The sequence below is a fragment of the Micromonospora sp. NPDC005305 genome, from assembly GCF_040607315.1.
GTDB lineage: Bacteria > Actinomycetota > Actinomycetes > Mycobacteriales > Micromonosporaceae > Micromonospora.
The window spans coordinates 133,661-190,027 of sequence record NZ_JBEXGL010000011.1 but is presented as its reverse complement, the minus strand read 5'-3'; the positions used below and the strand labels follow the sequence as shown (position 1 = coordinate 190,027).

Sequence of the window (56,367 nt, the reverse complement as noted above, 5' to 3'; positions counted from 1 at the left end):
CCACCGACCCGGCTGCTGCCGCCCGCCGGCGCCTGACGCCCGCCTGTTGCGGCGGAGGCGCTCAGTCGGACTTGAGCGGGGCGAACAGGTCGACGCCGTTGCCGTCCGGGTCGTGCAGGACCGCGTACCGCTGGCCCCAGAAGGCGTCCCACGGCGCCAGGTGGCCGTGGTGGCCGGCGGCGGTCAGCTCGGCGTACCAGCGGTCCACCTCGGCCGGGTCGGCGCAGCGGAAGGCCAGGCTGGCGCGGGGGCTGCCGGTCGCCGGGGTGTGGCCGGGGTCGAAGCTGCGGATCGTCTCGACGGTGTCCCAGGCCAGCCGGACGCCGTTGTCGAGGGTCACCTCCACGTGCGGCTCGCGTTCGGCGCCGGGCGGGACCGGCAGCCCGAGCCGGCGGTAGAAGTCCAGGGTGCGTCCCATGTCGGTGACGACCATCCCGATGAGATCGAACTGCGGTGTCATGCGGCCACGGTAGAGGCCGGCGGGCCCGCCCGTCTTGAACGGATCGGACGGGGGACGAGTCACCGGTGTGCCCCGCACGGCCGAGGACGAAGGCGTACGGTCTGGGACAAGTCCGGCTTAGAGCAGTAAAGCTCACATATCTGACCCGGACTCCGATGACCGGCGAGGGAAAGGAAAGAGCCGTGACGCACCTGGCCTACCTGGACGCGGGATCCGGCAGCCTCATCGTGCAGGCGGTGGTCGGCGGGGTGGCCGGCGTGGCGGTCGCCGCCAAGCTCTACTGGAGACGGCTGGTGACGCGGTTCCGCCGGCAGCCCACCGACCAGGGCTGACCGGCGTGGCGCTCTCCGACATCGGCCTGCGCGCCGAACCCGGCTCCTTCCGCGACCCCGGCAACCGGGTCTTCCACCGAGCCGGCGAGGTCCTGCGCGGGCTGGACGAGCGGTCCGCGCGCGACTGGCGCGCCCTGGCCGCCAGCGACTTCTTCCGCGACCTGCTCGCCAACCGCCAGGTCTGCGCCACGGAGGAGCTGTTCCCCACCCCGGTGGACGTGCCCTGGGCCGCGGTGCTGCGCCACGAGCGGATCCCGTTCGTCTCGCACCCCTACGAGTGGTCGTACGGGATGCTCCGCGACGCCGCCCTGCTGCACCTGGAGGTGCTGCGCGCCGCGCTGGCCGCCGGCTTCACCACGAAGGACGGCTCCGCCTACAACGTGCAGTGGCGCGGCGCCCGGCCCGTCTTCATCGACGTCGGCTCGTTCGAGGCGGCCCGCGACGGCGAGCCCTGGGCCGGCTACCGGCAGTTCTGCCAGACGCTGCTCTACCCGCTGCTGGTCCAGGCCCACCTCGGGCTGGACTTCCAGCCCTTCCTGCGGGCCCGGATCGACGGCATCGAGCCGGACCAGATGCGCCGCCTCTTCGGTGGGGCCCGGCGCTGGCGGCCCGGGGTGCTCACGCACGTGCACCTGCACGGCGCGATGCAGGACCGCAACGCCGAGGCCAGCACCAGCGCGGTGCGCGCCCAGCTCCGGTCCGCCGGCTACTCGCGCGAGCTGGCCCTGGCCACCGTGCGCGGGCTGACGAAGCTGGTCCGAAAGGTGGACCACCGGCCGGGGGAGACGCACTGGTCGGACTACCAGCGCACGTGCGCGTACTCGGTGCCGGACCGGCAGGCCAAGGAGCAGTTCGTCGACCGGGCGGTGGCCGCCACCGGGCCGGGCCGGGTGCTCGACCTGGGCGCCAACGACGGCCGCTACGCCCGGATCGCCGCCCGGCACGCCGACCATGTGGTCGCCGTCGAGCAGGATCCGGCGGTGGTGGACGCCCTCTACCGCGCGCTGCGCGACGAGGGGGAGGGGCGGATCCTGCCGCTGGTGATGGACCTGGCCGACCCGTCGCCCGGCGGTGGCTGGCGGGGCGTCGAACGGGCCGCCTTCGCCGACCGGGCCCGCGCCGACGTGGTGCTCGCCCTGGCCGTGGTGCACCACCTGGCGATCGGCCGTAACGTGCCGTTGCCGGAGGTGCTGGACCAGCTCGTCGCGCTGACCGTGACCGGCGGCAGCCTGGTGGTCGAGTTCGTGCACCCGGACGACCCGATGGCCCGCCGCCTGCTGGCCAACAAGCCGGACGGGCTGTTCCCGGACTACCGCCGGGAGGTGTTCGAGTCGCTGCTCGCGGCGCGCGGGCGGCTCGTCGGCCGCACCGAGCTGCCGTCGGGCACCCGCACCCTCTACCAGGTGGTGGTGGGTGGCTGAGGACACGCTCGCCCCGCCGCTCGCCCCGGCGGCCCCGCCCCGGCCCCGCCGCCGGGGCGGCTGGCGCGGCGAGGCGGGCCGGCTGCTGGAGGTGGCGGCGCTGGTCGGGCTGGTGGTCACCCAGCCGCTGCTGGACGTGCTCGGCCGCAGCCCGGACTTCTTCCTGTTCCACCGCGCCTCCCGGGCCGACGTGCTGCTCCTGGTGGCTCTGATCGCGATCGCGCCGACCGTGCCGTTCGCCCTGCTCGGCGCGGTCGGCCTGGTCGCCGGTCGACCCGCCCGGGCGGCCCTGCACACGCTGGTCGTGGGGCTGCTGCTGGCCGCGCTCGCGGTCCAGGTCGGCCGGCACGTCACGCCGCTGCGGGGCGTACCCCTGCTGGTGGTGGCGGTCGCGGCCGGCGCCGGCGCGGCGGCCGCTCACCGGCGGTGGCGGGCCATCGCCCGGGTGCTGCGGGTGGCCGCGGTCGGGCCGCTGGTCTTCGTGGGCCTGTTCGTCTTCGCCTCCCCGGCCTCGGCGGTGGTGCTGCCCCGCGGGCACGGCGGGGCCGCCGGGGTGGCCGGCGCGGGCGCCCACCCGCCGGTGGTCATGATCGTCCTGGACGAGCTGCCGCTGGTCTCCCTGCTGGGGCCGGACAAGAGGATCGACGCCGCCCGGTACCCGCACTTCGCCGAGCTGGCCGCCGGCTCGACCTGGTACCGCAACGCCACCGGCGTCAGCGGCTGGACCCCCTACGCGCTGCCGGCCATGCTCCGCGGGCGCTACCCGGCCGAGCCGATCGCCCCGCACTACTCGCGCTACCCGGACAACCTCTTCACGGCCCTCGGCGGCCTGTACGACATCAAGGCCGAGGAGAGCATCACCCGGCTGTGCCCGCCCAGCCGCTGCGAGCAGCCCGCCAGCCCGGAGCAGGGGCTCGGGGTGCTGGTCCGGGAGAGCGGGAAGCTGCTGCGCCAGGTCACCGCTCCGGTCGACAGCCGGATCGACCCGGAGGAGTCCTACCGGGAGCAGACCCGCTCCGAGGCGGGGCTGGACGCGGCCGAGCCGGTGCCGAACGACCCGAAGTTCCGCTGGGACACCCTCGACGACAACCAGCCGGCCCGGTTCACCACCTTCCTGGCCGGGCTGCGCCCCGCCGACCGGCCGACGCTGCACTTCCTGCACCTGCTGATGCCGCACTCGCCCTGGGTCTACCTGCCGTCCGGGGCGCACTACGCGGCCCCCGAGGACCTGCCCAGCGACGGGACCGGATGGGTCGACCTGGCCCGGTCCCGGCACCTCGCCCAGCTCGGCTACACCGACCGGCTGATCGGCGAGACGCTGCGCACCCTGCGCGCCACCGGCCTCTACGACAAGGCGCTCGTGGTGGTCACCGCCGACCACGGGGTGAGCTTCCGCAAGGACTGGCAGGGCCGGGGGCTGGACGCCATCACCCACGCGCCCGACCAGGTCGCCTGGGTGCCGATGTTCCTGAAGCAACCCGGCCAGCGGACCGGCCGGATCGACGACCGGAACTGGCAGCACGTGGACCTGCTGCCGACGATCGCCGACGAGACCCACATGCGAATCCCCTGGCAGATGGAGGGCCGGCCGGCGAGCCAGGCCCCGCGCGACACCTCCGACAAGCGCTTCTACGACACACCCGGCCAGCCGCTGACGTTCCCCGGTGGGGTCCCGTCCCCGCCCGCCGCACCCGCCCCCGACCCGCTGGTGGGCACCACGGTCGGGGAGAAACCACCCGGGGGTACGGCGACCGTGGGCAACCTCGCCGCGTTCCGCGACGTCGACCCGGCGCGCGGCGAGCTGCCGGCGCTGGTCTGGGGGACCGTGCCCGCCTCGGTGCCGGACGGGACGCGGCTCGCCGTGGCGGTGAACGGCACAGTGGGCGCGGTCGTCCCGGTGGTTCCGCCGGACCACGCCGGCCGGCGGTTCGCCGCCCTTCTCCCCGACGACCGGCTCTTCGCCGCCGGGGCCAACCGCCTCGACCTCTACCGGGTGGGCGCCGACGGGGCGCTGAGCCGGCTCACCCTCTCGTGATCATCCGCCGGATCGCCGGGTAGCCTTCCCAGCTCGGGGTGGTCGCGCTTCCACCGGGTTTCCGAGTCGGCAAGTCGGGAATCGGGTGACGCATACCTCACCACCGAACCATGACGAGCGGTGTCCTCCCCACCGTGATTACGGTAAAAGCGAAGGCAACTCAACGAAGATCTTGCCGGCGAAGCGAGGAACAGATGACGGAAGTCAAGCTCGACCACCCCGGTGGGCAGCTGTCGATGCCGGTGCAGCCCGCGGTCGAGGGGCCCGCCGGAATCGGGGTGGGCAAGCTGCTGAAGGAAACCGGGATGACGACGTACGACCCCGGTTTCGTGAACACGGCGTCCTGCTCGTCCGCGATCACCTACATCGACGGTGACGCGGGCATCCTGCGGTACCGCGGCTACCCGATCGAGCAGCTGGCCGAGAAGTCCTCCTTCCTGGAGGTCTCGTACCTGCTGATCTACGGCGAGCTGCCGAGCCAGACGCAGCTCACCGAGTTCAGCGAGCGGATCCGCCGGCACTCGCTGCTGCACGAGGAGATGCGCCGCTTCTTCGACGGCTTCCCCCGCGACGCGCACCCGATGGCCGTGCTCTCCTCGGCCGTGAGCGCGATCTCGACCTTCTACCAGGACAGCCTGGACCCGTTCGACTCCGACCACGTGGAGATGTCCACGGTGCGGCTGATGGCGAAGGTCCCCACCATCGCCTCGTACGCGTACAAGAAGTCGATCGGCCAGCCGCTGCTCTACCCGGACAACTCGCTGGGCTACGTCGAGAACTTCCTGCGGATGACCTTCGGCGTGCCGGCCGAGCCGTACGAGGTCGACCCCGTGATGGCCCGCGTGCTGGACATGCTCTTCATCCTGCACGCCGACCACGAGCAGAACTGCTCCACCTCGACCGTCCGGCTGGTCGGCTCCAGCAACGCCAACCTGTTCGCCTCGGTCTCGGCCGGCGTGAACGCGCTGTTCGGCCCGCTGCACGGCGGCGCCAACCAGGCCGTGCTGGAGATGCTCCAGAAGATCCAGGCCGACGGCGGCGACGTCCGCACCTTCGTGCAGAAGGTCAAGGACAAGCAGGACGGCGTGAAGCTCATGGGCTTCGGCCACCGGGTCTACAAGAACTACGACCCGCGCGCCGCGATCGTGAAGAAGGCCGCCCAGGACGTGCTCGGCCGGATGGCCAAGCCGGACCCGCTGCTGGACCTCGCGATGCAGCTGGAGGAGATCGCCCTCGCCGACGACTTCTTCGTCTCGCGCCGGCTCTACCCGAACGTGGACTTCTACACCGGCCTGATCTACAAGGCCATGGGCTTCCCGACGAAGATGTTCACGGTGCTGTTCGCCCTGGGCCGGCTCCCCGGCTGGATCGCCCAGTGGCGCGAGATGATCAACGACCCGGAGACCAAGATCGGCCGCCCGCGGCAGATCTACACCGGCTACGCCGAGCGGGACTACGTTCCCGCCACGGAGCGCTGAGCCCGGTCCTGACGGCGAAGGCCGCCGACCCCGTACGGGGTCGGCGGCCTTCGTGTCGGTACGCCGGCGGTGCGTCAGCCCACCAGGGAACGCAGCGGGATCCGCGCGTCCCGGAGGGCGCCCACCAGGTCACGCAGGAACGGGTGCTCGTCGGCCTGCAGGCCGGCCGGGTTCGGGATCACCAGGTAGGCCGATCCACCCGCCTCGGAGACCCGGGCCGTGTCGGTGTACCGGGCGACGACCGCTTCGGCACGAGCGCGGTCACCGGCCGCCACCTCGACGGTGATCGGGCGCCACCCGCCGCCCAGGTCCTCCGCCACCGGCTGGGCCGCCGCGCCCGCCCGGGCGGGGTCGACACCGGCCGTGGGCCGCGCCGTGCCGCGGTCCGCCGCCGCACCCGACGGGTAGAGCAGGGCGTTGGCCACCAGGTGCAATCCGTTCTCGTTGTACGCCCGGAAGAGCGGGTTGAACGCGAACAGCACGGCCCGACCGGCGCCGGTGGGCTCGTCCACCAGGGCGACCGTGCCCTTCAACACGTCGCTGCGCATCGTGTAGCCGTTGGCCCAGAAGGTGTCGTCGGACGGGTAGGTGAGGACGTTGGTGCCGGTGCTGCTCGGGTTGAGGATCGAGTCGCTGTTGTTGAACTCGAAGTCCTCCGCCGGGCGGCCCAGCGCGACCGGGCTGCTGCCGTCGACGTCGACCCGCAGGTGCGAACCGATCATCCGGTAGTCCGCCGGCTTCGTCTTCTCGGTGGTGGAGGTGAGTCCGGCGGCCCGGGCCATCCGGGTGCCCTCGTTGCGCAGGCCGAGGTAGGTGTGGCCCTGGGCGATCCAGTTCCGCAGGTTGGCCTGCCCGGCGGCGGTGAGCCCACCGGTCGGGCTGCTGCCGTCCGGCACGAGCAGCACGGTGCGCTCGGTGAACGCCGGGGTGTTGTCGTTGATGTCGGCGGTGGTCACCGGCGTGAGGTCGAGCCCCCACCGCTTGCCGAGCACGTACCGGGCCTCGCCGTGCGAGCCGGAGGTGGTGGAGATGCCGGTGCCCTCGAACAGCCCGACATCCGGCAGGTCCACCGGGCTCCCGCCGGCCGCCGCGCGGCGCGGGCTCAGGGTCACCCCGAGCGACCGGGCCAGCCGGTCGATCTCCTTCGTCAGGCTCTTCGCGGGGAAGCCCACCACGCTGGTGTCGAGGTCACGGACGAGCGGCACGCCCCGGCCGAGCAGCCGGAAGGTGAGTTCGGCCGCCGCCGCCGAGTCCAGCGGGTACGCGTACGACCCCTTCGCCCCGGCCGCCGCGGCCGTGCCGCCGGTGATCTGCCGGACCGGTCGGGCGTGCGGCCGGACGTCGTCGCCGGTGTAGATGGTGTCCACGCCCATGAGCAGCGGGTTGCTCCAGGACGACACGTCGTAGAAGTAGGGGAACGGGACGTACGGGTCCTCGCCCATGATCGCCTGGATCCAGTGCTTCTGCGGCTGGTCCATCGGGATCCAGTACGCGCCGACCGGCACCGTGACGTCGGTCGCGGTGCGCCCGCCGAAGACCCGCGCCGTGGGCACCTTCGTCGGCCTGGTCACCTCGTAGACCTCGACGTCCATCCGGCGCAGCCGCTCGACCAGCTGGCGCACGTCGGCGAGCTGCCGGTCGGGGAGCAGGAAGTACGAGCGGATCCTGATGTCCGGCACCGGGAACTGGACGGTGTTGGTCGGCTGGACCACCTCGTTCGGCTCCAGCGTCCCGGTCCGGCCCTCGGCGAGCGCGTCCGTCCAGATCTTGTAGTAGCTGGTCAGCACCTCGTGCTTGTTCGCGGCGGCCCACCCGAGGGTGGACCACTGGGTGTGGAACTGCTGCTGGACCCGGTCGGCCACCGCCGACGCGCTGCCCTTCTCGAAGGTCATGCCGGCGGCGCCGAAGCCGGCGGCCGGGACGGTGTCGCCGTAACCCATGAAGAACAGGTCGTACGTCGCGTAGTTGAAGTAGCACTCGGTGGTGACGGCGCCGCCGCAGGCGCCGTTGAAGCCGAAGCCGGCCTTGTTGGCCTCGCCGATCCGGTTGATCCAGTCGACGTTCTCGCTGGAGATCTCGTGGTGGATCGGGTCGGCGTTGGGCGGGAAGAAGTACTGCCGGCCACCCATCTCGTGGGCGTCGACGAAGACCTGCGGCGGGTACTGCCGCAGCAGTTCGATCTTGCCGTCGGTCTCCTGCTGGGTACGGGCGAACCAGTCCCGGTTCAGGTCGAAGCCGTACTCGTTCTGCCGGCGGCTGGCGTCGCGGCCGTCCGGGTTCTGGGTCGGCACGATGACGGTCACCAGGTTGTCGTTGCGCTCCGCGACCGCGCAGGACAGCCCGGATGCTAGCTCGTACAGGGTCTTGAGCGCGGCGTCCGTGCCGCTCTTCTCCCCGCCGTGCACGTTCCCGGCCACCCAGACGATCGCCGGGCGGTCGGTGGCGGTCCTGGCGGCCTTCTTCGCCCTCGTGCGGCGGGGGTCCCGCAGATCGCGGATGTCGTCGGCGATCTGTTTCAACGCGCCGGGCCGGACGTGCCGCTCGTGGGAGACGATGGCGTAGGGCAGCGGCTGGCCGAGCACGCTCGTCGCCATGACGCCGGTGACCACGCGGTCGGAGGCGGCGTCGACGGCCTTCAGGTAGCTGCGGGCCTCGTCGTTGGTGACGACCCGCTCCTGGCCCGTGCCGAGCGGGAAGCCCAGCGCGGACTCGGGGCTGGGCACGGTGGACAGCCGGGCGGCGGGGTCGTCGCTGCAGCCGGGGGGCGTGGGGGCGGCGCCGGCTGGCGCGCCTCCGAGCAACGGCGTCAGGCCGGCGAGCAGGAGCAGCGCGGCGACGCCGGCCGTTCTTCTCGTGGGGACCGCCCTGTGCGGGCGCTTCGACAGGCGCATCGGATGCCTCGTTTCACTCGGGGGGAGATCGAGCGAGCTGGATCGAACGTATGAGCTGCGGTTTCCTGGAGCAAGAGTCAGTGGGCGCGGTGTCCGCCCTCGCCGCCGGTGGTGGGCAGGCTGCCGAGCACGTGGTTGATGATGTGGATCCGCGCGTCGGCGGCCCGGTAGTCGGCGCACACGGTGTCGGTCTGGCCCGCCAGGCGGGCCGTCCCCGCGCTCCCGGTGACCGTCACCGTGGTGCCGGCGAGCGTGGTGACCGTGCCGGCGGCCACCAGGTCGGCCAGCGACAGCGACCCGGCGACGAGGTGTTCGCGGAGCAGGCCGCGGAGCTTGTCCCGGTCGGCCAGCAACAGGTGGTCCAGATCGTCCTCGGAGAACTTGGCGGCGAAGGCGTCGTCGGTCGGGGCCAGGATGGTCACCCCCGGGCCGCCGTGCAGGTCGGCGGACATGCCGGACGCCCGCACCGCCTCCTCGAAGGTGGTGAGGACGGGCAGCCACTGCAGGGCCGCCTCGGCCGGCTGACCGGCCAGCGCCGCCGGGTTGCCCGGGTCGCTGCCGGAGGGCAGCAGGTCGCACAGCGGGCCGCTCACGAGGGGCACCGCCCTCGGTGCGGCGCCGCCGGCGGCAGCCGGCGAAGCGGCGCCGGGGCCGGAGCAGCCCGTGCCGGTGAGCACCAGGGCCAGCGCGCCCGCGGCGAGCGCGGCGGCCCGCCGCCGGCGGGCCGGCCACCGGAGCCGGGGGAGAGATCGGGATCGCGGGGGGATGACGGGCGGTTCCACGGCATTCTCCGGTCGGGTCGGGTCGTACCGGCAGGTCCGGGAGGCCGGACCTGCCGGTACGACGGTCAACGGGTCAGAGGCTCGCGCACTGGCCGCTCTTCGGGCCCAGCACCGAGTTGCTCAGCCCGAGGTCGACCGGTGCCTGGCTGTTGCCGCCGCAGCGCAGGGGACCGGTCACGGTGTTGGCCGCCACCAACGGCGCCTCGCCGCGGTTGTCCGACACCTCGACCGGGCCGGTGACCTTCGCGTCGACGACCACCACCGGGCCGGTGCCCTGCGCGACCCGGACCGGGCCGGTGACCGTGCTGTCGGTCAGGAACACCCCGGCGGCGCCGGTGGCGTCCACCGGACCGGTGATCGACGAGCCGGTGGCGACCAGCGTGCCGCCCGGCCGAACCCGGACCGGGCCGGTCACCGTAGCGTCCCGCAGGCAGGTGACGCCGGAGACCACCAGCGGGCCGGTGTGCCGGCCGGTCACCGTCGGGTAGACCCGCTCGGCGTCGACCAGCTTCTCCACGGCCTGCCCGTCGAGCAGCAGCGGGATCAGTCCCCGCTCGGGCTGGGCGAGGGGCACCACGTACCCGTCGGCGGCCGTGACCACCTTCCAGCCGTGCGCGGCCAGCCGCTGCGCCACGGTGGTCCGCTGGCCGGCCGGGCCGTCGGTGCGCTCGCCGTGGTACTGCTCCTCGGTGAGCCAGTAGGCGCACGGCACGTCGGTGAGGATCTGGTCCTCGCGCGGGGCGTCCAGCGGCGGCGGGGCCTCGCCCGGGTGGGGCGACGGGTACGCGGCGATCGGCCGGGAGCCGCGGAAGACGATCCGGCCGGTGTTCGACACCTGGAAGGTGATCCCGCCGGCCCGCGCCGAGGTGATCTCCTTGAGGCTGGCCCGGTGGTAGTCGAGGAACTGGTGGAACGTCCAGAGCGCCGAGAACGCCTTGCGCCGCCGGTTGTTCGCCGTGTTGCCCTCGTCCGGCCGGGTGGCGCCACCGGCGCTGCGCAGCTCCAGCAGGGAGTTCACCACGTTCTTGAGGCCCAGCGTGTTGCGCAGGATGGTTTCTTCGCTCAGCCCGACGTTCCCGCCGCCGTTGCACCCGTACGGGCAGGGCCACCAGCCGGCCTTGGCGCCCTGCGTGTACATGTGGCCCTCGATCATGTCCTGCGACTCGTCGAAGATCGGCTGGGCGACGTTCTGGTGCCGCGGCGGCAGCATCGGCAGGTCGCCGGCGCTGGAGTTGCCGAACTCGTGCCCGTCGTAGCCGGCCACCGGGCGGTAGTCGCGCAGCATCCGCACCAGCGCGAAGGTCTCCGGCTGGCGGATCAGCGAGTAGTCCCGGTTCAGGTCCTGGCCGGTGGAGTTGCCGCGGGTGTTGGCCGCCCGGCCGTCGCCGTTGATGGTGGGCACGATGAGCACCGTGGTGTGCGACAGCAGGTCCAGCGTCCGGGGGTCGTTGCTGAACGCCAGCTGGCGGGCCATGATCAGGCACGCCTCCCGGTCACCGGGCTCGTTGCCGTGCACGTTGCAGTTGACCATCAGCGGTGAGGTCGCGGCCACCGCCGCCGGCGTGGCCGGCGGCGTGGGGTAGCCGATGACGAACATGTTGATCGGGCGGCCCAGCGCGGTCCGGCCGATCTCGGTCACCCGCACCCGGTCGCTCAACTCGTCGACCGCCGCCGTGTACGCGTACTCGTTGACGTCGCTGGTGTACTGCGCCGCGAGCGTGGTCTCCCACTGGGTGCGGAGGTTCTCGCCCGGCACCGCGGGATCGCCCCAGGGGGCCCGGGTGGTGCCGGCCACCGGCGCCGAGTACGGCTCGGCGGTGGTGCCGGAGCGGGCGCGGACCCGCCACTGGAACCGGGCGCCCGGGTTGAAGCCCGCGTCGGCGAAGGTGGGGGAGGAGTTGTCGATCTGGCGGTTCGGCCGCCAGACGCCGGTGATCACCGCCGGTCCGGTCGCCGTGTCGTCGGCGGCGACCGGGGTGCGCTCGATCTGGTAGTCGGTGGCGCCGTCGACCGGCGTCCAGGCGAGGGTGGCGTAGCCGTCGCCCTGCACGACCGTCAGGCCCTGGACCTGGTTCGGCTCGGCCGGGTCGGCCTGTGCGGGCACGGGCCCCGCGAACGCCGCCAGGGTCGCGGCGAGCAGGGCGGAGAGGAGGGCCGTCGTCCGTCTGTCTCTCATGGAAGCTCCAGAACAGGTGGGATGACTCGTCCGGACAGCACACGCGAGTCCGCCCGTCCATGGTCGACAGCGAGCGATTTCTTGAGGTTGATCTGAGGATCGGCGCCTCAGGCCGGGCGGAGCCGGTAGCCCACGCCGCGTACGGTCTCCACCCGGCCGGCGTCGTCGAGCTTGCCCCGCAGGGCCGCGACGTGGACGTCGAGGGTGTGGCCGCCGCCCCAGGTGGTCTGCCAGACGTCCATGAGCAGCCGCTCCCGGGGCACCACCGTCCCGGCCTGCCGGGCCAGTGCCATCAGCAGCGCGAACTCCTTGCGGGTCAGGACCACCTCCCGGCCGCCGAGCCAGACCCGCCGGGCGTTCAGGTCCAGCCGCAGGTCGCCGACCTCCAGCGCCGCCTCCATCCGGGAGGCACGCGCGGCGCGGCGCATCACCGCCTCGATCCGGGCCTGCAGCTCCGCCATCGAGAACGGCTTCACCACGTAGTCGTCGGCGCCGGCCCGCAGCCCCGCCACCCGGTCCCGCTCGTCACCGCGTGCGGTCACCGCGATGATCGCGATGTCCTCGTTGTGCCGGCGGAACTCCCGGCACAACGCCAGGCCGTCCCGGTCCGGGAGGTTCAGGTCGAGCAGCAGCAGGTCCACGGGCCCGGCCCCGACCGCCTCCGACGCGGTCGTGGCCGTGATGACCGAGTTGCCCCGGCGGCGCAGCGCGGCGGCGAGCGCGGACGCGACTCGCAGGTCGTCCTCCACCAGAAGCACCCGCACCGCGTCTCCTCGAACCTCGTGCGACAGGTTCACGCGAGTCTGTCCGATCCGCGCCCGCCGCGACCAGCCCGGACGGACGATCACGACCAGACGATCATGCGGGTCGGACCGTCGGGCCGACCCCGAGGTGAAGCGGGAGGACCAGCGCCGAGGAGACCGCCAGGTCCCGGTCGAGCACCTCGTCGCGGGGGACGAAGACCATGGCCCGGCCCTCGCCGAGCACCACATCCTCCTGACGGGCGTCGGTCGCGCCGCGGAAGACGTGGACCGTCACCGTGTGCGGGAAGCCCTCCTCGTCCGGGCGCGGGCCGCTCCAGAAGGGATGCAGCTCGCCCACGGTCAGGCCGGTCTCCTCCAGCAGTTCCCGGCGGGCGGCCTGTTCCGGTGTCTCGCCCGGCTCGATGTGTCCGCCGGGCAGACCCCACTGGTTCGGGGAGACGGGCGCGTGCTCATCGCGATGCTGCAGGAGAACGGCGCCCGAGGGGTCGACGAGCAGGACGAGCGCCACCTCATAGCTGGCCATCGCGGAATCATTCCACGGCGGCACTCCCGGCGCAGGACCGTCGGCGCCGAGCTTCCGACCAGCCGGAGCCGGCCGGCTCATTAGCATGATCTCGTGCCGGAGGACTTCATCGCTGACGACCACCTGGCCGCATTCCTGCGGACCGCGAGGGCCCAGCCCACCGGCGGCGAACCGGACGTGGCGACCTCGCGTCAGGCCTCCCGCGCACGGGCCGCGGCGCGCACGCCGGGACCGGAGGTCCCGGCCGTCGACACGACGATGGCGGGTGTCCCGGTCCGGGTGTACGCGCCGGGCGCGGACCCGGTGGTCGTCTACCTCCACGGCGGCGGGTTCGTCCTGGGAGATCTCGACACGCACGACGCGCGGGCGCGGCGGCTCGCCGTGGCCACGGCGGCGTCGGCCGAGCACGATCCTCTGCGCGACGAGGGTGAGGCCTACGTCGCGCGCCTGCGGGCTGCCGGCGTGCCGGTGACGCACCGACGCGAGCCCGGACTGGTCCACGACTTCCCGACCCTGCGGGACGTGTCATCAGCCGCTGCCGCGGCGGAGGACCGTTTCCTCCGCGACGCCGCGCAGTTGCTGGGCCGACGATCCAGCTGATCTTCCGTTGCCGACGCGCGGCGGGGCGTACCACTGGTCACCGGACGCCCGGACGCCTGCCCAGGGAGAAACCGGCGTCGGTGTAGCCCTGCCGACCGTAGAAGCGCACCGCACCGACGTTGCGGTGGTGGATGCCGGCCGACAGGTACGTGATCCCGCGATCGGTCGCCCACCGTTCGGCCGCCTCCAGCAGCGCCGATCCCGCCCCGAGCCCCCTGGCATCGGGCAGCACCACCGTGTGCACCTGCGCCGAAGGCTCAGGACGCAGGATCTGATGCGCCGGCGGATCGGGCTGCCGCAGCAGCTCGATCATCCCCACCACGCGGCCGTCCCGAGCCTCGGCGACGAGAACCCCATCCTGCCCCGACTCGTCGGCCAGCATGGCCGTGAAGTGGCGCACCACCGCGTCACGCTGCGGAACGCGGTAGATGCCAGGGTCGAGAGCGAGGTGCGCCTCGGCGTTGGCCAGTCGCAACTCCACGAGTGCAGGAACATCCGCCACGCTCGCCGGCCGAACCGTCAGCCCCACGTCCCGCATGATCGCGATCCTAGGGCCGACGCGCGGCCGGGCGTATGCCCGCACTCGATCCACTCCAGCTCGCCGACGTAGCGGTATCCGAACCTGTCGGACACCGCCACCTCGGCGAGCTGGAGCCGATCATCCCCGGCGCCGGCCGCCCGTGTGCCGGGCGGAACGGAGCGTCGGGGTCAGCGCAGGCCGGCGGCGGCCAGCAGGTTGCCCTCCGGCAGGGCGGGCAGGGTCCGGCCGGCGCTCATCCGCTGCTCGGTCCGGGCGGCCGTGAACGCGGGGTCGCCCGCGATGGCCGCCGCGTACGCGGCGCCCGTGCGGGACGCGATGGCCGACCAGCCGTACTGCTCGTGGACCATCGCGCGGGCGCGCCGGGCGAGCAGCCGCGCCCGGTCCCGGTCGGAGAGCAGCGCGTGCACCGCCTCGGCGAGCCCGTCCGGGTCCTGCGGGGCGAAGGTCAGCCCGGTGACGCCCGGCTCGACGATCTCGGCCAGCCCGCCGGTGCGGGACACCGCGAGCGGCGCGCCGGCGGCGGCCCCCTCCAGGGCCACCATGCCGAACGGCTCGTAGATGCTGGGCACCGCGAAGCAGTCCGACGCGGCCATCACGGCGGGCAGGTCGGCGCCACCGAGGAAGCCCGGCATGCTGACCGTGCCGCCGAGCCCGAGCCGGTGCACCTCGTCCTCCAGGGTCGCCCGGTACGGCCCGTCGCCGACGATCACGGCGCGCAGCCCGGGGTGCCGGTCGCGCAGCCGGGGCAGCCCGGCGAGCAGGTGCTGCACGCCCTTCTCGTAGACGAGCCGGCCGGCGAAGGTGACCAGCGGGCCGTCCCCGGCGAACCGGGCGCGGGCGGCGGCCACCGCCGAGCCGGGCACCCGCCAGCGGTGCGGCTCGACGCCGTTCGGCACCACGTCGACGCGGGCGGGATCGACCCCGAACAGGGCGCCCACCTCGTCGCGCATGTAGCCGGAGCAGACGATCACCCGGCCCGACTCGGTGGCCAGCCACTGCTCGACGCCGTGGATGGTGCGGTTCATCTCCTCCGGCAGCCAGCCCTGGTGCCGGCCGGCCTCGGTGGCATGGATGGTGCTGACCAGCGGCACGTCCAGGTGCTCGCGCAGGGTCATGGCGGTGTGCGCGACCAGCCAGTCGTGGGCGTGGATGACGTCGTACGCGCCGGACTCGGCGGCGCGCAGGGCGGCCCGGGTGAGGGTGTGGTTGAACGCCATGGTCCAGGCCAGCAGCGAGCCGGTGGCGAGCGGGAAGGTGACCGGGTCCTCGGCGGCGCGGACGATCCGCACGCCGTCGGCGTACTCCTCCAGCGGCGCGCCCTCGGCGTGCCGGGTGACGACGGTGACCTCGTGGCCGGCGGCGGCCAGCGCCACGGAGAGCGCGTGCACGTGGCGGCCGAGGCCACCGACGAGCACCGGCGGGTACTCCCACGACAGCATGAGGATGCGCCGCGGCCGGGGCGGCACGCCGGGCTGCGGCGGGATGGTGGGGCGGGAGGTGAGGGTGGGCCGGTGGGTCCGGTCCGTCGCGGTGGCGGGCTGCGCGCCGACCCGCAGGGTGGTCACATCGATCTCCGTCCATGCATGCTGGTACGCGCCGGCGTCAGTGGCGGCGTGGGGAGCGGGTGAGGGTGGCCGAACGGCCGGGCGGACCCGCGCGGGCACACACGGGTCCGCTGTCCAGGAAAGGCCATCCGGCGCGAACCCGCATCCCGAAAAGGGCGATCGTGACGGACAACACCCGACGGTCCAGGCGGTCTCAGGTGGGTGGAATTCGGTTACCGTCCGAACGGGTGGATTGGCAGAGCGTGTGGCGGGGCATTAGCGGCGTGCGCACCGGCGGTCCGCCCGTCCGGTGCGCTCATGATCATGGCCGAAGGAGCGACATGCAGGTCTGGCCGGGCGAGAGCTATCCCCTCGGTGCCACGTACGACGGGATGGGCACCAACTTCGCGATCTTCTCCGAGGTGGCGGAGAAGATCGAGCTCTGCCTGTTCGACGAGTGGGACACCGGCGCCGAGCGCCGGGTCGAGCTGCGCGAGGTCGACGCGTACGTCTGGCACGCCTACCTGCCCGGCGTCGAGCCCGGCCAGCGCTACGGCTACCGGGTGCACGGGCCGTGGGACCCGGCCAACGGGCTGCGGTGCAACCCGCACAAGCTGCTCCTCGACCCGTACGCCAAGGCGGTCGACGGGGAGGTCACCTGGGACCCGGCCGTCTACGACTACGAGGTGGGCGGCGACCCGGACCGGCGCAACGACACCGACTCGGCGCCCTTCATGCCGAAGTCGGTGGTGGTGAACCCGTACTTCGACTGGGGCAACGATCGGCCGCCGCGCACGCCCTACCACCACTCGGTGATCTACGAGGCGCACGTGCGCGGGCTGACCATGCGCCACCCGGACATCCCGGAGGAGCTGCGCGGCACGTACGCGGCGATCGCCTCGCCCGTGATGATCGACTACTTCAAGCAGCTCGGGGTGACCGCGGTCGAGCTGATGCCGGTACACGAGTTCGTGCACGACCACCGCCTGGCCGACCTGGGGCTGCGCAACTACTGGGGCTACAACACCATCGGCTTCTTCGCCCCGCACCACGGCTACTCGGCGCTGGGCCGGCTCGGCCAGCAGGTCCAGGAGTTCCGGGGCATGGTCAAGGCGCTGCACGCGGCCGGCATCGAGGTCATCCTCGACGTGGTCTACAACCACACCGCCGAGGGCAACCACCTCGGGCCGTCGCTGAGCTTCAAGGGCATCGACACCCCGAGCTACTACCGGCTCTCCGAGGAAGATCGTCGCTACTTCGTCGACTACACCGGCACGGGCAACAGCCTCAACGTGCGCAGCCCGCACTCGCTCCAGCTGATCATGGACTCGCTGCGCTACTGGGTCACCGAGATGCACGTCGACGGCTTCCGCTTCGACCTGGCGGCCACCCTGGCCCGGGAGTTCTACGAGGTGGACCGCCTCTCCACCTTCTTCGAGGTGGTGCAGCAGGACCCGGTGGTCGGCCGGGTCAAGCTGATCGCCGAGCCGTGGGACGTCGGCCCGGGCGGCTACCAGGTGGGCAACTTCCCGCCGCAGTGGACCGAGTGGAACGGCAAGTACCGGGACACCGTGCGGGACTTCTGGCGCGGCGAGCCCGCCACGCTGGCCGAGTTCGCCTCCCGGATCTCCGGCTCCGCCGACCTCTACCAGGACGACGGGCGCCGCCCGTTCCACAGCATCAACTTCGTCACTTGCCACGACGGGTTCACCCTCAACGACCTGGTCTCCTACAACGACAAGCACAACGAGGCCAACGGCGAGGAGAACCGGGACGGGGAGAGCCACAACCGCTCCTGGAACTGCGGCGTCGAGGGGGACACCGGCGACCCCGGCGTGCTCGCCCTGCGCGCCCGGCAGCGGCGCAACTTCCTGGCCACCCTGATCCTCTCCCAGGGCGTGCCGATGCTCGGCCACGGCGACGAACTGGGCCGCACCCAGCACGGCAACAACAACGCCTACTGCCAGGACAGCGAGCTGGCCTGGGTCGACTGGACGCGGGCCGACGAGGAGCTGATCGCGTTCGTCCAGCGCCTCACCGAGTTCCGGATGCGGCACCGGGTGTTCCAGCGGCGCCGCTTCTTCACCGGGCTGCCGGTCGGCGGCCGGGCCGCCGACAGCGCCCTGCCCGACCTGGCCTGGTACACCCCCGACGGCCGGGAGATGACCGGCGAGGACTGGGGCAACGACTTCGGCCGCTCGGTGGCCCTGTTCGTCAACGGCGACGGCATCCCGGAACGCGGCCAGTACGGCCAGCGCCACCGGGACGACTCGTTCCTGCTGCTGTTCAACGCGCACGACGCGCCGCTGGACTTCACCCTGCCCCCGGCCGAGTTCGGGCAGCGGTGGGAGCTGGTCATCAGCACCGCGGACCCGGATCCGGAGAAGACCCTGACGGTCGAGGCGGGCGGGAGTGTCTGCGTCCCCGACCGCTCGCTGCTGGTCCTGGAGAGGACGGCCTGACCATGCCCGACACCCCCCACCCCGACGAGACGACGGCGCCGACGACGCGGGTGGGGTCGACCTACCGCGTCCAGGTCCGCCCCGGCTTCGACCTCGACGCCACCGCCGGCCTCGCCGGCTACCTGGCCGACCTCGGCGTCACCCACCTCTACAGCGCGCCCCTGCTCACCGCCACCCCCGGCTCCCAGCACGGCTACGACGTGGTCGACCACCGGGCGGTCAACCCGGAACTCGGCGGCGAGGGCGGCCGGCAGCGCCTCGTGCGGGCCCTGCGCGCGGCCGGGCTCGGCCTGGTCGTGGACATCGTGCCCAACCACGCCGGCGTGGCCCGGCCGGCCGCCAACCCCGCCTGGTGGGACGTGCTGCGCCGGGGCCGGGCGTCGGCGTACGCGGACTGGTTCGACATCGACTGGGACCGGGGCAAGCTGCTGCTGCCGGTGCTCGCCGACACCCCCGACGCCCTGGACGACCTCAAGGTCGTCGACGGTGAGCTGCGCTACCACGAGCACCGCTTCCCGATCGCCGACGGCACCGGCGACGGGACCCCGCGCGCCGTGCACGACCGGCAGCACTACGAGCTGGTCGACTGGCGGCGCGGCGACAGCGAGCTGACGTACCGCCGGTTCTTCGCCGTGTCCGACCTGGCCGGGCTGCGGGTGGAGGACCCGGAGGTCTTCCGCGCCACCCACGCGGAGATCCTGCGCTGGGCCGGCGCCGGCGACGTCGACGGCATCCGCGTCGACCACCCGGACGGGCTGCGCGACCCCGCCGCCTACCTGGCGCGGCTGCGCGCCGCCGCGCCCGGCGTCTGGCTGGTCGTGGAGAAGATCCTGGAGTACGGCGAGGAGCTGCCGGACTGGCCCGTCGACGGCACCACCGGCTACGACGCCCTGGCCGCGGCGGGCGGGCTCTTCGTCGACCCGGACGCCGAGGCGGACTTCACGGCGCTGGACGGCCGGCTCACCGGCCGGCACACCTCGTGGCAGGACCTCACCCACGACACCAAGCTGGCGGCCGCCACCCGGCTGCTCGCCGCCGAGCTGACCCGGCTGGCCGCCCTCGTCCCCGAGCTCCCCGGCGAGCAGGTCCGGGCGGCCCTCGCCGAACTGGCCGCCGCATTTCCGGTCTACCGCGGCTACCCGCCGGAGGGCGCCCGGCACCTCGCGGCCGCCCGCGCCGAGGCCGGCCGCCGCCGCCCCGACCTGACCGCCGTGCTGGACGCCGTCACCGCCCGGCTCCGCGACCCCGGCCACGAGCTGGCCGCCCGCTTCCCGCAGTTCTCCGGCGCGGTGATGGCCAAGGGGGTGGAGGACACCGCCTACTACCGGTGGACCCGGTTCGTCGCGCTCAACGAGGTGGGCGGCAGCCCCGCCCACTTCGGCGTGCCGCCGGCCGAGTTCCACCGCTTCGCCGCCGCCCGGCAGGTGCGCTGGCCGGCGAGCATGACCGCGCTCTCCACGCACGACACCAAGCGCGGCGAGGACGTCCGGGCCCGGCTCGCGGTCCTGTCCGAGCTGCCCGGCCGCTGGTCCGAGCGGGTGGCCGACTGGATGTCCCGGGCGCCGCTGGCCGACCCGGCCTTCGCCCACCTGCTCTGGCAGACCGCCGTCGGGGCCTGGCCCATCGCGCGCGAGCGGCTGCACGGGTACGCGGAGAAGGCCGCCCGGGAGGCGTCCGTGTCCACCGGCTGGGCCGACCCCGACCCGGCGTTCGAGCACGAAATGCACGCCCTGGTCGACCGGATGTACGACGACCCGGAGCTGCACGCCCAGCTCACCGCGTTCGCCGACGAGATCACCCCGGCCGGCTGGTCGAACTCGCTCGGGCAGAAGCTGGTCCAGCTCGCCATGCCCGGGGTGCCGGACACCTACCAGGGCACCGAGCTGTGGGAGAACTCCCTGGTCGACCCGGACAACCGCCGCCCGGTCGACTTCGCCGTACGCCGGGACCTGCTGGCCCGGCTCGACGCCGGCTGGCGGCCCGCGGTGGCCGCCGACGGCGCGGCCAAGCTGCTCGTGGTGTCGCGGACCCTGCGGCTGCGCCGGGACCGCCCGGAGCTGTTCACCGGCTACCGGCCGGTGCCGGCGCACGGGCCGGCCGGCGCGCACGCGGTGGCCTTCGACCGGGGTGGCGCGATCGCCGTGGCCACCCGCCTGCCGCTGCGGCTGGCCCGCGCGGGCGGCTGGCGCGACACGGCGCTGGCGATTTCCGGCAACAGTGTTACCGACGTGTTCACCGGTCGGGTCTACAGTGGGTCTGAGCTGCTGATGCACGATCTGCTGAGCACCTATCCCGTCGCCCTCCTCGCTCCCACCGACTCCGTGGAGGCTGCCGCATGACCGAGTTCACGGTGTGGGCGCCCGAAGCCGCCCGGGTGCGGCTGCGCCTGCCCGGCGTCGCCGACCACGACATGCGCCCCGGGCCGGGCGGCTGGTGGCGGGTCGAGGTGCCCGACGCCGGCCCCGGCACCGACTACGCGTACCTGCTCGACGACGACGAGCAGGCCCTGCCCGACCCCCGGTCGGCGTGGCAGCCGCAGGGCGTGCACGGGCCGAGCCGCCGCTACGACCACGCCGCGTTCGACTGGACCGACCAGGGCTGGACCGGGCAGCAACTGCCCGGCAGCGTCCTCTACGAGCTGCACATCGGCACCTTCACCCCGGAGGGCACCTTCGACGCGGCGATCGGCCGCCTCGACCACCTGGTCGACCTCGGCGTCGACCTGGTCGAGCTGCTCCCGGTCAACGCCTTCAACGGCGAGCGCAACTGGGGCTACGACGGCGTCTGCTGGTACGCGCCGCACGAGCCGTACGGCGGGCCGGACGGGCTCAAGCGCTTCGTCGACGCGGCGCACGCCAAGGGGCTGGGGGTGATCCTCGACGTCGTCTACAACCATTTCGGGCCCTCCGGGGCCTACGCGCCGCGTTTCGCGCCGTACCTCACCGAGCAGAGCAACACCTGGGGCCGCACGGTCAACCTGGACGGGCCGCACTCCGACGGGGTGCGCCGCTACATCGTCGACAGCGTGCTCATGTGGCTGCGCGACTACCACGTCGACGGGCTGCGGCTCGACGCCGTGCACGCCATGCCCGACTCCCGGGCCACCCACTTCCTGGAGGAGGTGGCCGCCGAGGTGGAGGTCCTCTCCACCCACCTGGGCCGGCCGCTGTCCCTGATCGCCGAGAGCGACCTCAACGACCCGAAGCTGATCACCCCGCGGGAGGCCGGCGGGTTCGGGCTGCACGCCCAGTGGAACGACGACGCCCACCACGCGCTGCACACCCTGCTCACCGGGGAACGGCAGGGCTACTACGGCGACTTCGGCTCCCTCGAATGCCTCACCGATGTGCTGACCGGCGCGTTCTTTCACGCCGGCACCTGGTCCAGCTTCCGCAACCGCAGCCACGGCCGGCCCGTCGACCGGCAGCGCACGCCGGGGCACCGGTTCGTGGCGTACCTGCAGAACCACGACCAGATCGGCAACCGGGCCACCGGGGACCGGATCTCCCAGACGCTCTCCGCCGGGCTGCTGCGGGTCGGCGCCACCCTGCTGATGACCGCGCCGTTCACCCCGATGCTGTTCATGGGGGAGGAGTGGGCGGCCAGCACCCCGTGGCAGTTCTTCACCAGCCACCCGGAGCCCGAGCTGGCCACCGCCGTGGCGACCGGGCGCCGGCGGGAGTTCGCCGCGCACGGCTGGCCGCCGGGGGACGTGCCCGACCCGCAGGACCCGCAGACCTTCGTCCGGTCCCGGCTCGACTGGGCCGAGCTGGACAAGCCCGAACACCAGGAGATGTACGACTTCTACCGGCGGCTCATCGCCCTGCGCAAGCACCGACCCGACCTGTCCGACCCCCGGCTCGGCCACGTCGACGTCCGGCACGGCGACCAGTTCCTGCTGATGCGGCGAGGCAGCTGCCTGGTGGTGGCGAACCTGGCCGGCAAGCCGCAGCGCATCAACCTGCCGGGCGTGGTGCGCCGGGTGCTGCTCACCACCTCCGAGGGGGTCACCGTGATGCGCGACGGCATCGAGCTGCCCCCGGAATCCGCCGCGATCGTGGCCCTCTGACCGTACGCGCGCTAACGGTTGTCCCTGGACGGCAGACCGGGAGGAGTAGCCGTTGCTGGGGGCATTGAACTGGCCCTCCGGACATGTCGACCCCAAGTAGCGGCGGACGCGACGCCGACGCCGGTGACGACGACGTCAACGACGGTGGACCCCGACGGTGTGGAGCATGGGCCACGCCGCCGGGCATCGCCCCGTGCAGGTCGACAACCGATCCCCATCCTCGGGGCGGACCACGGGTCGGGCTTTTTCCCGCGTGCTCGATCGGGCGGGTGCCTGCCGGATCGCCGGGGCAGCGGAGCGGGCCACTGAGGCGCTAGCGTGCCCGGCATGGACGAGGCCGAGCCACCGGCGAGGCTCGCCGGCATCGCGCACGAGGCGGGCGGCCACACCGTCCGGCTGCGTCCGGTGGCCGAGCCTGACCTGGAGATGTTCCGCCGGTTCGCCACCGAGCCCGGCCTGATCGGCCTGGACTGGGCCGGCTTCCGGGATCCGGGCGCGCCCGCCCGCCGGCACGCCGAGGACGGTCACCTGGGCGAGCGGGACGGCCGGCTGATCGTCCAGGTCGAGCCCGAGGAGGCCGCCGCCGGGCTCGTGAGCTACCTGCAGGGGAGCTACGGCGGACGCGCGCCGTACTGGGAGATCGGCATCGCCCTGCTGCCCGAGTGGCGCGGCCGGGGGATCGGCTGGCGGGCCCAGGCGTTGCTCTGCGACTACCTGTTCGCGCACACCCCGGCGCAGCGGATCCAGGCCGGCACCCACCCGGAGAACCTGGCCGAGCAGCGGTCGCTGGAGAAGGCCGGCTTCCAGCTCGAAGGGGTGATCCGGGCCTGCGAGTTCCGGGCCGGCGCCTGGCGCGACGGTTGGCTCTACAGCCGACTGCGCGACGACCCGTCCCCGCTCTGACCGGAAGCGGTCAGGGGATCGGCCACTCGTGGACCGGGCGGTTGCTGTGCATGAGGTCGACGTAGTGGCGGACCACCTCGCGCAGCGCCTCCGGCCGGTCCAGGTGGTCGGCGGACTCCAGCCGGTGCAGCGTCTCCACCTGCCAGGTCGCGCCGTTGCGACCGGTCAGGCAGCGCTGCTCGACGATGCCGAGCAGCCGGTCCCGCTCGGCCGGGTCGAGGCCCCACCGGTCCAGCCCGTGGTGGGCCAGCGGCAGCAGCCGGCGCAGCACCAGCTCGGTCACCGGGAGGTAGCCCAGCCCCGGCCAGAACACCTGGGCGTCGATGCCGTGCCGGGAGCAGTTGGTGAAGTTCTCCTCGGCCGCGCTGAACGACATCTGCGACCAGAGTGGCCGGTCGGACTCGGCGAGGGCGCGGACCAGGCCGAAGTAGAATGCGCCGTTGGCGACGGTGTCCAGCACGGTCGGCCCGGCGGGCAGCACCCGGTTCTCGACCCGCAGGTGCGGGCGGCCCTTCAGCACGTCGTAGACCGGGCGGTTCCACCGGTAGATCGTGCCGTTGTGCAGCCGCAGCTCGGCGAGTTTCGGCACGCCGCCGGCGGCCAGGGTCTCCGCCGGGTCCTCCGGGTCGCACACCGGCAGGAGCGCGGGGAAGTAGCGCACGTTCTCCTCGAAGAGGTCGAACACGGTGGTGATCCAGCGTTCCCCGAACCACACCCGGGGGCGCACCCCCTGGGCTTTGATCTCCTCGGCGCGGGTGTCGGTGGCCTGCTGGAACAGCGGCACCCGGGTCTCCCGCCACAGTTCCCGGCCGAACAGCAGCGGTGAGTTCGCACCGAGCGCGACCTGGACGCCGGCGATCGCCTGGGCGGCGTTCCAGTAGTCGGCGAACTGGGCCGGGCTGACCTGGAGGTGGAACTGGGTGCTGGTGCAGGCGGCCTCGGGGGTGATGGTGTCCGCGGTGGTGGCGAGCCGCTCCACCCCGCTGATCGAGATGCGCAGGTCCTCGCCCCGGGCGGCGAAGATCTGCTCGTTGAGCAGCGCGTAGCGCGGGTTGGTCGAGAGGGTCTCGGCGGTCAGGTGCTCCGGGCGCAGGGTCGGCAGGATGCCGATCATCACCATGTGCGCGCCGACCGCGCGGGCCTTCTCCTCGGCGGCGTTGAGGCTGGCCCGGACGTGCTTCTCGAACTGGGCCGTGCCGGTGCCGGTCAACCGGCGCGGCTCGACGTTGATCTCCACGTTGAACTGGCCCAGCTCGGTCTGGAAGCTGGGATCCGCGATCGCCTCCAGCACGTCGGCGTTGCGCATGGCCGGCTGGGATTCCTCGTCGACGAGGTTCAGCTCGATCTCCAGCCCGGTCATCGGCCGCTCCACGTCGAAGCGGGACTCGCGCAGCATCTCGGCGAACACGTCCAGGCAACGCCGCACCTTGTCGCGGTAGCGGGCCCGGTCCTCCCGGCTGAAGGTGCGCGCGCCGACGTCCTCGCCCATGGTCACCACCCTGTCACCGTTGGTCCCCCTAACCTCGCACGCCACGGCGGCGCGGGGAAAGAGCCGGGGGACCCCTTACTACCCACCTGTCCCGCCGGTGATCCCTGTCGCGTCGCACAGTGTCGTGGCCGGTCCGGGCGGTCCGGGTGGCTAACATGGCCGGATGCGCGAGATCACCACCCGGCTGTTCGTGGCGGCGGCCATCGCCGAGGCCTGCTCGTGGGCCGCCCTGCTGGCCGGGATGGCCGTCAAGTACGGGCCGCCGCGCAACGAGATCGGCGTGCACGTGTTCGGCCCGGTCCACGGGGCGCTGTTCGTGGCGTACGGGCTGCTCGTGCTCGTGGTCGCCCGGCAGCGACGCTGGTCGCTGTGGCACACCGCCCTCGCGCTGGCGTGCGCGGTGCCGCCGTTCGCCACGGTGCTCTTCGAGCGCTGGGCCCGCCGCCACGGCCTCCTCGGCACCCCGGCCCCCACCGAGCGTCCGCTCACCCCGGTCGGCTGACCGCCGCGGGTCACCCCGCCAGGAAGTCGCCGAGCAGGGCGGCCAGCTCCGCCGGGGCCTCCTCGGCCATGTGGTGGCCGGAGGGGATCGACGCCGCCCGCACGTCGTCGGCCCAGTCCCGCCAGATCGCCGCCGGGTCGCCGTACAGGTCGACCATGTCGTCCCGCTCCGACCAGGCGAAGAGGACCGGGCAGCCGATGCGCCGGCCGGCGGCCCGGTCCGCGTCGTCCGCCGCCCGGTCCGGCCCGAGGCCCGCCCGGTAGTCCTCGCACATGGCGTGCACCGTGGCGGGGTCGTGGATGGCGCGGCGGTAGTCGGCGTACGCCTCCGCGCCCATCGCCTCCGGCGAGCCGCCGTACCAGGCGTCCGGGTCGGCATTGATCACCCGCTCGGCCGGCTTGGCGAGCTGGCCCAGGAAGAACCAGTGCCACCAGCGGGCCGCGAACCGGGCGTCGCAGCGGGCGAGCGCCTCGCCGATCGGCACGCCGTCCAGCACGCCGAGCCGGGTCACCCGGTCCGGGTGGTCCAGCGCGGTCCGCATGGCCACGTAGCAGCCCCGGTCGTGCCCGACGACCGCCGCCCGGGGGTGGCCGAGCGCGTCGAGCAGCGCCACCACGTCGCCGGCCATCGCCCGCTTCGAGTAGACGGTGTGCGCCGGGTCGCTCGGCGGTTTCGACGAGCCGCCGTACCCGCGCAGGTCCGGGCAGATCACGGTGTGCCGGGCGGCGAGCAGCGGCGCGACCCGGTGCCAGGTGGCGTGCGTGCGGGGGTGCCCGTGCAGCAGCACCACCGGCGGCCCGGAGCCGCCGTGCCGGACCCGCAGGCGCACCGGGCCGACGTCGACGTGCTCCAGCGTGAATCCCGGGAACATGACCGAGCCGGTGCCCCCGTCACCGGGGACGGAAACCTCAGCCGAGCGCCGAGCAGGCGGCGACGCCCGCCACCAGCAGCACGCCGAGCACCGCCTGGAGCAGCAGCGCCGGCCCCAGGTGCGACCAGACCGTCGCGGTGCGCGGGGTCAGCAGCTGGCCGGTGGTGAGGTTGACGATCCGCTCGATCCGCGGCGGGAGGTCGGCGTCGCGCTGCGGGCGCAGGGTCAGCTGCACGTGGTCGCCGGGGTGCAGGGCGCTCTGCGGCAGGTGACCGTGCAGCTCCACCTCGACCAGCCGGTCGGCGGCGTCGCGCACCCGGACCGGGGTGACCAGGAACTCCGGCCCCTTCTTCAGCTCCTTGAAGCTGCGCCGCGCGCCCCCGCCGCCGCTGCTGAGCAGCGCCCGCACCAGGCGGAGCAGGAGCCCCACGACGCCCGCCGCGGTCAGCACCCCGACCAGCACCGGCTGCCCCACCCGCACCTCGCGGGCATAACCCTGCAGGAGGCGGACCAACCGGCCGGTGACGATCCGCTCCGTCGGGTGGACGGGGCGACGAATGTGCAGCTCCGTGTTCATGTTCACCACCGAGAGTCCTGTCGTGTTCACTCATGGTATCGATCCCCGGGGTTGAACGACGTGAATGAACGCGAGTCACGGGGCCGGCCCGGAAGGTGACATCCCGGGTCGCGCGGGTATGCGTGCGGCCGAGCTGGAAAGGGGTCGAGCATGCAGCTGTCCTTCCTGCGCCCGCTCTACGACCGTCCCGGGCCGTGGTGCTCGGTGTATATGGATGCCTCGCGGGACACCCACGACGCACGTCCGCAGGTCGACCTGCGCTGGCGCGCTCTCAAGGGGGACCTGATCGGGCAGGGCGCCGACCCGGCGACGATCGAGGCCGTCGAGGAAGTGGTCCGCCGGCACCAACCGATGCCCGGCGACTACGGCATCGCGGTCTTCGCCACCCACGGCCGGGTGGTGCTCACCGAATACCTCTCCGCACCGCCACTGCGCGACCTGGCCACCTGGTCCGCGCTGCCGCACACCATGCCGCTGGTCGCCCAGCGCGGCGAGCAGATCGCCTGGGTGCGGGTGCTGGCCGACCGGACCGGGGCCGACGCGGTCGCGGTCAGCGCCGGCGGGGTGCCGCGCCGGGCGACGGTGGTCGGGCGGGAGAGCGGGCAGCTGCGCCGAGTGCAGCCGGGCGGCTGGTCGCAGTCCCGCTACCAGCGGGCCGCCATGGAGGCCTGGCACCACAACGCCGGGGACGCCGCGGCGGCCGCCGCCGACCTGGCCGAGCGGGTGGGCGCCGACGTGCTGGTCGTCGCCGGTGACGTCCGGGCCACCGGGATGATCGCGGCGCAGCTGCCCGAGCGCTGGCAGGACGTGCTGGTACGCACCGACGCCGGCTCCCGCGACGCCGGCGCCGACGACACCCTGATGGACGACATCACCGTGCAGACCATCGCCGAGGTCGCCGACCAGCGCATCGCCACCGCGCTGGACCGCTTCGGCGTGCAGGAGGACGTCGGCGCCGGCCTCGACGCGGTGGTCTCCGCCCTGCAACGCGACCAGGTCGACACCATGCTCATCGTCGACGACCCGTCCGCCGACGGCGAGCTGTGGGTCGGGCCGGAACCCACCGAGATCGCCACCGACCCGGGACAGCTGCGGGACATGTCGGTGGCCGACCCGCAGAAGGTACGCGCCGACGCCGCCCTGCTGCGCGCCCTCATCGGCACCGACGCCGAGCTCACCGTGCTCGCGCCGGAGGAGGCGCCGGAACTCACCGACGGGGTCGGCGCGGTGCTGCGCTACGTCGACGCCAGCACGCCCGGGCGGGGCAATGGCTGACCGCACGGTGGCGGACCTGGTCGTCGAACGGCTGCGCGCCTGGCGGGTGCCCCGGGCGTTCGGCTACCCGGGGGCGGCCATCGCCCCCCTGGTCGCCGCGCTCGACGACGCGGGCGGGGATCCGGAGTTCATCCCCGCCCGGCACGAGGAGACCGCCGCGTTCATGGCCACCGGGCACGCCAAGTTCACCGGCGAGATCGGGGTGTGCCTGGCCACCCAGGGGCCGGCCGCGGTACACCTGCTCAACGGCCTCTACGACGCCAAGCTGGACAGCAAGCCGGTAGTGGCGATCGTCGGCGAGGACGTCACGGGGCCGCTCGGCGGGGCGCACGAGGAGATCGGCCTGAGCCGGCTCTTCGGCGACGTCTGCAACCAGTTCGTCCGCTACGGCCGCAGCCCGGACCAGGTGCCGGTCCTGCTGGACCAGGCGTTCCGCACCGCGGCGGCGACCCGCAGCCCGACCTGCGTGGTCCTGCCGCACGCGTTGCAGCTCGCCGCCGTGCCCGACCTGCTGCCGCAGACCGCCGGCGTGATGTCGGCGACCCCGGGCGAGCCGCTGGCCCGCGTGTTGCCGCACGACGCCGACCTGGACGCCGCCGCCTCGCTGCTCGGCACCGGCCAGCGGGTGGCCATCCTGGTCGGTCAGGGCGCGCACGGGGCGGCCGGGGAGGTGATCGCCCTCGCCGATCGGCTCGGCGCGGGCGTGGCCACCTCGCTGCTGGGCAAGCCGGTGCTCGACGAGCGGCTGCCCTTCCACACCGGAGTGCTCGGCGAGGTCGGCACGACCGCCGCCGCGCAGCTCATGGGGGGCTGCGACACCCTGCTCATGGTCGGCACCAACGACCCGTGGACCGACTGGTTCCCGATGCCGGGCCAGGTCCGCACCGTCCAGATCGACATCGACGGCCGGCGGATCGGCACCCGCTATCCGGTGGACGTGCCGCTGGTCGGCGACGCCGCCGAGACGCTGCGCGCGCTGCTGGCCCGGGTCCCGGACCGGCCGAACCCGCAGTGGCGGGGCGTGGTGGAGAGCTCGGTCGACCGGTGGCGGGACGCCGCCGCCGAGCGGGCCGCCGCCCCGGCCGAGCCGGTGAACCCGCAGCTCGTCCTGCACGAACTCTCCGCCCGGCTGCCGCGCACCGGCTCCGTGGCGGTGGACGTCGGTTCCGTCATGTACTGGTACGCCCGGCACCTGCAACTGCCCCCGGGCATCCGGGCCCAGCTGTGCGGCACGCTCGGCTCGATGGGCTGCGCCCTGCCGTACGCGGTGGCCGCGAAGCTGGCCCGGCCCGACGAGCCGGTGATCGCGCTGCTCGGCGACGGCGCCATGCAGCTCAACGGGCTCGCCGAGCTGATCACCGTGGCGCACCACTGGCAGGAGTGGCGCGATCCCCGGCTGGTGGTGCTGGTGTTGAACAACCGGGACCAGTCCGGGATGGGCGGCGGGCGCCCGCCCGGCACGTTCGCGGCCCGGCGGCCCGACGTGCCGTACGCCGGCTGGGCCCGGCTGCTCGGCCTGCACGGGGTGCGGGTGGACCGCCCGGACCTGGTCGGTCCCGCCTGGGACGAGGTGCTCGCCGCGGACCGGCCCAGCGTGCTGGAGGCCGTGGTCGACCCGGCGGTGGCGCTGGACCCGCCCGAGCCGGCCCTGGCCGACCTGCGCGGCCTGTTCGCCGACGGCGACGCGGCCCGGCGGGTGCGGGAGCGGGTGCTGGAGACCGGGACGGCCGTGGAGGCGGAGGACCTGGTCTAGCGGGACCGGACCACCCCTCAGGCCGGCGCCGCCCCCTCACCGGGGGCGGTGCCGGCCGCTGTCTGCCGCCGCCCGGCCGCGCTGCTTTCGCCCCCGTTCCGCCCGCGACGGCCGGGGACGGCGGAAGGGCTCCGGTGCGTGCCGCGCGCGGTGCCGCCGCCCGCCCGCTGATTGGTCCGACCCGTGGGGGGATGCCCCGTTTAGACCCCAGAGGGACGGGAAGCCGGGCCGCGTGGTGAGCGAACGAGGCAAGGTGGGGCCGGGGCGCGAGGTGCCGGTGGGGCCGACGGCGGCCGGCGCCGGGCTGACCGGCGACCGGGTGGTGGCGGCGGGCAGCGCCGCTCGGCTCCTGGTCGCCGTGACGGCCCGGGCGCTGCGCGGAGACGACTGTGGCGACCTCGGTCACCCGGGGCCGCTGTCGCGCTTCACCGGGGCCCCGGAGCCGGTGCGCCGGGCCGCCGCGGCGCGGGCCGCCGGCCGGGCCGCGCTCACCCCCGCCCAGGTCGCCGACCTGGACGCGGAGCGGGTGGCCGGCTGGTTCGTCGACCAGTACCCGACCCGCCGCTGGCCCGGTGCCGTGTTCGGATCCCCGCACGGCGCGGCGGCGCACCTCGCCGTGGCGCTCGGGGTGCCCTGGCTGCCGGCCGGGTTCGAGGTGGCCGCGCACTGGACCCGGGGCGCGGTGGACCGCCCGGACGCCGCCCTCGACCACGGGGCCGCGCTGGCCGGCCGGCTGCTCGCCGCCAACGCCCGGGTGCATGTCCGGCAGGTGCACTGCCCCGCCAGCCGGGGCGCGTCGGCGGGGGCCACGGTGAGCCTCGCGGTGCGCTGGCGGGCGCTGCCCGGGGCGTACGCCCGGTTCCTGGCCGAGGGGCTGGAGCCCGGGGCGCCGGTGCTGCTGCTGCACGACGCGCGCACCTGGCCGGTGCGGGACGAGGGGAGTGGGCACAGCTTCCAGGTCGGCTGCCCGGCCAGCGGCCTGGACCCGGTCGACTTCCACCCGGACGCGCACGCGCTGCGCCAGGTGCTCCGTTCGGCGGGCGGCGACGGGGCGCGCTGGGCGCCGCCGGACGTCACCTCCCCGGCGGCGTTCGCCGAGAACGGCGTGGAGTCCGGTTTCGAGCACGACGCCCGCGAGTGGGGCGGCCGGCACGGGCACCCGCTGCACCGGGTCGTCGTCCCGCAGCCGGACGCGCTGAGCGCGGCCACCGCCGACGTGTACCGGCGCTGGCTGCGCCGGGCCGGCAAGACCGGCGACCGCCTCGTGGTCGAGTGCGGCCGGCTGCTCGACCCGTGGCAGGTGCTCCGGGCGGGCCTGGTGCCCTACTGGTGCGAGAACGCGACCCGCCGCCGGGTGCAGGGGGTGGAGTGGTGGCTCGCCGGCAGCGAGCCGTTCAGCTCGGTGGACGTGCTGCCGGAGCCGCCCGGGGTCCGCTCGCCCGCCCTCGCGGCGCTGCCCCAGTGGCTCGCGGTGGCCGGGTTCGGGCGCCGCCGGCGCGCCCTCGACCGGGGCTCCGCGCGCGGCTACCCGGTCACCGCGGTGCCCACCCGCCGTGCCACGGAGGTGTTGCGCAACCAGCCGTACGACCTGCCCGTGCCGCCGCCGCTGCGGATGGCCGAGGCCCTCACCGCGTTGCGCGACGCGGGCGCCCACCAGGGGCTTCTGGTCTCCTGAGGCCGGCCGTCGGCGGGTCGCCGACCAACCTGGCGAAACATCCTCGCGATCCTGCGGACCGTGATTGAGTACCTACGGAGCGGGAACACCGCTCGCCGCGAGACGGCCCACGACGCCGTGCGGCGGGCGGCCGCCGCTTCCGGCGTTCCGTCACGTAACCCAACTTCCGGCCCGGTGCGTGGCCCGACCACGCGCACGACCGGTTCCGATCCGGGCGGGGGACCTTCCTGAGGGAGGCGCGGATGTTCGGACAGACCACCACACCCACACCACCACCGACCGAACGGGGCCTGGAGGACCTCGACGCGGCGGCGCTGGCGTACGCGGCACGGATCGCCGGCCTGCCACCCGAGCGGCGGCAGGAGGCACGGGACGACCTGGTGCGCTTCGCGCTGCCCTTCGCCGGGCGGCTGGCCCGCCGCTACCGGGGCCGCGGGGAACCGCTGGAGGACCTGGAGCAGGTGGCCCGCCTGGGCCTGGTGAACGCCGTCGACCGGTACGACCCGGAGCGGGGCTCGTTCACCGCGTACGCGGCGATCACCATCGTCGGTGAGATCAAACGGCACTTCCGGGACCGCACCTGGGGTGTGCACGTGCCGCGCCGGCTGCGCGACCTGATCCTGGAGGTCGGGCAGGCGACGGCGGCGCTGACCAGCGAGCTGTCCCGGGCGCCCACGGTCGCCGAGCTGGCCGAGCGGCTGGAGACGCCGGAGGAGGAGATCCTCGCGGCGCTGGAGTCGGCCGCCGGCTACAGCCCGGCCTCGCTCAACGCGCCGGTCGGTGGGGAGAGCTCCGCCGAGTTCGGCGATCTGGTCGGCGAGTCGGACAACGCCCTGGAGTCGGTCGACGACCGGGTCACCGTCAGCGGCCTGCTGCACCGGCTGCCGTGGCGCGAGCGGCGGATCCTCGCCATGCGCTTCTACGGCAACCAGACGCAGGCGGAGATCGCGGCCCGGTTCGGCATCTCGCAGATGCACGTGTCCCGGCTGCTCTCCCGGGCGCTGACCTGGCTGCGCCAGGCGATGCTCGCGGACGCCGCGCCACCCTGGCAGAACGGCGCGGCCGAGTCCGAGCCGGCCAAGGCGCGGATCTCGGTGAAGCAGAACGGCGACCGGGTGGTCGTCGAGGTCGGGGGAGAGGTCGACCGCGACGGCGCGGACCGGCTCCGCAAGGCCATGCTGGAGGCGGTCACCGGGCAGCCCCGCGAGGTGGTGGTCGACCTGGTGGGCGCGGGCGGCTTCGACGCGGGCGGGATCGCCGCGCTGATGGCCGGCCGGGACGCCGCCGCCCGCACCGGGGTGCCGCTGCGGCTGACCCGGGTGCAGCCCGCGGTGCGCCGCTCCCTCGCCGCGGCCGGCCTGCCCGCCGCCGACTGACCGATCAGGACCGCGCCGGCTCCCCTCCACGGGGGCCGGCGCGGTGCCGTGCTCGTCCGGTCAGTTCTCCGGGGTGTCCCCGCGTCCGCGGGGGTGTTCCCAGCGGGGGTTCGACCGCTTGCTGCGCTGCGGACCCAACTGGGTCTCCTCCGGCTCGTCGGTCTCGTTGAAGCTGGGCCGGCGCACCTCCTCCGGCTCCGGCACCTCGACCGGGCGGGCGCCGGACTGCGGCGCGGGGTGGTACTCGACGGCCTCGCGGGCGCCGTGCGCGCCCTCGGCGGCCGGTGACTCCGGGCTGTACGGCACGTGGCGCAACTCCTCGGTGAAGTGCTGGGGCGGCTTGGTGGTGCGCTGCGGCAGGTCGCGGCCCAGGTCGGCGACGAGCGGACCGTACTTGGCGTCGAAGGCCGGCCGCTCGGAGCGGATCCGCGGCATCCGGTCGAAGTTGCGCAGCGGGGGCGGGCAGGTGGTGGCCCACTCGAGGGAGTTGCCGAAGCCCCACGGGTCGTCCACCGTCACCATGGCGCCGTAGCGCCACGACTTCCAGATGTTCCAGATCACGAAGAGGGTCGACGCGCCGAGCAGGAAGGAGCCGAGGGTGGAGATCACGTTGAGCGTGGTGAACCCGTCGCCGGGCAGGTAGTCGGCGTACCGGCGGGGCATGCCCTCGGCGCCGAGCCAGTGCTGCACGAGGAAGGTGGCGTGGAAGCCGATGAACATGGTCCAGAAGTGCATCTTCCCCAGGCGCTCGTTGAGCAGCCGCCCGGTCATCTTCGGGAACCAGAAGTAGAGCCCGCCGAACGCGGCGAAGACGATGGTGCCGAAGAGGACGTAGTGGAAGTGGGCCACCACGAAGTAGGTGTCGTGCAGGTGGAAGTCGGCCGGCGGGCTGGCCAGCAGCACGCCGGTGAGGCCGCCGAACAGGAACGTGACCAGGAAGCCGATGGCGAACAGCATCGGCGTCTCGAAGGTGATCTGGCCCTTCCACATGGTGCCGATCCAGTTGAAGAACTTCACGCCCGTCGGCACCGCGATGAGGTAGCTGAGGATGCTGAAGAACGGCAGCAGCACCTGGCCGGTGGCGAACATGTGGTGCGCCCAGACGGTCATCGACAGCACGGTGATCGCGATGGTGGCGAGCACCAGACCGGTGTAGCCGAAGATCGGTTTCCGGGAGAAGACCGGGATGATCTCGGTGATGATGCCGAAGAACGGCAGCGCGACGATGTAGACCTCGGGATGGCCGAAGAACCAGAACAGGTGCTGCCAGAGCATCGGCCCGCCGGTGGTCGGGTCGTAGACGTGCGCGTGCAGGATCCGGTCGGCGGCCAGCGCGAACAGCGCGGCGGCCAGCAGCGGGAAGACCAGGATCACCATGACGCTGGTGAGCAGCAGGTTCCAGGTGAAGATCGGCATCCGGAACAGCGTCATGCCGGGCGCGCGCAGGGTGATGATCGTGGTGATCAGGTTGACCGCGCCGAGGATGGTGCCCAGGCCGGAGAGCGCCAGGCCGACCACCCACATGTTCCCGCCGACGCCCGGGCTGTGCTGCGCGGTGCTGAGCGGGGTGTACGCGGTCCAGCCGAAGTCCGCGGCGCCCTGCGGGGTGATGAACCCGCCGAGGACGATCAGGCCCCCGAAGAAGTAGAGCCAGTACGCGAAGGCGTTGAGCCGGGGAAACGCCACGTCCGGCGCGCCGATCTGCAACGGCACGATGTAGTTGCCGAACCCGAACACCATGGGCGTCGCGAACAGCAGCAGCATGATCGTGCCGTGCATGGTGAACAGCTGGTTGTACTGCTCCGGGGATAGGAACTGCATCCCGGGCTGGCCCAGCTCCGCCCGCATGAGCATCGCCATGATCCCGCCGACGACGAACCACGCGAAGGCGGTGCCCAGGTAGAGCAGGCCGATGAGCTTCGCGTCGGTGGTGCGCAGCAGCCGCCACAGGGAGTTGCCCTTGACCGCCTCCTGGACCGGGCCGGGATAGCCGCCGAACCGGGCCGGTGCGAGGATCGCCGGTCCCCGGTCTCGCGGCTCCCTGACTACCTGGTTAGGCATGGCTTCTCACCCCGTGTGACGACACAGGACGGGCACGAGTACCCGACCCTCTGCCCATCAAAGCAGGCGAGAGCGGAGAATTCGGTCAGTTCGCCGGTAGCATGGCCCAGACCACCTTGCCCGTGCCCGCCGGGGTGCTGCCCCAGCGCTGGGTCAGCTCGTGGACCAGCATGAGCCCGCGTCCGCCCTCGGCCCGCAGGTCGTGGTCGGTCGCCGCCCGCGGGTCGTCCGGGCTGCCGTCCATGACCGCCACCCGCAGGTACGGCCGGCGCAGGGTCAGCGTCACCTGCATCGGGGTGCCGGCGTGCCGGACGACGTTGCCGACCAGCTCGCTGAGGACCAGCGACGCGGGGCCCGCCAGCTCCGGGATGTTCCACCGGCCGCACGCGTCGGTGACCAGCTCGCGGGCCCGGCGGCAGGCGCCGGCCACCGGCTCCAGCCGGGCGCGCAGCCGCGGGGCCGCCACCGCCCCGGCCAGGGCCGCCGCCTCCGCGCAGTCGCGGCGGACCGGCACCACCCGGCAGGCGGTCGTCTCGGCGAGCCAGGTGGCCGCCTCCCGCGGCGGGGCGGACAGCACCATCGGCACGGCCGGCCAGTCGGCGGCCCGGCGGGCCGCGGCGGCGAAGACGGACAGCGCGAGCGGGTCGGTGACGTCGAGCTTCTCCAGGTCGACCACGAGAGCGTCCGGCTGCGTGGCGAGGCACCGCTCCAGGACCGTGTGCACGGAGCGCATCGTGCTCAGGTCGAGCGCGCCGGCCAGCCGTACGACGGTGACCGGCGTCTCGTCGCGGACCTCGCACCTGATCCGGGTCGACATCCAGGCCCTCGTTTCCATCTCGTCGGGACCCGGGAAATACCCGCGCCCGGGGCGGGTGAAACCGGACATCGGGCCCCGGCCGGCCTGCTCAGCGCCGGTTTCCACCCCGCGTGGTGAGCAGCCCGAGGGCGATCATGCCGACCCCCAGCAGGAAGTGCAGCCAGTTGTCCGCGCCGTTGAGCGGGATGAAGTTCGCGCCGCTGTCGTGGTCGACCACCACGCCGTACAGCCACAGCACGAGGTAGATGGCGCCACCGCCGACCAGGAACGTCCGGGCCCCGGAGATCGTCCGGGCCAGCAGCAGGCCGGCGACGCCGAACACCAGGTGCACGATGTTGTGCAGCACCGACACCTGGAACAGCCCGAGCAGCTTCGCCTCGGAGTCGTGCCCGGCGAACTTCAGGTCGCCGTAGTGGGTGGTGATGCCCGGGATGAAGCCCAGCACGCCGATCACCAGGAAGATCACGCCGACCGTCGCCGCGGCCCGGCGTACCGGCGCCCGGCCGTCGGCCGGGTTGCGGCGCCCACGGGAGTGGGCCATCGAGTTCGTCATGCCGGCCTCCTCGCCAGACAAAGGGACCGGGCGGCTTTCCCGGACACACCGGGGGCAAACGCCCCGCAACGCGAACCGTCGGTTCAGGCCGGCTGCAACGACCGGGCGGCGAGCCGGCGGACCCGCTGGTACAGCTCCACGTACCGCTGGGCCATCAGCTCCGGGGTGAACCGGACGGCCGCCTCACGCCGGCACTCGTCCTCGTCGAGCAGCCCGGCGGCCAGCACCAGGTCACCCAGCTCCTCCTCGTCGGCGGTGAGCAGCCCGGTGCGGCCGTGCTCGACCAGCTCCGGCAGGCAGCCCCGGGCGGTCGCCACCACCGGCGTGCCGAGCGCGAGCGACTCGACCACCGCGGTGCCGCCGGGCTCCTCCCACCGCAGCGGGAACAGCGAGGCCAGTGCCCCGGCCACCAGGTCGTCGCGCTCCCGCCCGGCGACCGTGCCCACCCACCGCACCAGGTCGCCGTCGACGTGCGGGGCCACGTGGTCGTGGAAGAACCGGACGTCCGGGTTCTGCCGGGCCTCGTCGCCCGCCGCCGCCAGCTCCTCGGGCCGGTGGTACGGCCCGACGGGCCCCGCCAGCACCAGTGGGAAGCCGACCTGCCGGGCCAGCCGGGCGCCCAGGTCCTGCCCCTTGCCCGGGTTGATCCGGCCCAGGATCACCACGTGCTCACCCTTGGCCACCGCCGGCCGGCGGTCCGCGTCGACGGCCAGCGGGGTGGAGAGGTGCACGTGGCCGACCGAGTGCTCCCGGAGGGCGCGCGGCGCGCGGGCGAGCTGCGCGGCGGAGACGCCGTTGACGTGCACCCGGCCACCGCCGTCGATGTTGCCGTACAGCTCCGGGTGCTTGGCCAGGTCCCAGTGCAGGGTGTGCAGTGCGGGCGGGGCGTCCGGGCCCAGCGCCGCCATGGTGGCCAGCCCGACCGCCTCCACGTGGTCGTGCACCAGGTCGATGTCGGCGCGGGCGCGCAGCGCGCGGACCACCCCGTGCAGGTGAGCCTGGGCCACCCCGCAGACCTGGTTGTACGGCCGTTGCAGGGCGTGGAACTGCCCGTCCGGGAAGACCGAGATCCGCTCGTCGACCGGCAGTGTGCTGCTCTCCACCGAGGCGAGCACCACCCGCACGCCGAGCCGCCGCAGCTCCGGGACCAGCGTGGCGACGACGTTCTCGATCCCGCCGTAGCCGGGCGGCGGCACGGACAGCCAGGGACCGGCGTTCATCAGGACGGTGAGGGTCATGGTGCGCGGTCCCTTCCTCGGGGGGCGCTCACCGGTTCACGCCGCGACGCGTCGCCGCGGCACCCGGTGTCGCAGTTGTGCCAGCGGCGGCCGTTCCTCGATCGAGACGTCGCTGACCATGATCTCGCGGTCCAGGTGGGGCAGCGCCTCCGAGCCGCCCCGCCGGAACTGGGTCAGCAGGGCGGTCGGCTCCAGGCCGGGCACCGCCCAGCCGCGGCGCTGCAACCGGGACCAGGCGGTCAGCAGGATCTGCGCCGACATCCGGCCGAGCGCGGCGGTGTCCTGGTGGCGGTGCTTGCGCTCGCCCAGGTCCACCTGGGCCAGCGCGTCCAGCCCCACCAGCTCCAGCAGGTCGATGAGCATGGCCGTCTCCACGCCGTAGCCGGAGACGAACGGCACCTGTGCCAGCACCTCGCGGCGGCCCGCGTACTCGCCCGCAAGGGGCTGCACGAAGCCGGCCAGCTCCGGCCAGAACAGGTTCAGCAGCGGCCGGGCCATCAGCTCGGTCACCCGGCCTCCGCCGTCGGCCTCCACCCCGCTGGTCCGGACCAGGGGCCGGTGGTAGAAGCCCTTCACGAAGTCGACCGACGGGTCGGTGAGCAGCGGCCCGACCAGCCCGGTGACGAAGTGCGGCCGGAACTCCCGCAGGTCGGCGTCGACGAACGCGACCACGTCGCCCTCCGCCGCCGCCAGCCCGGCCCAGAGCGCGTCCCCCTTGCCGCTGAGCCGGGGCAGCCCCCGCGTCATGGCGTCCTGGCTGACCACCTCGGCGCCGGCGGCCCGGGCCACCTGCGCGGTGCGGTCGGTGGACCGCGAGTCCACCACGATCAGCTCGTCGACCAGCGGCACCCGGTCCATCAGGTGCCGGCGGATCGTCGAGACGATCGGCCCGACGGTCTCCTCCTCGTTGCGGGCCGGCAGCACCACGCTGACCCGGCTCGCGCCCTTGGCCCGCAGCAGCCGACGCGCCGGCCAGTCGTCGGCGGACGTGGTGCGGTACGTGGCCCAGGCCTCCACCACAGGTGAGACGGTCGACGCTGTATCCGACACAGGCACGCTCCCAGGTCGTGGCGGATCCACGGGCCCCTGGTTTGCCCACTCCGCCGCCCGTGCTAACCGGATCATGCCGAATACCCGATCACCAAGCTGGGTCCGGGCGGTTCCCGGCGGGTGAACGTTTGATTGCGCGTCCGGTACACGTTTGGCCACGCGGCCCCGCGGGGAGTGTCTCGACGGTCCGTCTTCACCGTGGAAGGGTCGGGAGCATGCATGTCTGCCGAGTGGGACTCGTCGGAGCCGGCGGGGTGGCCCAGCGCCACGTCCGGGTGCTGACCGGCTTCGAGGACGTGGAACTGCTCGGCGTGACCGATGTCGCCCCCGAGGCGGCGGCGGCCCTCGCCGGCGCGCACGACGCGCGGACCTTCCGCGACGTGGACGACCTGCTCGCCGCCGGCCCGGACGCGGTCTACGTCTGCGTGCCGCCGTTCGCGCACGGCCCGGTTGAGGAGGCGGTGATCGCCGCGGGCGTGCCGATGTTCGTGGAGAAGCCGGTGGCGGTGGACCTGGAGACCGCGGAGCGGGTCGCCGCGCTGGTCGAGCGGCGCGGCCTGCTCACCGCCGTCGGCCACCACTGGCGCTACCTGCACGTGGTGGAGGAGGCCCGGCAACTGCTCGCCGACCGGCCGGTGCGGATGGTCAACGGGGCCTGGTTGGACAAGGTGCCACCGGTCGCCTGGTGGGCCCGGCGGGACCGCTCCGGTGGACCGGTCGTCGAACAGGCCGCGCACGTGCTGGACCTGGTCCGGCTGCTGGTGGGCGAGGCGACCGAGGTGACCGCGTACGGCGACGGCAGCCCACCGCCGGTCGAGGGCGCGGACATCGACTCGGTCACGGCGGCCACCCTGCGCTTCGCCTCCGGCGCGGTCGGTACCCTCGCGGCGGCCTGTGTGCTCGGCTGGAAGCACCGGGCCGGCCTGGAGATCCTCGCCGACGGGCTGGCCCTGTCGCTGGCCGAGGACGGCCTGACCGTCTGCGACGCCGACGGCGAGCGGCGCCTGCCCGCCGACCCGGACGGCGCCCGGGTGGCCGTCGACCGGGCCTTCGTCGACGCGGTGCGGGGGATCGGCGACGACGTGCGGGTCCCGTACGCCGAGGCGCTGCGCACCCAGCGGCTCGCCCTGGCGGTGGCCGAGTCGGCGCGCACCGGGCGGGCGGTGGCGCTGCCGACCGGGCCGGCCGCGCGGCTCACCGCCGCGGTCGCCGACGCGACCCCGGCCGGGCCGACGGAGGTGACCGTCGATGCGTGACCGGGTGGTGGTGGTCAGCGGGCCGGGCCGGGTCGAGCTGGTCGAACAGGACGCGGCCGAGTTGCGCGAGGGCACCTTCCGGGTGGAGACCCTCTTCAGCGGGGTCTCCGCCGGCACCGAACTGAGCTACGTCAAGGGCACGAACCCCTACCTGCACGTCACCTGGAACGCCGGCCTCGGACTGTTCCAGCCCGGCGAGGCCAGCACGCCGTACCCGGTCACCCGGCTCGGCTACATGCAGGTCGGCCGGGTGGTGGAGAGCCGCACCCCGGCGGTCGCCGTGGGCACGGTCGGCGCCATGACGTACGGCCACCGCAGCGGTCACGTCGCCGACCCGGTCGCCGAGCGTTTCGTGCCGCTGCCCGAGGACCTCGACCCGCTGCTCGGCGTCTACGTCGCGCACATGGGCCCGATCTGCGCCAACGGCCTGCTGCACGCCGCCGCCGACCTGTGCGGAAGCGACGTCCGCTCGCTCGGCGACGGGGTGCGCGGGCGTCGGGTGGCGGTGGTCGGCAGCGGGGTTGTCGCGCTGCTCACCGCGCTGTTCGCCCGCCGGCACGGTGCCACCTCCGTGGTGGTCATCGACCCCACCCCGGCCCGTCGGGAGGTGGCCGAGGCGCTCGGCCTGGAGACCCTCGACCCGGCGGCGGACGACCCGGCCGTGGTGCTCAAGACCCGCTGGAACCACGCCGCCGGCGACCGGGGCGCGGACGTGGTCTTCCAGTGCCGGGGCCAGGACTGGGCGCTCCAGCTCGCGCTGCGCCTGCTGCGCCCCCAGGGCACCGTGATCGACCTGGCGTTCTACCAGGACGGCGCCGACGCGGTCCGGCTCGGGGAGGAGTTCCACCACAACGGGCTGTCGCTGCGCTGCGCGCAGATCGGCCGGGTGCCGCGCGGGCTGGCGCCGACCTGGGACCGTGAGCGGCTCTCCGCGGAGACGATCGAGCTGGTGCGCCAGTACGGCGACCTGATCCGCAAGCATCTCGTCTCCGCCGTGGTGCCGCTGGAGGAGGCGCCGGCGCTGCTCACCGACCTGGCGCAGCGGCGGCGCTCCGAGCTGCAGGTGGTACTCACCGGCTGAACCCGGGCCGGCCCCGTTACGGTGCTGCCATGACGACCGACGCCGGCCGCCCGCCGGGGCTCGCCGCCCTGCTGCCGTACCTGCGCGCCCACCGCGGCACCCTGGTGGCGGTGGGCGCGCTGTCGTTCACCGGCGCCGGGGCGGCGCTGGCCCAGCCCCTGCTCACCCGGAGTGTGCTCGACCGGATCACCGCGGGCCGCCCGGCCACGGCGCTGGTCGCCGTCCTGGTGGCTCTCGTCGTGGTCGGCGCGCTGCTCGGCGGGCTCCGCGACTTCCTGCTCCAGCGGACCGCCGAGGGGCTCGTGCTGGGCACCCGGCGACGGCTCGCCGGGCACGTGCTGCGGCTGCCGATCGCCGAGTACGACCGGCGCCGCACGGGCGACCTGCTCTCCCGGGTCGGCGCGGACACCACGCTGCTGCGGGCGGTGGTCACCTCCGGCCTCTTCGAGACCGTCACCGGGGCGGTCATGGTGCTCGGCGCCGGCACCGCCATGCTGCTGCTGGACCCGCTGCTGTTCGGGGTGACCCTGGCCGCCGTCGCGGTCGGCGTCGGCTTCGCGCTCACGGTCGCCCGGCGGGTCCGGGGCCTGGCCCGCCAGGCCCAGGAACGGGTCGGCGAGATGACCTCCGCCGTCGAACGGGCCATCTCCGCGGCCCGGACCATCCGGGCCAGCCGCGCCGAGCGGCGGGAGACGGCGACCGTGGTGTCGAGCGCGACCGAGGCGTACGCGGCCGGGCTGCGGGTGGCCCGGGCCCAGGCGGTGGTGGGTCCGGCCAGCACGGTCACCGTCCAGGGCGCCTTCCTGCTGGTGCTGGCCGTGGGCGGGGCCCGGGTGGCGTCCGGGGCGATCGGCGTGGGCGACCTGGTGGCCTTCGTGATGTTCCTGTTCTTCCTGGTGCTGCCGTTGGGGCAGGCGGTGCACGCGTACACCCAGTTGCAGACCGGGCTCGGCGCCCTGGCCCGGATCGAGGAGATCCTCGCCGTGCCGGGGGAGGGGGCGGACGAGCGGCCCGCGCCGGTCACCGCCCGGCCCGTCGCGACCGGGCCGGCGGCGGTCGAGTTCGACCGGGTCGGCTTCGGCTACCCGGGCGGCCCGCCGGTGCTGCACGAGGTGAGTTTCACCGTGCCGGCCGGCACCCGCACCGCCCTGGTCGGCCCGTCGGGCGCCGGCAAGTCGACCCTGCTCGCCCTGGTCGAGCGCTTCTACGAGGTGACCGGGGGCACCCTGCGCCTGGACGGGGTCGACGTGCGCGACCTGCCCCGGGACGCGCTGCGGGCCCGGCTGGGCTACGTGGAGCAGGAGGCGCCGGTGCTCGCCGGCACGCTCCGGGACAACCTGCTGATCACCGCGCCGGACGCGGGCGACGACCGGCTGCGCGCGGTGCTCGACGAGGTCAACCTCGGGCACCTGGCTGAGCGGACCGCCGACGGGCTGGACGTGCAGGTCGGCGAGGGCGGCGTGCTGCTCTCCGGCGGGGAGCGGCAGCGGCTGGCGATCGCCCGGGCGCTGCTGGCCGGGCCACCGGTGCTGCTGCTCGACGAGCCGACCAGCAACCTCGACGCCCGCAACGAGGCGGCCCTGCGCCGGGCCATCGACGCCGTCGCGGTGCGCCGTACCCTGCTGATCGTGGCGCACCGCCTCTCCACCGTGGTGGACGCCGACCAGATCGTGGTGCTGGACGCCGGCCGGGTGGTCGCCGTCGGCACCCACGACGAGCTGACCTCGACCAGCCCGCTCTACCGCGAGCTGGCCACCCACCAGCTCCTCGTCGGTTGAGCGGGCGAAGCGCCCTGACCTGCGGAAACAACCCCGAATCCGGACACCGCCCGGCAACCGCCCCGCACGGGTGTCACAATCGGCTTCCGTTCGCGTACCGTTGCCGCTCATGGGTGTGTCGCAACGTCTGAAGACCAGGTTCCGGCGGTTCCTCCAGCGCCCGGGAACGACGGTCGACCTGGCCCCGCTGGAGAAGCTGCTGCCGGCGATCGAGGCCCGCGAGGCCGAGCTGGAGAAGCTCTCCGACGCGGAGCTGACCGAGGCGGCCGGGCAGGCCGCCGGCTACGAGGAGCTCTGCGCGATCGGCCGCGAGGCGGCCCGCCGCGGCCTCGACCAGCGGCCGTACGACGTCCAGCTGCTCGGTGCCATGGCGCTGCTCTCCGGCAAGGTCGCCGAGATGGCCACCGGTGAGGGCAAGACGCTGACCGCGGCCATCGCGGCCTACGGGCACGTCCGGATGGGCAACGGCCCGGTGCACGTGCTCACCGTCAACGACTACCTGGCCCGCCGTGACGCCGAGTGGATGGGCCCGGTCTACGCCCTGCTCGGGCTCACCGTCGGCTGGGTCAACGAGGCGTCCACCCCCGAGGAGCGGCGTGCCGCCTACGCCTGCGACGTCACCTACATCGCGGTCAGCGAGGCCGGCTTCGACTTCCTCCGCGACCAGCTCGTCACCGACCTGTCCGAGCGGGTCCAGCCGGCCCTGAAGACCGCGATCGTCGACGAGGCCGACTCCATCCTCATCGACGAGGCCCGGGTGCCGATGGTCCTCGCCGGCGCGGTCCCCGGCGAGCAGGACCCGGTGCACGCCGCCGCCGCGCTGGTGCGCGGGCTGCGCAAGGACCGGCACTACACGATCGCCGAGGACGGCCGCAGCGTCGCCTTCACCTCGGTCGGCCTGGCCACGGTGGAGGCCAAGCTGGGCGGCATCGACCTCTACGACGAGGAGCACGTCGGGCAGCTCTCCGCGGTCAACGTGGCGCTGCACGCGCACGCCCTGCTGCACCGCGACGTGGACTACATCGTCCGCGACAAGTCGGTGGAGCTGATCGACGAGATGCGCGGCCGGGTGGCCCAGCGCCGCCGCTGGCCGGACGGGCTACAGGCGGCGGTCGAGGCCAAGGAGGGCCTGGACGCCACGGCCGAGGGCGAGGTGCTCGGCACCATCACGGTGCAGGCCTACATCGCGCTCTACCCGACCGTCTGCGGGATGACCGCGACCGCGGTCCTCGTCGGCGACCAGCTCCGCGAGTTCTTCGGTCTCGAGGTGGCGGTGATCCCGCCGAACACTCCGTGCGTCCGCGAGGACGAGACGGACCGGATCTACGCGACCCGGGCCGAGAAGGAGGAGGCGCTGATCGACGAGATCCGGCGCTGCCACGAGGCCGGCCGTCCGGTGCTGGTCGGCACCCTCGACGTGAAGGAGTCCGAGGGGCTGGCCGCCGGCCTGCACGCCGCCGGGGTGTCCTGCGTCGTGCTCAACGCCAAGAACGACGACGAGGAGGCGGAGATCATCGCCGAGGCCGGCGCGTACGGCGCGGTGACCGTCTCCACGCAGATGGCCGGCCGGGGCGTGGACATCCGGCTGGGTGGCAGCGACCAGGCCGACCGGGAGCGGGTCGCCGAGCTGGGCGGCCTCTACGTGATCGGCAGCGGCCGGCACGACAGCCGCCGCGTCGACGACCAGCTCCGTGGGCGGGCCGGCCGGCAGGGCGACCCGGGTGGTTCGGTCTTCTTCGTCAGCCTGGAGGACGACCTGGTCGTGCGGCACGCCGGCGACACCGTGCCGGCCTCGCCCCGGATGAACGCCGACGGCCTGGTCACCGACCCGCAGGTCGACTACGCCGTGGAGCACGCCCAGCGGGTCGCCGAGGGCGTCAACCACGAGATCCACCGCAACACCTGGCGCTACAGCCAGGTGATCGAGCAGCAGCGCAAGGCGCTGGCCGAGCGCCGGGAGCGGCTGCTGACCAGCGACATCGCCGCGCTCATGCTGCTGGAGCGGGTGCCGGAGAAGGCCGGCGAGATGGACGAGGACCTGCTGGCCGAGGTGGCCCGCAAGATCGCCCTCTACCACCTGGACCGGCTCTGGGCCGAGCACCTGGCCGAGCTTTCCGAGGTCCGCGAGGGCGTGCACCTGCGGGCGCTGGGCCGGCTGGACCCGCTGGACGAGTTCCACCGCAGCGCGGTGCCGGCGTTCAACGCGCTGATCCCCGAGATCGAGACGCGGACGATCGCCACCTTCGAGGAGACCGAGTTCTCCGACGGGTGGGAGCCGGACGCCGCCAAGCTGGTGCGGCCGACCGCGACCTGGACGTACCTGGTGCACGACAATCCGTTCGGCTCGGAGCTGGACCGGCTGATCGCCTCGGTGGGGCGGCGGCTCATCTCCGGCTCCCGCTGACCGTCCGCAAAAGGGGTCCCTGCCGGCTCGCACCCCGCCGGAAGGGACCCCTTTGCGCGGTTTCGATCCCGGTTTGGGAGGGTAGTAGGCCGGGGCTTCGACTCAGGGAGAGAGCGATCATGGGACAGGCAACGGCGCCGGACGGGCACACCGCGGGGACGCGCGCGGAGGTGGCGGAGGCCGTGGCCCGGTGAACCTCGACACGCGGGACCCCATGACGGACACGCTCGGGGTGCTGGAGACCGCCGCGCTGCTGCGGGAGCTGACCGCCAGCCTCATCGCGGTCACCGACTTCGACGAGGCGCTGGACCGGCTGGTCCGGATCGGCCGGGACGCCGTACCCGGGGTGGACTGCTGCGGTTTCACCGCGCTGCGCGCCGGTGAGCCCGCCGGGGTGGCCGCCTCCGACCCGGAGCGGGCCGAGCTGGACGACCTGCGGCACGGCCCGGACACGCCGGCCCTGACCGCCATCCGGCGGCGCGAGATGATCACCGCGGCCGACCTGGCCGGGGAGTCGCGCTGGCCGGCCTGGGCGGAGCGGGCCCGCGGGCTGGGCGTGCACGGGGTCATCGCCGCGCCGGTGGACGTGGACGAGCAGGTGATCGGCGCCATCAACCTCTACGCCGAGTCGGCCGGCGCGCTCGCCCCCCGGCACCAGCTCACCGCCATGCTCCTCGCCGAGCACGCCGGGCTGCTGCTGGCCGCCACCCGGGACCGGGAGCGGCTGGCCGCCCGTGCCGACCAGCTGGACACGGCGGCGCTGGCCGACGGCGTGGTCGGGCAGGCCGTCGGGGTGATCATGACGCAGCGCGGCTGCCCCGCCCCGGAGGCCCTCGACGTGCTGCGCAGCGCCGCTTCCTCGTTGGACATCCCGCTGCGCGAGGTGGCCGAGCGGCTCCTGCTCACCGTCTCCCGGCGCCGGGACAACTGAGCGACATTCGTTTCGTCCCGGCGGGCCTCGGGTAGCACCCTGGACTGGTGAGCTGCGCGGACCTGGGGAGGAACCGATGGAGAGCCGGCTGCGGGTGCAGGGAAACCCGATCCAACCGATGCTGGTGACGTTCCCGTTCGGGCTCTTCGTCAGCGCCGCGGTCTTCGACCTCGCCGACGTCGCCGGCGGCCCGGCCTTCCTCGGCGAGGTGGGCTACTGGACGGCGGTCGCCGCCCTGGTCGCCGCCGCGCTCACGACGGTCGCCGGGATGGTCGACCTGTGGGACGTGCGGGCCGACCGGACCCGGCGGACCGCCATCACGTTCAACCTGGTCAACGCCGCGATGGCGGCGCTGTTCCTGCTCACCTGCCTGATCCGGGCCCAGGCGCCGCAGCGCGGCGCGAACGGCGTCGAGGTGGCCACCGAGCTGCTGGCGCTGGCCGTGGGCTCGGTCGGGGTGTGGCTGGGCTCCCGGCTCATGCGCCAGTTCGACCGGGGCCGGGCCGCAGAGCCCACCGGCTTCGAGGCGCTGCGGGACATCCCCGGCGCCACTGTGGAGATCATCCGCCCGAAGGCCTGAAAACGCCTTGCCGCCGGCCGCCCCCGGCCGCCAGGCTCGCCCGGTGGACACCGAACGAAACGCCGACGAGCTGATCGCCGAGGGCGCGGCGGCGCCGGTCGAGGGCTGGGGCTTCGCCTGGCTGACCGGGCGGGCCAGCGAGGAACGCCCGCCCTGGGGGTACGCCCGCCTGGTGGGCGCCCGGATGGCCACCGTCCGTGCCGCGCTGGACATCGACACCGGCGGGGGAGAGGTGCTGGCCGAGGTGCCGGTCCCGCCGCCGCTGCTGGCCGCCACCGAGGCGTGGCCGCCGAACGTGCCGGTCGCCCGGCGCACCCTCCGCCGGGTCGGGGCCACCGTGATCCAGGTGGCCGACCGGCCGCCGCTGCCGTTCCGCGACGCCGCGTTCGACCTCGTGGTCAGCCGGCACCCGGTGGACACCTGGTGGGACGAGGTCGCCCGGGTGCTGCGCCCCGGCGGCAGCTACCTGTCCCAGCAGATCGGCGCCGGCACGGTCCGTGAGCTGAGCGAAGCCCTCCTCGGGCCGCTGCCGCCGCCGGAGCACCGCCACCCCGAGCAGGCGGTCGCCGCGGCCGAGGCCGCCGGGCTGACCGTGGTGGACCTGCGCACGGCCACCCTGCGGACCGTCTTCCACGACATCGGCGCGGTGGTCTGGTTCCTGCGCAAGGTGGTCTGGACGGTGCCCGGCTTCACCGTGGACCGCTACCGCGCCGAGCTGCGCCGCCTGCACGAGCGCATCCGCGCCGAGGGCCCGTTCGTGGCGCACGCCCAGCGCTTCCTCATCGAGGCCCGCCGCCCCTGACCCGGCCGGGGTCAGTGCGCGGCGGAGCGGTGGGCGGCCAGCACATCGGCGCCGAAGTCGCTGTCCGGGCGGCGCAGCACGGTGTGCGCGTGGTTGCCGTCCTCGGCGGTGTTGTCGTACTCGATCAGCAGGTCGTCGCCCTGGATCCGGTAGTAGTGCCGCCAGCCCGGGCCGACCGGGCCCGCCCAGGCGAAGTGCAGCTCGCCGCCGGCGAGCCGGCGCGCCTCCCGGGTGGCCAGCTCCGGCGGGAGCCGGTCGAGGTAGAGCGCGACGAGCCCGTCGAGCAGCGCCCGGCCCGACGGGGCGAGCCGGCCGCGGGGCACGCCGAGCGGGTCGAGCCGCCCCGGCGCGGTGGGCCGGGTGGCGCTGATGATGTCGGCCGGCGCCTCGTCGGTGACGATCGCGGCGGCCCGGCCGGCCGGCCCGATGGCGTCGAGCAGCTCCCGGGCGAGGTCCTCCTCCGGCCCGAGCGGCCGGGAGACCGGCCGGCCGGCGTGCCGAACGGTGGCCGGGTTGGCGCCCAGGAAGACCGGGGCGGGGGAGACCTGGTCGTCGACCACGGTCATGCTGACCGACAGGTGGTGCCCCTCGAACCGCCACGCCCACCGGTCGTCGCGGGTCGGGTCGCCGAAGACCGCCACCCAGTAGTCGCCGCTGTGCCGGCCACGCTGCCAGCTCTCCGCCCGGTCCAGCACCTCCTCCAGCGCCACCACGGCCATGGCCTGGGCGTAGGCGGCGGGGCTGAGCGCGGTGGCCAGCAGCCGGTGGGCCGCCTTGCGGGCGGCGAGGGTCAGGTCGGCGAGGCTGACGCCGGGGCGGGGCCGGGGCCGGTACTCCAGCCACCGGCGCGCCGGCTCGTCGTCGAAGTCGTGCCGGGCCCGCTGTCGGGCCGGCTCGTCGAGCGCCGCCAGCAGCGCGCCGGCCGCCGCGCGCATCTGCTCGGGTACGGGATCCTCCACCGCCCTTGTATACCGTCCCGCGGCCGGTCCCGTCGGGCTGCCTGGTAGCTTGCCGAGCCGGCACGGGAGGCGCGGATGGACGATCGGGTGTACGTCGGCAACGCGGCGGTGGACGGGGCGACCGACGCGGGCTGGCTGCTGGGCCACTTCAAGCCGCCCGGCGACGTCCGGCACAGCACCGAGGTCGAGGTGAAGTGGGGCGTGCACCCCGCGGGGGAGACCCGCTCGCAATGGGCCACCGGCGAGCGACGTACCGCCCTGCTGGTGCTGATCAGTGGAGCGTTCCGGATCGAGCTGCCGGATCGCACCGTGGTGCTGCGCGCGCCCGGCGACTACGTGGTCTGGGGTCGGGGCGTGGACCACTCCTGGTACGCCGAGCGCGAGTCGGTGGTGCTCACGGTGCGCTGGCCGTCGGTCCCCGGCTACCGGGTGGAACCGCCCGTCCTTCGCTGACCTCCCGGCACGCGGACCGAAGCGTCCCAGCATGCGGTATTACCTACTAAACCCATAGGATTTAGAGGCTATGCTGAGGGGGCAACGCCGCCCCCGTACCGTGAGGACGCCCCGCCCATGACCAGCTCCGACCCGTCCGACCTGCTCGCCGTCGCCGCCCGGTGGGCCGATCCGACCGGCTGGCCCGTGCCGCTGCGCTTCGACCACGCGCAGCGGTGGTACGCGCGGCTCGCCGCCGACGCCGAGCACGAGGTGTGGGCGCTGAGCTGGCTGCCCGGGCAGGGCACCGATCTGCACGACCACGGCGGATCCTCGGGCGCCTTCCTGGTCGTCGCCGGCGCCCTCACCGAGGAGACCGTCACCGGCGGCCGGCTGCGCCCGCACCAGCTCGCCGCGGGCGCCGGCCGCCGCTTCGGCCCCCGGCACGTCCACGTGGTCACCAACCGGAGCGGCCAGCCGGCCGCCAGCGTGCACGTCTACCGGCCCGCGCTGCGCCGGATGACCCGCTACCGCCTCGACGCCGGGCGGCTCCTGGTCGCCGAGGTGGCTGAGGCCGGGGTCGCCTGGTGAACCGGCCCGCGCTCCGACCCCGACCGTCGCCCCTGGAAAGGACGCCACGATGGCGCACACCCCCACCCGCTCCGAGAGCTGTCCGGTCCCACCGCCCGGCTCCCGGGGCATTGACGAGATCCTCGCCGCCGCCCGCGCGCGGCTGCGCCGCCTCGACCCCGAGCAGGCCCACCTGGCGGTCCGGGGCGGGGCCCTGCTCGTCGACATCCGGCCCGCCGGCCAGCGCGCCGCCCACGGCACCGTGCCGGGCGCCCTCGCCGTCGAGCGCAACGTCCTGGAGTGGCGCTTCGACCCGCGCTGCGCGGCCCGGCTGCCCCAGGCCGTCGACTACGGCGTGCCGGTGGTCGTCCTCTGCCAGGAGGGCTACACCTCGTCGCTGGCCGCCGCCGCCCTCCAGGACCTCGGCCTGCACCGGGCCACCGACGTGGCGGGCGGCTTCGCCGCCTGGCGCATCGCCGGCCTGCCCACCCTCGGCCCGACCCCGCCGCTCCGACCCTCACCCGCCGCGCCCCCGGTGACCGCCGGCCGGGCGCCCCGCTGACCGCCCCGCCGCACCCCCGGTGGGGCGGGGCGACCGCCCGCACAGGAGGCTCCCATGTCCGTCGTCGCCATCTCCTCCCGTCCGGCCCGACCGGGCCGCCCCGACCGCGTCGCGCCGCACCGGCCGCGCACCGCCCCGACCCTGACCATCACCCTCGACCTGGGCGCCGGCGCGCTGACGCCCGGCCTGGCGCGGCTGGTCGACCTGCTGGACGAACTGGCCGCCTCCGGTGAGGGCCTGCTCCGGCCCGAGGAACACCGGGCCGCCCGCGCCGTGCTCGACCTGCGCCGCGCCGCCGCGCCGCCGGAGCCGCCCGCGCCGCCCGCCGGGGCCGAGGAGCCCGGCACCGTACGCATCCTGACCGGCACCCGGCGGATCCGCCACGACGGCGTCCAGGTGACCCTCACCCGGATCGAGTACGACCTCCTGCTCTTCCTCGCCGAACATCCCCGGCGGGTGTTCACCCGGTTGCAACTTCTCGCCAACGTCTGGGGCTACGAGCACGCGGTCGCCCGCACCGTCGACGTCCACGTGCGCCGGCTGCGGGCCAAGCTGGGCGTCGACACGCCGCTGGTGACCACGGTGTACGGCATCGGCTACCGGCTGGCCGACGAGGCCCGGATCGTGCTGGACCGCGAGCGCTGAGGCGCCGCCGTCCCCTGCGCGGCGTACCCGGTTCGCGGGTGCGCCGCGTTCACGTTTGCGCGTGCACCGGCCATTGTGAACCGGCCGGGGACCCCCCGTACCGGGTCAACTCGTCGCTCTGCTGTAATCAACGGGCCTCGTACGCAGAGCGAGCATCCGGCTCCGATGTGTTCGTCAATTGTCACATTCATGCAACGCAGCCGCCCCTTGACCCTCGCACAGGCGCCGGGAAGCATCGATGAAGCGGCGTCCCGGGCCGTGGGGAGATACCCGGACCAGCCAAGGAGGACCATGTCGGTCAGCCCCGCCTCGTCGCGCGCCGGATGGCATACGTCCCAACCCGCGGTTCCGGGTCGTCCCCCCGGCGGCCAGCGCCGTCCCGCCAACACCTCGGCGCCCATGCTCACGGTCACGCTGAACATCCCGCTGGCCTGCGAGGAGTCGCTCACCCCGGCCGCCCGCCGGCTGCTCGACGCGGCCCGTGAGCTGCTCGAACGCGGCGATGCCGTGATCAGCACCGGCGCCGCCCCGGCGGAGCGCCGCCCCGACGCGGTGCCGGCCAACCGCGCGCCAGGGCGTCCGCTCGCGCCGACCATCCCGACCCTGCACATCCTGGCCGCGTCCCGGTCCGTGCTCCGCGACGGCGAGCCGCTGCCGCTGACCCGGCTGGAGTTCGACCTGCTGCTGCACCTCGTCGCGCACCCCCGCCGGGTGTTCACCCGGCTGCAACTTCTCAATGCCGTCTGGGGCTACGAGCACGCTGGCGTCCGCACCGTGGACGTGCACGTGCGCCGCCTGCGCGGCAAGGTCGGAGTGGATGTCCCGCTGGTCACCACCGTCTACGGCGTCGGCTACCGGCTCGCCGACGACGCCCGGGTCACCATCGACCGCACCGGCTGACACCGCCCCGGGTCCGGCCGCCACGTGCCGATCGCCTCCGGACGGAGCCCCGACCGCCCGGCCGATCGCACCGTGACGCGCTCCTCAGGGACGGAGCCCCGGCCGATCGCATGGTGACCCGTCCCGCCGGGCAGGATGATCGGATGCGCGTCCGCCCCATCACGCCCGAGCTGCTCGTCGCCGAGCTGGCCGACCGGCTCGCCGGCGCCGCCGTGCCCGGCCGGCTGCGGGTGGCCGTGGACGGGCCGCCGGCCGCCGAGCCGGACGTCCTCGCCGCCGCCCTGGTCGACCCGCTGCGCGCCGCCGGCCGCCCGGTCCTGCACGTGCGGGCCGCCGACTTCCTCCGGCCCGCCTCGGTCCGCCTCGAGCACGGCCGGACCAATCCGGACGCCTACTACGAGGGCTGGGTCGACGAGGCGGGCCTGCGCCGGGAGGTGCTCGACCCGGCCGGGCCGGCCGGGTCGGGCCGACTGCTTCCGTCGCTGTGGGACGCCGCCGCCGACCGGGCCAGCCGCGCCTCGTACGTCGACCTGCCGCCCGGCGGGGTGGTCCTGGTCAGCGGCGCGCTGCTGCTCGGCGGCGGCCTGCCGTTCGACGTGGCCGTCCACCTGGTGCTCTCCCCGGCGGCGCTGGACCGGCGGACCGACCCCGAGCTGCGCTGGACCCTGCCGGCGTTCGCCCGGTACGCCGACGAGGTCGACCCGGCGTCCTTCGCCGACGTGGTGGTCCGCGCCGACGACCCGCGGCACCCCGCCCTGGTCGAGGCCGGCTGACCCGGGCGGCCGGCCCGATTCGGGACGACCGCGGCCGGGGCGGCAGGGACGGGGACGCCCCGGACGGCGCAGCCGGGCAGGAACGGCGACGAAGAACGCGGAAATCCGCGGTTTGGCCCGTGGAGCGGGTGGGTAATCGCCCGGCTCACAGAGCACGGGTGATCTCGCCCGGGCATCCATCGGACCACGTTCCGGGGCGCTCGCGCCCCGGAGGTGTTATGAGGCCCCAGGAAAGGCAGGCAGCGATGCTCGTCCACGACACGACAGCCACGGGCCGCTCCCAGGCGGAGGTCGACCAGATCCGGCAGTCCCTGACGTCGCGGTACGACGAGCTGACCGCGGAGTACGAGCAGGCCGTGCTGCAGAGCCAGGTCCTCCGGCTGGTCGAGGTCGGCGACACCGCCGGCGACGACCAGGCCGACAGCGGCACCAAGACCGCCGAGCGGGACACCGCCCAGTCCCTGCTGCGCACCATCCTCGACCGGCGCGCCCAGTTCGAGCACGCGCTCACCCGGCTCGACGAGGGCACCTACGGCTTCTGCGAGGGGTGCACCGCGCCGATCCCGGTCGAGCGGCTGGAGATCTTCCCGTCCGCCACGTCCTGCGTGTCCTGCAAGCAGACCCGGGAGCGGCGGGCGGCCTGAACGTCGCCCGGGTTGCCGGTCGGTCCCGGTAGCGGTGGACTCACCAGATGGGTGACATCAAGGTGGGCACCGCCTCCTGGACCGACCGGACCCTGCTCGACTCCGGCTGGTACCCGGCGAGCGCCGACACCGCGGAGAAACGGCTCTCCTATTACGCGCGGCAGTTCCCGCTGGTCGAGGTCGACGCCACCTACTACTCGCCGCCCGCCGAGCGGACCGCGCAGCTGTGGGTGGACCGCACCCCGCCCGGCTTCACCTTCAACATCAAGGCGTTCAGCCTGCTGACCGGGCACCCGACCCGGGTCTCCGCGCTCTACAAGGACCTGCGCCCGGACACGGAGAAGAAGAACCTCTACCCGGACGACCTGCCGCCGCAGGCGTACGAGGAGGTCTGGACCCGGTTCCTGTCCGCCCTGGACCCGCTGGTCGACGCCGGCAAGCTGGGCGCCATCCTGTTCCAGTTCCCGCCCTGGTTCACCATCCGGCGGGACAACAAGCAGTACCTGCTCGAGGTGGCACGCCGGTGCGCGCCGCTGCGCCCCGCCTTCGAGTTCCGGCACGCCTCCTGGTTCGACGGCGACAACGCCGAGGAGACGCTGGGCTTCCTGCGCCAACACGAGCTGCCGTTCGTCTGCGTGGACATGCCGCAGGGACACAAGTCGTCCGTACCCCCGGTGCTGGCGGCCACCGCGGACCTCGCGGTGGTGCGCTTCCACGGGCACAGCGACAAGTGGACCAGCAAGGACATCCACGAGAAGTTCGGCTACGACTACTCCGAGCGGGAACTGCGCGACTGGGCGCCGAAGCTGCGCGAGCTGGCCGGCGAGGCCGAGCACACCCACGTGCTCATGAACAACTGCTACCGCGACTACGCCCAGCGCAACGGGACCACCCTGGCGGGCCTGCTCGACGCCGGCTGACGGTTCACCCGCACGGGGTGAGGGCGCCTCACCCGGTGCGCCAGCAGCATGGACGGTGTGCGCGGTCCGTCGACCGGCGCGACCGCGCGGCCGAGGAGGAGGTGGGGTCATGACGGTGCGGGTCGTAGCGGATCGACGCCGTGGCGGGGTGCTGCACGTGGTCGGGACTCCCGACGCGCCCCGGCGGGGCGGGCGGCCCGGTCGGTTCAGCCCGACCCGGCTCTGGCGGGGGCCCAGCGGGCCGCCGCGACGCACCGACGACCGACGCTGGGAAAGCGACGCACGGGGGTGGGGAGATGGCTGAGCAGTTGATTTCCGCGTTCGAGTCCTCGCTGGACAAGACGAACGTGATCCTCAAGGAGATTGAGTCGGCGTACGGCTGGCCGAAGGCGCAGCGCAACCAGTCCTACGCGGCGCTGCGCACGGTGCTGCACCTGCTGCGGGACCGGATGCCGGTGCAGGAGAGCGCCGAGTTCGCCCAGCAGTTGCCGGTGCTGGTGCGCGGCATCTACTTCGACGGCTGGCAGCCGCAGAACGTGCCGATCAAGCTGAACCGCGACGACTTCCTCTACGAGGTCCGCCAGGGCTTCCCGTACGACGTGGAGGGCGGCCCGCAGCGGGTGGTGCAGGTGGTGCTGGACACCCTGCGCCGGCACGTGACGCAGGGCGAGTGGGAGGACGTGAAGGCCACCATGCCGAAGGACCTGGGTCAGATGATTCCCTGACCGGCTCCGTTCCCGGCCCGCTCCGCCGCACCGGCGGGGCGGGCCGGCGGCGTCCGGGTGACCGGCAGCCCGGCCCGCCGGGCCAGCCCGGCGAAGGCCACCGCGTCGACGATGGCCGCGCCGCCCGGGTCGTTGTTGAAGTAGACGTACGCCGGCTCGCCGCCCGGGAAGGCGGCGGCCAGCCGGCGCACCCAGGTGGCCAGCGCGGCGCGGCCGTAGCGGGGCCAGGGCCGGGCCCGGCCCTCGTGCAGCCGGAGGTAGCCGAAGTCGGTGGTGCGCCACAGCGGGGTGACCGGGCGGCTCAGCCGGTCCGCCCAGACCAGCGCCGCCCGGTGACGCTCCAGGACCCGCCGGGTGTCGTCGGTCCACCAGGACGGGTGCCGGGGCTCCACGGCCACCCGCACCTCGGCGGGGAACAGCCGCAGCGTCGCGTCCAGGGCCGCGGGGTCGGCCCGCATGGTGGGCGGCAGCTGGACCAGCACGGGCCCGAGCCGGTCGCCCAGCCCGGTCGCCCGGTCCAGGAAGCGGGCCACCGGCTCGGCCGGCTCCCGCAGCCGCTTGATGTGGGTGAGGTAGCGGCTCATCTTCACCGCCACGCAGAAGTCGTCGGGCGTGCGGTCCCGCCAGGCCACGAACGTGTCCCGCTCGGGCAGCCGGTAGAAGGCGTTGTTGACCTCGACCGTGGCGAACCGCGCGGCGAAGTGCTCCAGCCAGAGCCGCTGCGGCAGCTTCGCCGGGTAGAAGCGCTCCCGCCAGTCCCGGTACTGCCAGCCCGACGTGCCGACCAGGATCATCGCGGCCGCCTAGGCGAGGTCGATCCGGAACACCTCGAAGGCGGCCCCGTACCGGACGCCCAGCCGGGCACCGGCCGGCCGGGCCAGCCCCTCGAGGAACTCCTCGGCATCGAAACCGCCGTCGCCCAGCCCGCTCAGGTACGCCCCGTGCGCCCGCAGCGACGCCACCCCCCGGTCGAAGCTGGCCGTCACGTCCACCCCGTGCCCGGCCTGCGGGGAGCCGGCCGCCCACACCTCGCGGACCCGGGACCACGGCCCCACCCCGTCGGTGAGCTGCTCGGGGAAGATCCAGCGGTTGCCCGCGTCGCGGACGGCGTCCAGCGTGGCCCGGCCGCAGGCGATGTGGTCGGCCTGGTTCAGCGCGTACGCCCCGTCCCAGGTGTCCCGGAAGTTGTTGGTGACCACGATGTCCGGGCGGTGCCGGCGCACCACGGCGGCGATCGCGCGGCGCAGCGCCACGCCGTACTCCAACAGGCCGTCGGGGAGGCCGAGGAACTCCACGGTGTCCACCCCGACCACGGCGGCGGACGCCCGCTGCTCCTCCTCCCGCAGCACCCGGCTGCGCTCCGGCGGCATGCCGTCGATGCCCGCCTCGCCGCTGGTGAGCAGGCAGTAGACGACCTCCTTGCCCTGCCCGGTCCAGCGCGCCACCGCGGCGGCCGCGCCGAACTCCAGGTCGTCCGGGTGGGCCACCACGGCGAGCGCCCGCTGCCAGTCCTCGGCCAGCGGCGTCAAGGGCTCCGGTTGCCCCACGGCCACCCCCTTCCCGCGTGCTCCTTCCCGCCATCCTGGCACCGGACGCGCCCCGCCGCCCGCCGAGCTCGCCGGGGCGCGGCGAACCGTCCGTGCGGCGCGGTCGCGGCGTCTACGGTGTGGTTAGAGAAGATCGGGCGTGGGGTACCACCCGCTGCACACGGACCCCGACGCCGGGGCGGCACACCGAGGGAGACCCATGGCACTCAACGACGACGACATGCAGACCACCGGCGGCGGCGGTGCCGAGGGCCCGGCCGACGGTGGCGCGACCCCGGGCCAGCAGGACGGCGGCGCCGACGGCGGCGCGGACCGTGGCGCGGAGCGCGGCCTGGACGAGGGTGCCGACACCGGCGCGGAGGGCCCGGCCGACGGTGGCGCGACCCCGGGCCAGCACGACGGTGGCGCGGACGGCAGCGCCGAGGGCCCGGCCGACGGCGGCGCGACCCCCGGTCAGCGCGACGGCGGCGCCGACGGCAGCGCCTGACGGATCGCCGTGACGCACCTCGACCCGCCGGGCGGCCACGGCCGCCCGGCGGTTCCGTCTTCCGCGGCCGACGCCCTCGCCCGCTGCGTGGCGGTCGAGCCGGCCAAGTTCGCCGCCGACCACTGGGGGCGCAGCCCGCTGCTGTCCCGGGCC

Annotated in this window: 52 protein-coding genes (2 of these 52 only partly in view); 33 read left to right on the top strand and 19 right to left on the bottom strand. The window is 74.2% G+C overall.

What is annotated here, in order from left to right; genetic code table 11:
• Window positions 1–36, top strand: partial view of a helix-turn-helix domain-containing protein gene (locus ABZS80_RS20305; RefSeq protein ID WP_355057910.1) — the final stretch only. 777 nt of this gene lie to the left of the window's left edge; only the last 36 of its 813 coding nucleotides appear in the window; its start codon lies beyond the left edge, outside the window; it ends in the stop codon at window positions 34–36.
• 25 nt (window positions 37–61) lie between these two features.
• Here the strand turns inward: ABZS80_RS20305 and ABZS80_RS20300 are convergent, their stop codons facing one another.
• Entirely contained in the window at window positions 62–460 is a 399-nt protein-coding gene (locus ABZS80_RS20300) for a VOC family protein (RefSeq protein WP_355057908.1), read from the bottom strand.
• 182 nt (window positions 461–642) lie between these two features.
• Between ABZS80_RS20300 and ABZS80_RS20295 the strand changes: the two genes are divergently transcribed.
• From ABZS80_RS20295 to ABZS80_RS20280, 4 genes are all read left to right on the top strand, one after another.
• Window positions 643–792 (top strand): hypothetical protein, encoded by a 150-nt coding sequence (locus tag ABZS80_RS20295; protein WP_343441732.1) that lies wholly within the window; start codon window positions 643–645, stop codon window positions 790–792.
• Between the two features lie 5 nt (window positions 793–797).
• The gene (locus ABZS80_RS20290; protein ID WP_355057906.1) at window positions 798–2,213 is read left to right on the top strand and encodes a class I SAM-dependent methyltransferase; all 1,416 of its coding nucleotides are present in this window, start codon (window positions 798–800) and stop codon (window positions 2,211–2,213) included.
• Entirely contained in the window at window positions 2,206–4,248 is a 2,043-nt protein-coding gene (locus ABZS80_RS20285; RefSeq protein ID WP_355057903.1) for a sulfatase-like hydrolase/transferase, read from the top strand. Before ABZS80_RS20290 ends, ABZS80_RS20285 begins: the two co-directional genes overlap by 8 nt.
• 194 nt (window positions 4,249–4,442) lie before the next feature.
• On the top strand, window positions 4,443–5,726 hold the full coding sequence (locus tag ABZS80_RS20280) for a citrate synthase (RefSeq protein WP_355057902.1): 1,284 nt from the start codon (window positions 4,443–4,445) through the stop codon (window positions 5,724–5,726).
• A gap of 74 nt (window positions 5,727–5,800) precedes the next feature.
• Here the strand turns inward: ABZS80_RS20280 and ABZS80_RS20275 are convergent, their stop codons facing one another.
• The 5 genes from ABZS80_RS20275 to ABZS80_RS20255 form a co-directional block, all read right to left on the bottom strand.
• Entirely contained in the window at window positions 5,801–8,617 is a 2,817-nt protein-coding gene (locus ABZS80_RS20275) for a M14 family zinc carboxypeptidase (RefSeq protein WP_355057900.1), read from the bottom strand.
• Window positions 8,618–8,694: 77 nt separating this feature from the next.
• Window positions 8,695–9,399 carry a fasciclin domain-containing protein gene (locus ABZS80_RS20270; protein WP_355057898.1) on the bottom strand — a complete coding sequence of 235 codons (705 nt, stop codon included), beginning with the start codon at window positions 9,397–9,399 and terminating at the stop codon, window positions 8,695–8,697.
• A 73-nt stretch (window positions 9,400–9,472) separates the two neighbouring features.
• Window positions 9,473–11,575: a M14 family metallocarboxypeptidase gene (locus ABZS80_RS20265; RefSeq protein WP_355057896.1), complete on the bottom strand. Its 2,103-nt coding sequence runs from the start codon at window positions 11,573–11,575 to the stop codon at window positions 9,473–9,475.
• A 107-nt stretch (window positions 11,576–11,682) separates the two neighbouring features.
• A complete protein-coding gene (locus ABZS80_RS20260; protein WP_355057894.1) occupies window positions 11,683–12,339 on the bottom strand; it encodes a response regulator transcription factor in 657 nt (218 codons plus the stop codon).
• Window positions 12,340–12,433: 94 nt separating this feature from the next.
• Window positions 12,434–12,862: an NUDIX domain-containing protein gene (locus ABZS80_RS20255; RefSeq protein WP_355057892.1), complete on the bottom strand. Its 429-nt coding sequence runs from the start codon at window positions 12,860–12,862 to the stop codon at window positions 12,434–12,436.
• 93 nt (window positions 12,863–12,955) lie between these two features.
• Between ABZS80_RS20255 and ABZS80_RS20250 the strand changes: the two genes are divergently transcribed.
• Complete coding sequence (locus ABZS80_RS20250) at window positions 12,956–13,462, top strand: alpha/beta hydrolase fold domain-containing protein (protein WP_355057890.1); 507 nt, start codon at window positions 12,956–12,958, stop codon at window positions 13,460–13,462.
• Window positions 13,463–13,499: 37 nt separating this feature from the next.
• Here ABZS80_RS20250 and ABZS80_RS20245 read toward each other — a convergent pair whose 3' ends face one another.
• Complete coding sequence (locus tag ABZS80_RS20245; protein ID WP_355057888.1) at window positions 13,500–14,000, bottom strand: GNAT family N-acetyltransferase; 501 nt, start codon at window positions 13,998–14,000, stop codon at window positions 13,500–13,502.
• Between the two features lie 170 nt (window positions 14,001–14,170).
• Window positions 14,171–15,568 carry a glycosyltransferase family 4 protein gene (locus tag ABZS80_RS20240; RefSeq protein ID WP_355057886.1) on the bottom strand — a complete coding sequence of 466 codons (1,398 nt, stop codon included), beginning with the start codon at window positions 15,566–15,568 and terminating at the stop codon, window positions 14,171–14,173.
• A 320-nt stretch (window positions 15,569–15,888) separates the two neighbouring features.
• On the opposite strand from ABZS80_RS20240, the gene glgX reads away from it, so the two are divergent.
• The 4 genes from glgX (at window position 15,889) to ABZS80_RS20220 (ending at window position 22,981) form a co-directional block, all read left to right on the top strand.
• Window positions 15,889–18,009, top strand: a complete 2,121-nt coding sequence (glgX, locus tag ABZS80_RS20235) for a glycogen debranching protein GlgX (RefSeq protein ID WP_355057884.1) — start codon at window positions 15,889–15,891, stop codon at window positions 18,007–18,009.
• A 2-nt stretch (window positions 18,010–18,011) separates the two neighbouring features.
• The gene (treY, locus tag ABZS80_RS20230) at window positions 18,012–20,348 is read left to right on the top strand and encodes a malto-oligosyltrehalose synthase (protein WP_355057882.1); all 2,337 of its coding nucleotides are present in this window, start codon (window positions 18,012–18,014) and stop codon (window positions 20,346–20,348) included.
• Entirely contained in the window at window positions 20,345–22,078 is a 1,734-nt protein-coding gene (treZ, locus tag ABZS80_RS20225) for a malto-oligosyltrehalose trehalohydrolase (RefSeq protein WP_355057880.1), read from the top strand. Before treY ends, treZ begins: the two co-directional genes overlap by 4 nt.
• A gap of 327 nt (window positions 22,079–22,405) precedes the next feature.
• Entirely contained in the window at window positions 22,406–22,981 is a 576-nt protein-coding gene (locus ABZS80_RS20220) for a GNAT family protein (RefSeq protein ID WP_355057878.1), read from the top strand.
• A 10-nt stretch (window positions 22,982–22,991) separates the two neighbouring features.
• On the opposite strand, the gene ABZS80_RS20215 is transcribed toward ABZS80_RS20220, so the two are convergent.
• Window positions 22,992–24,470, bottom strand: a complete 1,479-nt coding sequence (locus ABZS80_RS20215; protein ID WP_355057876.1) for a glutamate--cysteine ligase — start codon at window positions 24,468–24,470, stop codon at window positions 22,992–22,994.
• Window positions 24,471–24,633: 163 nt separating this feature from the next.
• Between ABZS80_RS20215 and ABZS80_RS20210 the strand changes: the two genes are divergently transcribed.
• Window positions 24,634–24,972, top strand: coding sequence for a DUF3817 domain-containing protein (locus ABZS80_RS20210; RefSeq protein ID WP_355057874.1), 339 nt, complete (start codon window positions 24,634–24,636; stop codon window positions 24,970–24,972).
• A gap of 10 nt (window positions 24,973–24,982) precedes the next feature.
• Here the strand turns inward: ABZS80_RS20210 and ABZS80_RS20205 are convergent, their stop codons facing one another.
• Together ABZS80_RS20205 and ABZS80_RS20200 are read right to left on the bottom strand one after the other, a co-directional pair.
• Window positions 24,983–25,843 carry an alpha/beta hydrolase gene (locus tag ABZS80_RS20205; RefSeq protein ID WP_151461744.1) on the bottom strand — a complete coding sequence of 287 codons (861 nt, stop codon included), beginning with the start codon at window positions 25,841–25,843 and terminating at the stop codon, window positions 24,983–24,985.
• Between the two features lie 37 nt (window positions 25,844–25,880).
• Entirely contained in the window at window positions 25,881–26,429 is a 549-nt protein-coding gene (locus ABZS80_RS20200; RefSeq protein ID WP_355058002.1) for a hypothetical protein, read from the bottom strand.
• A 141-nt stretch (window positions 26,430–26,570) separates the two neighbouring features.
• Between ABZS80_RS20200 and ABZS80_RS20195 the strand changes: the two genes are divergently transcribed.
• The 4 genes from ABZS80_RS20195 to ABZS80_RS20180 all read left to right on the top strand — a co-directional run bounded on the left by ABZS80_RS20195 (window position 26,571) and on the right by ABZS80_RS20180 (window position 32,499).
• Window positions 26,571–27,695 (top strand): Vms1/Ankzf1 family peptidyl-tRNA hydrolase, encoded by a 1,125-nt coding sequence (locus tag ABZS80_RS20195; RefSeq protein WP_355057872.1) that lies wholly within the window; start codon window positions 26,571–26,573, stop codon window positions 27,693–27,695.
• On the top strand, window positions 27,688–29,448 hold the full coding sequence (locus tag ABZS80_RS20190; RefSeq protein ID WP_355057870.1) for a thiamine pyrophosphate-binding protein: 1,761 nt from the start codon (window positions 27,688–27,690) through the stop codon (window positions 29,446–29,448). The genes ABZS80_RS20195 and ABZS80_RS20190 overlap by 8 nt, the downstream gene beginning before the upstream one ends.
• Before the next feature lie 277 nt (window positions 29,449–29,725).
• Window positions 29,726–31,123 (top strand): hypothetical protein, encoded by a 1,398-nt coding sequence (locus tag ABZS80_RS20185; RefSeq protein WP_355058000.1) that lies wholly within the window; start codon window positions 29,726–29,728, stop codon window positions 31,121–31,123.
• A 242-nt stretch (window positions 31,124–31,365) separates the two neighbouring features.
• Window positions 31,366–32,499 (top strand): SigB/SigF/SigG family RNA polymerase sigma factor, encoded by a 1,134-nt coding sequence (locus ABZS80_RS20180; RefSeq protein WP_355057868.1) that lies wholly within the window; start codon window positions 31,366–31,368, stop codon window positions 32,497–32,499.
• 60 nt (window positions 32,500–32,559) lie between these two features.
• Here the strand turns inward: ABZS80_RS20180 and ctaD are convergent, their stop codons facing one another.
• From ctaD to ABZS80_RS20155, 5 genes are all read right to left on the bottom strand, one after another.
• Window positions 32,560–34,560, bottom strand: coding sequence for a cytochrome c oxidase subunit I (gene ctaD, locus ABZS80_RS20175; protein WP_355057866.1), 2,001 nt, complete (start codon window positions 34,558–34,560; stop codon window positions 32,560–32,562).
• A gap of 85 nt (window positions 34,561–34,645) precedes the next feature.
• On the bottom strand, window positions 34,646–35,377 hold the full coding sequence (locus ABZS80_RS20170; RefSeq protein ID WP_355057864.1) for an ATP-binding protein: 732 nt from the start codon (window positions 35,375–35,377) through the stop codon (window positions 34,646–34,648).
• Between the two features lie 88 nt (window positions 35,378–35,465).
• A complete protein-coding gene (locus tag ABZS80_RS20165; protein WP_355057863.1) occupies window positions 35,466–35,930 on the bottom strand; it encodes a DUF4383 domain-containing protein in 465 nt (154 codons plus the stop codon).
• Between the two features lie 83 nt (window positions 35,931–36,013).
• Window positions 36,014–37,168 (bottom strand): glycosyltransferase, encoded by a 1,155-nt coding sequence (locus ABZS80_RS20160; protein ID WP_355057861.1) that lies wholly within the window; start codon window positions 37,166–37,168, stop codon window positions 36,014–36,016.
• A gap of 36 nt (window positions 37,169–37,204) precedes the next feature.
• Window positions 37,205–38,185: a glucosyl-3-phosphoglycerate synthase gene (locus ABZS80_RS20155; RefSeq protein WP_355057998.1), complete on the bottom strand. Its 981-nt coding sequence runs from the start codon at window positions 38,183–38,185 to the stop codon at window positions 37,205–37,207.
• A 248-nt stretch (window positions 38,186–38,433) separates the two neighbouring features.
• On the opposite strand from ABZS80_RS20155, the gene ABZS80_RS20150 reads away from it, so the two are divergent.
• The 7 genes from ABZS80_RS20150 to ABZS80_RS20120 all read left to right on the top strand — a co-directional run bounded on the left by ABZS80_RS20150 (window position 38,434) and on the right by ABZS80_RS20120 (window position 47,050).
• Complete coding sequence (locus tag ABZS80_RS20150) at window positions 38,434–39,474, top strand: Gfo/Idh/MocA family oxidoreductase (RefSeq protein ID WP_355057859.1); 1,041 nt, start codon at window positions 38,434–38,436, stop codon at window positions 39,472–39,474.
• Window positions 39,467–40,555 (top strand): zinc-binding dehydrogenase, encoded by a 1,089-nt coding sequence (locus ABZS80_RS20145; protein WP_355057857.1) that lies wholly within the window; start codon window positions 39,467–39,469, stop codon window positions 40,553–40,555. The genes ABZS80_RS20150 and ABZS80_RS20145 overlap by 8 nt, the downstream gene beginning before the upstream one ends.
• Window positions 40,556–40,584: 29 nt before the next feature.
• The gene (locus tag ABZS80_RS20140; protein WP_355057855.1) at window positions 40,585–42,333 is read left to right on the top strand and encodes an ABC transporter ATP-binding protein; all 1,749 of its coding nucleotides are present in this window, start codon (window positions 40,585–40,587) and stop codon (window positions 42,331–42,333) included.
• A gap of 109 nt (window positions 42,334–42,442) precedes the next feature.
• Entirely contained in the window at window positions 42,443–44,737 is a 2,295-nt protein-coding gene (gene secA2 / locus ABZS80_RS20135) for an accessory Sec system translocase SecA2 (protein WP_355057853.1), read from the top strand.
• Between the two features lie 214 nt (window positions 44,738–44,951).
• Window positions 44,952–45,668, top strand: coding sequence for a GAF and ANTAR domain-containing protein (locus tag ABZS80_RS20130; RefSeq protein WP_355057851.1), 717 nt, complete (start codon window positions 44,952–44,954; stop codon window positions 45,666–45,668).
• A 76-nt stretch (window positions 45,669–45,744) separates the two neighbouring features.
• On the top strand, window positions 45,745–46,248 hold the full coding sequence (locus ABZS80_RS20125) for a DUF2231 domain-containing protein (protein WP_355057849.1): 504 nt from the start codon (window positions 45,745–45,747) through the stop codon (window positions 46,246–46,248).
• Window positions 46,249–46,291: 43 nt separating this feature from the next.
• A complete protein-coding gene (locus ABZS80_RS20120) occupies window positions 46,292–47,050 on the top strand; it encodes a class I SAM-dependent methyltransferase (protein ID WP_355057847.1) in 759 nt (252 codons plus the stop codon).
• Between the two features lie 11 nt (window positions 47,051–47,061).
• On the opposite strand, the gene ABZS80_RS20115 is transcribed toward ABZS80_RS20120, so the two are convergent.
• On the bottom strand, window positions 47,062–48,009 hold the full coding sequence (locus tag ABZS80_RS20115; protein WP_355057845.1) for a DUF3500 domain-containing protein: 948 nt from the start codon (window positions 48,007–48,009) through the stop codon (window positions 47,062–47,064).
• A gap of 75 nt (window positions 48,010–48,084) precedes the next feature.
• Here ABZS80_RS20115 and ABZS80_RS20110 point away from each other — a divergent pair, with 75 nt between their 5' ends.
• The 9 genes from ABZS80_RS20110 (at window position 48,085) to ABZS80_RS20070 (ending at window position 54,180) form a co-directional block, all read left to right on the top strand.
• Complete coding sequence (locus ABZS80_RS20110) at window positions 48,085–48,462, top strand: signal peptidase I (protein WP_355057843.1); 378 nt, start codon at window positions 48,085–48,087, stop codon at window positions 48,460–48,462.
• 117 nt (window positions 48,463–48,579) lie between these two features.
• A complete protein-coding gene (locus ABZS80_RS20105) occupies window positions 48,580–49,032 on the top strand; it encodes a cysteine dioxygenase family protein (RefSeq protein ID WP_355057841.1) in 453 nt (150 codons plus the stop codon).
• A gap of 49 nt (window positions 49,033–49,081) precedes the next feature.
• The gene (locus tag ABZS80_RS20100) at window positions 49,082–49,573 is read left to right on the top strand and encodes a rhodanese-like domain-containing protein (protein WP_355057840.1); all 492 of its coding nucleotides are present in this window, start codon (window positions 49,082–49,084) and stop codon (window positions 49,571–49,573) included.
• Between the two features lie 141 nt (window positions 49,574–49,714).
• Window positions 49,715–50,218 carry a winged helix-turn-helix domain-containing protein gene (locus ABZS80_RS20095; protein WP_355057996.1) on the top strand — a complete coding sequence of 168 codons (504 nt, stop codon included), beginning with the start codon at window positions 49,715–49,717 and terminating at the stop codon, window positions 50,216–50,218.
• 291 nt (window positions 50,219–50,509) lie between these two features.
• Window positions 50,510–51,118, top strand: a complete 609-nt coding sequence (locus ABZS80_RS20090; protein WP_355057838.1) for a winged helix-turn-helix domain-containing protein — start codon at window positions 50,510–50,512, stop codon at window positions 51,116–51,118.
• Between the two features lie 143 nt (window positions 51,119–51,261).
• A complete protein-coding gene (locus ABZS80_RS20085) occupies window positions 51,262–51,891 on the top strand; it encodes a uridine kinase (protein WP_355057836.1) in 630 nt (209 codons plus the stop codon).
• A 245-nt stretch (window positions 51,892–52,136) separates the two neighbouring features.
• Window positions 52,137–52,535: a TraR/DksA C4-type zinc finger protein gene (locus ABZS80_RS20080; RefSeq protein ID WP_151461723.1), complete on the top strand. Its 399-nt coding sequence runs from the start codon at window positions 52,137–52,139 to the stop codon at window positions 52,533–52,535.
• Window positions 52,536–52,582: 47 nt separating this feature from the next.
• Window positions 52,583–53,455 carry a DUF72 domain-containing protein gene (locus ABZS80_RS20075; protein WP_355057834.1) on the top strand — a complete coding sequence of 291 codons (873 nt, stop codon included), beginning with the start codon at window positions 52,583–52,585 and terminating at the stop codon, window positions 53,453–53,455.
• 296 nt (window positions 53,456–53,751) lie between these two features.
• A complete protein-coding gene (locus ABZS80_RS20070; protein ID WP_355057832.1) occupies window positions 53,752–54,180 on the top strand; it encodes a DUF2267 domain-containing protein in 429 nt (142 codons plus the stop codon).
• Here the strand turns inward: ABZS80_RS20070 and ABZS80_RS20065 are convergent.
• Window positions 54,165–54,974, bottom strand: a complete 810-nt coding sequence (locus tag ABZS80_RS20065; protein ID WP_355057830.1) for a DUF72 domain-containing protein — start codon at window positions 54,972–54,974, stop codon at window positions 54,165–54,167. The two genes, ABZS80_RS20070 and ABZS80_RS20065, sit on opposite strands and share 16 nt — an antisense overlap.
• 9 nt (window positions 54,975–54,983) lie before the next feature.
• Window positions 54,984–55,727: a PIG-L deacetylase family protein gene (locus ABZS80_RS20060; RefSeq protein WP_355057828.1), complete on the bottom strand. Its 744-nt coding sequence runs from the start codon at window positions 55,725–55,727 to the stop codon at window positions 54,984–54,986.
• Between the two features lie 199 nt (window positions 55,728–55,926).
• On the opposite strand from ABZS80_RS20060, the gene ABZS80_RS20055 reads away from it, so the two are divergent.
• Together ABZS80_RS20055 and ABZS80_RS20050 are read left to right on the top strand one after the other, a co-directional pair.
• Window positions 55,927–56,214: a hypothetical protein gene (locus ABZS80_RS20055; RefSeq protein WP_151461717.1), complete on the top strand. Its 288-nt coding sequence runs from the start codon at window positions 55,927–55,929 to the stop codon at window positions 56,212–56,214.
• Window positions 56,215–56,223: 9 nt separating this feature from the next.
• A protein-coding gene (locus tag ABZS80_RS20050) for a cupin domain-containing protein (protein ID WP_355057826.1) crosses the window boundary here: on the top strand, window positions 56,224–56,367 show its beginning. 1,128 nt of this gene lie beyond the right edge of the window; 144 of the gene's 1,272 nt are visible here — the first part of the coding sequence; it begins with the start codon at window positions 56,224–56,226; its stop codon lies off the right edge, out of view.

Excerpts from the sequence above, each read along its gene's own strand:
- ABZS80_RS20190 (WP_355057870.1), top strand. The coding sequence starts at position 27,688 with ATGGCTGACCGCACGGTGGCGGACCTGGTCGTCGAACGGCTGCGCGCC.
- ABZS80_RS20180 (WP_355057868.1), top strand. The coding sequence starts at position 31,366 with ATGTTCGGACAGACCACCACACCCACACCACCACCGACCGAACGGGGC.
- ABZS80_RS20085 (WP_355057836.1), top strand. The coding sequence starts at position 51,262 with ATGCGCGTCCGCCCCATCACGCCCGAGCTGCTCGTCGCCGAGCTGGCC.
- ABZS80_RS20205 (WP_151461744.1), bottom strand. The coding sequence starts at position 25,843 with ATGTTCCCGGGATTCACGCTGGAGCACGTCGACGTCGGCCCGGTGCGC.
- ABZS80_RS20090 (WP_355057838.1), top strand. The coding sequence starts at position 50,510 with ATGTCGGTCAGCCCCGCCTCGTCGCGCGCCGGATGGCATACGTCCCAA.
- ABZS80_RS20130 (WP_355057851.1), top strand. The coding sequence starts at position 44,952 with ATGACGGACACGCTCGGGGTGCTGGAGACCGCCGCGCTGCTGCGGGAG.
- ABZS80_RS20220 (WP_355057878.1), top strand. The coding sequence starts at position 22,406 with ATGGACGAGGCCGAGCCACCGGCGAGGCTCGCCGGCATCGCGCACGAG.
- ABZS80_RS20080 (WP_151461723.1), top strand. The coding sequence starts at position 52,137 with ATGCTCGTCCACGACACGACAGCCACGGGCCGCTCCCAGGCGGAGGTC.
- ABZS80_RS20245 (WP_355057888.1), bottom strand. The coding sequence starts at position 14,000 with ATGCGGGACGTGGGGCTGACGGTTCGGCCGGCGAGCGTGGCGGATGTT.
- ABZS80_RS20265 (WP_355057896.1), bottom strand. The coding sequence starts at position 11,575 with ATGAGAGACAGACGGACGACGGCCCTCCTCTCCGCCCTGCTCGCCGCG.
- ABZS80_RS20100 (WP_355057840.1), top strand. The coding sequence starts at position 49,082 with ATGGCGCACACCCCCACCCGCTCCGAGAGCTGTCCGGTCCCACCGCCC.
- ABZS80_RS20140 (WP_355057855.1), top strand. The coding sequence starts at position 40,585 with ATGACGACCGACGCCGGCCGCCCGCCGGGGCTCGCCGCCCTGCTGCCG.
- ABZS80_RS20105 (WP_355057841.1), top strand. The coding sequence starts at position 48,580 with ATGACCAGCTCCGACCCGTCCGACCTGCTCGCCGTCGCCGCCCGGTGG.
- ctaD (WP_355057866.1), bottom strand. The coding sequence starts at position 34,560 with ATGCCTAACCAGGTAGTCAGGGAGCCGCGAGACCGGGGACCGGCGATC.
- ABZS80_RS20300 (WP_355057908.1), bottom strand. The coding sequence starts at position 460 with ATGACACCGCAGTTCGATCTCATCGGGATGGTCGTCACCGACATGGGA.
- ABZS80_RS20110 (WP_355057843.1), top strand. The coding sequence starts at position 48,085 with ATGGACGATCGGGTGTACGTCGGCAACGCGGCGGTGGACGGGGCGACC.
- ABZS80_RS20165 (WP_355057863.1), bottom strand. The coding sequence starts at position 35,930 with ATGACGAACTCGATGGCCCACTCCCGTGGGCGCCGCAACCCGGCCGAC.
- treZ (WP_355057880.1), top strand. The coding sequence starts at position 20,345 with ATGACCGAGTTCACGGTGTGGGCGCCCGAAGCCGCCCGGGTGCGGCTG.
- ABZS80_RS20275 (WP_355057900.1), bottom strand. The coding sequence starts at position 8,617 with ATGCGCCTGTCGAAGCGCCCGCACAGGGCGGTCCCCACGAGAAGAACG.
- ABZS80_RS20170 (WP_355057864.1), bottom strand. The coding sequence starts at position 35,377 with ATGTCGACCCGGATCAGGTGCGAGGTCCGCGACGAGACGCCGGTCACC.
- secA2 (WP_355057853.1), top strand. The coding sequence starts at position 42,443 with ATGGGTGTGTCGCAACGTCTGAAGACCAGGTTCCGGCGGTTCCTCCAG.
- ABZS80_RS20145 (WP_355057857.1), top strand. The coding sequence starts at position 39,467 with ATGCGTGACCGGGTGGTGGTGGTCAGCGGGCCGGGCCGGGTCGAGCTG.
- ABZS80_RS20075 (WP_355057834.1), top strand. The coding sequence starts at position 52,583 with ATGGGTGACATCAAGGTGGGCACCGCCTCCTGGACCGACCGGACCCTG.
- ABZS80_RS20125 (WP_355057849.1), top strand. The coding sequence starts at position 45,745 with ATGGAGAGCCGGCTGCGGGTGCAGGGAAACCCGATCCAACCGATGCTG.
- treY (WP_355057882.1), top strand. The coding sequence starts at position 18,012 with ATGCCCGACACCCCCCACCCCGACGAGACGACGGCGCCGACGACGCGG.
- ABZS80_RS20215 (WP_355057876.1), bottom strand. The coding sequence starts at position 24,470 with ATGGGCGAGGACGTCGGCGCGCGCACCTTCAGCCGGGAGGACCGGGCC.
- ABZS80_RS20280 (WP_355057902.1), top strand. The coding sequence starts at position 4,443 with ATGACGGAAGTCAAGCTCGACCACCCCGGTGGGCAGCTGTCGATGCCG.
- ABZS80_RS20160 (WP_355057861.1), bottom strand. The coding sequence starts at position 37,168 with ATGACCCTCACCGTCCTGATGAACGCCGGTCCCTGGCTGTCCGTGCCG.
- ABZS80_RS20150 (WP_355057859.1), top strand. The coding sequence starts at position 38,434 with ATGCATGTCTGCCGAGTGGGACTCGTCGGAGCCGGCGGGGTGGCCCAG.
- glgX (WP_355057884.1), top strand. The coding sequence starts at position 15,889 with ATGCAGGTCTGGCCGGGCGAGAGCTATCCCCTCGGTGCCACGTACGAC.
- ABZS80_RS20195 (WP_355057872.1), top strand. The coding sequence starts at position 26,571 with ATGCAGCTGTCCTTCCTGCGCCCGCTCTACGACCGTCCCGGGCCGTGG.
- ABZS80_RS20055 (WP_151461717.1), top strand. The coding sequence starts at position 55,927 with ATGGCACTCAACGACGACGACATGCAGACCACCGGCGGCGGCGGTGCC.
- ABZS80_RS20065 (WP_355057830.1), bottom strand. The coding sequence starts at position 54,974 with ATGATCCTGGTCGGCACGTCGGGCTGGCAGTACCGGGACTGGCGGGAG.
- ABZS80_RS20070 (WP_355057832.1), top strand. The coding sequence starts at position 53,752 with ATGGCTGAGCAGTTGATTTCCGCGTTCGAGTCCTCGCTGGACAAGACG.
- ABZS80_RS20255 (WP_355057892.1), bottom strand. The coding sequence starts at position 12,862 with ATGGCCAGCTATGAGGTGGCGCTCGTCCTGCTCGTCGACCCCTCGGGC.
- ABZS80_RS20210 (WP_355057874.1), top strand. The coding sequence starts at position 24,634 with ATGCGCGAGATCACCACCCGGCTGTTCGTGGCGGCGGCCATCGCCGAG.